Origin of the sequence: Janthinobacterium sp. Mn2066 (assembly GCF_049319705.1) — a bacterium.
GTDB lineage: Bacteria > Pseudomonadota > Gammaproteobacteria > Burkholderiales > Burkholderiaceae_D > Janthinobacterium.
The window spans coordinates 457,784-515,454 of sequence record NZ_JBMOUF010000002.1 but is presented as its reverse complement, the minus strand read 5'-3'; the positions used below and the strand labels follow the sequence as shown (position 1 = coordinate 515,454).

48 protein-coding genes, 5 tRNA genes and 1 pseudogene (2 of these 54 running past the window's edge) are annotated in these 57,671 nt (G+C 61.8%); 27 read left to right on the top strand and 27 right to left on the bottom strand.

What is annotated here, in order from left to right; all coding sequences use genetic code 11:
- From ACL9RI_RS05620 to cysS, 13 genes are all read right to left on the bottom strand, one after another.
- A protein-coding gene (locus ACL9RI_RS05620) for a radical SAM protein (RefSeq protein WP_422725587.1) crosses the window boundary here: on the bottom strand, positions 1-537 show its 5' portion. 672 nt of this gene lie to the left of the window's left edge; 537 of the gene's 1,209 nt are visible here — the first part of the coding sequence; it begins with the start codon at positions 535-537; its stop codon lies off the left edge, out of view.
- Complete coding sequence (locus tag ACL9RI_RS05615; protein WP_422725586.1) at positions 534-1,463, bottom strand: glycosyltransferase family 2 protein; 930 nt, start codon at positions 1,461-1,463, stop codon at positions 534-536. Before ACL9RI_RS05615 ends, ACL9RI_RS05620 begins: the two co-directional genes overlap by 4 nt.
- Positions 1,456-3,024: a carbamoyltransferase C-terminal domain-containing protein gene (locus ACL9RI_RS05610; protein WP_422725585.1), complete on the bottom strand. Its 1,569-nt coding sequence runs from the start codon at positions 3,022-3,024 to the stop codon at positions 1,456-1,458. The genes ACL9RI_RS05615 and ACL9RI_RS05610 overlap by 8 nt, the downstream gene beginning before the upstream one ends.
- A gap of 1 nt (position 3,025) precedes the next feature.
- On the bottom strand, positions 3,026-3,685 hold the full coding sequence (locus ACL9RI_RS05605) for a hypothetical protein (RefSeq protein WP_422725584.1): 660 nt from the start codon (positions 3,683-3,685) through the stop codon (positions 3,026-3,028).
- Positions 3,672-4,799: a hypothetical protein gene (locus ACL9RI_RS05600; protein WP_422725583.1), complete on the bottom strand. Its 1,128-nt coding sequence runs from the start codon at positions 4,797-4,799 to the stop codon at positions 3,672-3,674. Before ACL9RI_RS05600 ends, ACL9RI_RS05605 begins: the two co-directional genes overlap by 14 nt.
- Complete coding sequence (locus tag ACL9RI_RS05595) at positions 4,792-5,742, bottom strand: NAD-dependent epimerase/dehydratase family protein (protein ID WP_422725582.1); 951 nt, start codon at positions 5,740-5,742, stop codon at positions 4,792-4,794. The genes ACL9RI_RS05600 and ACL9RI_RS05595 overlap by 8 nt, the downstream gene beginning before the upstream one ends.
- 155 nt (positions 5,743-5,897) lie before the next feature.
- Entirely contained in the window at positions 5,898-7,217 is a 1,320-nt protein-coding gene (locus tag ACL9RI_RS05590; RefSeq protein WP_422725581.1) for a hypothetical protein, read from the bottom strand.
- Between the two features lie 481 nt (positions 7,218-7,698).
- Positions 7,699-7,791: transfer RNA gene (locus ACL9RI_RS05585), tRNA-Ser, on the bottom strand.
- Between the two features lie 110 nt (positions 7,792-7,901).
- Entirely contained in the window at positions 7,902-9,149 is a 1,248-nt protein-coding gene (locus ACL9RI_RS05580) for an aspartate kinase (protein WP_183677095.1), read from the bottom strand.
- Positions 9,150-9,356: 207 nt separating this feature from the next.
- Positions 9,357-10,784 (bottom strand): tRNA lysidine(34) synthetase TilS, encoded by a 1,428-nt coding sequence (gene tilS, locus ACL9RI_RS05575; protein WP_422725580.1) that lies wholly within the window; start codon positions 10,782-10,784, stop codon positions 9,357-9,359.
- A 201-nt stretch (positions 10,785-10,985) separates the two neighbouring features.
- Positions 10,986-11,960 carry an acetyl-CoA carboxylase carboxyltransferase subunit alpha gene (locus tag ACL9RI_RS05570; protein WP_183677093.1) on the bottom strand — a complete coding sequence of 325 codons (975 nt, stop codon included), beginning with the start codon at positions 11,958-11,960 and terminating at the stop codon, positions 10,986-10,988.
- A 54-nt stretch (positions 11,961-12,014) separates the two neighbouring features.
- Positions 12,015-12,692 carry a DNA-3-methyladenine glycosylase family protein gene (locus ACL9RI_RS05565; RefSeq protein WP_422725579.1) on the bottom strand — a complete coding sequence of 226 codons (678 nt, stop codon included), beginning with the start codon at positions 12,690-12,692 and terminating at the stop codon, positions 12,015-12,017.
- A gap of 32 nt (positions 12,693-12,724) precedes the next feature.
- Positions 12,725-14,122 carry a cysteine--tRNA ligase gene (cysS, locus tag ACL9RI_RS05560; protein ID WP_422725578.1) on the bottom strand — a complete coding sequence of 466 codons (1,398 nt, stop codon included), beginning with the start codon at positions 14,120-14,122 and terminating at the stop codon, positions 12,725-12,727.
- 278 nt (positions 14,123-14,400) lie between these two features.
- On the opposite strand from cysS, the gene ACL9RI_RS05555 reads away from it, so the two are divergent.
- From ACL9RI_RS05555 to ACL9RI_RS05535, 5 genes are all read left to right on the top strand, one after another.
- Positions 14,401-15,027: a peptidylprolyl isomerase gene (locus tag ACL9RI_RS05555; protein WP_422725577.1), complete on the top strand. Its 627-nt coding sequence runs from the start codon at positions 14,401-14,403 to the stop codon at positions 15,025-15,027.
- Between the two features lie 70 nt (positions 15,028-15,097).
- Positions 15,098-15,589, top strand: coding sequence for a peptidylprolyl isomerase (locus tag ACL9RI_RS05550; protein ID WP_422725576.1), 492 nt, complete (start codon positions 15,098-15,100; stop codon positions 15,587-15,589).
- Positions 15,590-15,676: 87 nt separating this feature from the next.
- A complete protein-coding gene (locus ACL9RI_RS05545) occupies positions 15,677-16,423 on the top strand; it encodes a UDP-2,3-diacylglucosamine diphosphatase (RefSeq protein ID WP_422725575.1) in 747 nt (248 codons plus the stop codon).
- 68 nt (positions 16,424-16,491) lie between these two features.
- Positions 16,492-17,217, top strand: coding sequence for a DUF72 domain-containing protein (locus tag ACL9RI_RS05540; RefSeq protein ID WP_422725574.1), 726 nt, complete (start codon positions 16,492-16,494; stop codon positions 17,215-17,217).
- A 63-nt stretch (positions 17,218-17,280) separates the two neighbouring features.
- Positions 17,281-17,811, top strand: coding sequence for a DUF3455 domain-containing protein (locus ACL9RI_RS05535; RefSeq protein ID WP_422725573.1), 531 nt, complete (start codon positions 17,281-17,283; stop codon positions 17,809-17,811).
- Here ACL9RI_RS05535 and ACL9RI_RS05530 read toward each other — a convergent pair.
- Entirely contained in the window at positions 17,808-20,051 is a 2,244-nt protein-coding gene (locus tag ACL9RI_RS05530; RefSeq protein WP_422725572.1) for a hypothetical protein, read from the bottom strand. The two genes, ACL9RI_RS05535 and ACL9RI_RS05530, sit on opposite strands and share 4 nt — an antisense overlap.
- A gap of 234 nt (positions 20,052-20,285) precedes the next feature.
- On the opposite strand from ACL9RI_RS05530, the gene ACL9RI_RS05525 reads away from it, so the two are divergent.
- The 8 genes from ACL9RI_RS05525 to ACL9RI_RS05490 all read left to right on the top strand — a co-directional run bounded on the left by ACL9RI_RS05525 (position 20,286) and on the right by ACL9RI_RS05490 (position 35,317).
- Positions 20,286-20,651 carry a GntR family transcriptional regulator gene (locus tag ACL9RI_RS05525; RefSeq protein ID WP_422725571.1) on the top strand — a complete coding sequence of 122 codons (366 nt, stop codon included), beginning with the start codon at positions 20,286-20,288 and terminating at the stop codon, positions 20,649-20,651.
- Positions 20,648-21,523: an ABC transporter ATP-binding protein gene (locus ACL9RI_RS05520; protein ID WP_422725570.1), complete on the top strand. Its 876-nt coding sequence runs from the start codon at positions 20,648-20,650 to the stop codon at positions 21,521-21,523. The genes ACL9RI_RS05525 and ACL9RI_RS05520 overlap by 4 nt, the downstream gene beginning before the upstream one ends.
- Entirely contained in the window at positions 21,520-22,539 is a 1,020-nt protein-coding gene (locus ACL9RI_RS05515) for a hypothetical protein (RefSeq protein ID WP_422725569.1), read from the top strand. Before ACL9RI_RS05520 ends, ACL9RI_RS05515 begins: the two co-directional genes overlap by 4 nt.
- A gap of 391 nt (positions 22,540-22,930) precedes the next feature.
- Entirely contained in the window at positions 22,931-23,170 is a 240-nt protein-coding gene (locus tag ACL9RI_RS05510) for a hypothetical protein (protein ID WP_422725568.1), read from the top strand.
- Between the two features lie 137 nt (positions 23,171-23,307).
- Positions 23,308-30,534 (top strand): hypothetical protein, encoded by a 7,227-nt coding sequence (locus tag ACL9RI_RS05505; protein ID WP_422725567.1) that lies wholly within the window; start codon positions 23,308-23,310, stop codon positions 30,532-30,534.
- Positions 30,535-30,664: 130 nt separating this feature from the next.
- Positions 30,665-31,981: a TolC family protein gene (locus ACL9RI_RS05500; protein WP_422725566.1), complete on the top strand. Its 1,317-nt coding sequence runs from the start codon at positions 30,665-30,667 to the stop codon at positions 31,979-31,981.
- 37 nt (positions 31,982-32,018) lie between these two features.
- Positions 32,019-34,151 (top strand): ATP-binding cassette domain-containing protein, encoded by a 2,133-nt coding sequence (locus ACL9RI_RS05495; protein ID WP_422725565.1) that lies wholly within the window; start codon positions 32,019-32,021, stop codon positions 34,149-34,151.
- Positions 34,148-35,317, top strand: a complete 1,170-nt coding sequence (locus ACL9RI_RS05490; RefSeq protein ID WP_422725564.1) for an HlyD family type I secretion periplasmic adaptor subunit — start codon at positions 34,148-34,150, stop codon at positions 35,315-35,317. The genes ACL9RI_RS05495 and ACL9RI_RS05490 overlap by 4 nt, the downstream gene beginning before the upstream one ends.
- Here ACL9RI_RS05490 and ACL9RI_RS05485 read toward each other — a convergent pair.
- Positions 35,280-36,107: a hypothetical protein gene (locus ACL9RI_RS05485; RefSeq protein WP_422725563.1), complete on the bottom strand. Its 828-nt coding sequence runs from the start codon at positions 36,105-36,107 to the stop codon at positions 35,280-35,282. The genes ACL9RI_RS05490 and ACL9RI_RS05485 overlap by 38 nt on opposite strands.
- Positions 36,108-36,429: 322 nt before the next feature.
- Between ACL9RI_RS05485 and ACL9RI_RS05480 the strand changes: the two genes are divergently transcribed.
- Positions 36,430-37,581, top strand: a complete 1,152-nt coding sequence (locus tag ACL9RI_RS05480; protein WP_422725562.1) for a diguanylate cyclase — start codon at positions 36,430-36,432, stop codon at positions 37,579-37,581.
- A 140-nt stretch (positions 37,582-37,721) separates the two neighbouring features.
- A complete protein-coding gene (locus ACL9RI_RS05475) occupies positions 37,722-38,231 on the top strand; it encodes a nuclear transport factor 2 family protein (protein WP_422725561.1) in 510 nt (169 codons plus the stop codon).
- 13 nt (positions 38,232-38,244) lie between these two features.
- Here the strand turns inward: ACL9RI_RS05475 and ftrA are convergent, their stop codons facing one another.
- Positions 38,245-39,222: a transcriptional regulator FtrA gene (gene ftrA / locus ACL9RI_RS05470; protein ID WP_422725560.1), complete on the bottom strand. Its 978-nt coding sequence runs from the start codon at positions 39,220-39,222 to the stop codon at positions 38,245-38,247.
- A 138-nt stretch (positions 39,223-39,360) separates the two neighbouring features.
- Between ftrA and ACL9RI_RS05465 the strand changes: the two genes are divergently transcribed.
- A complete protein-coding gene (locus ACL9RI_RS05465) occupies positions 39,361-39,777 on the top strand; it encodes a rhodanese-like domain-containing protein (protein ID WP_422725559.1) in 417 nt (138 codons plus the stop codon).
- 30 nt (positions 39,778-39,807) lie between these two features.
- Here the strand turns inward: ACL9RI_RS05465 and ACL9RI_RS05460 are convergent, their stop codons facing one another.
- The 4 genes from ACL9RI_RS05460 to rnr form a co-directional block, all read right to left on the bottom strand.
- On the bottom strand, positions 39,808-40,503 hold the full coding sequence (locus ACL9RI_RS05460; RefSeq protein ID WP_422725558.1) for a YceH family protein: 696 nt from the start codon (positions 40,501-40,503) through the stop codon (positions 39,808-39,810).
- 10 nt (positions 40,504-40,513) lie between these two features.
- On the bottom strand, positions 40,514-41,263 hold the full coding sequence (cysE, locus tag ACL9RI_RS05455) for a serine O-acetyltransferase (RefSeq protein ID WP_422725557.1): 750 nt from the start codon (positions 41,261-41,263) through the stop codon (positions 40,514-40,516).
- 194 nt (positions 41,264-41,457) lie between these two features.
- A complete protein-coding gene (gene rlmB / locus ACL9RI_RS05450; RefSeq protein WP_183677076.1) occupies positions 41,458-42,201 on the bottom strand; it encodes a 23S rRNA (guanosine(2251)-2'-O)-methyltransferase RlmB in 744 nt (247 codons plus the stop codon).
- 29 nt (positions 42,202-42,230) lie between these two features.
- A complete protein-coding gene (gene rnr / locus ACL9RI_RS05445) occupies positions 42,231-44,777 on the bottom strand; it encodes a ribonuclease R (protein WP_422725556.1) in 2,547 nt (848 codons plus the stop codon).
- A 422-nt stretch (positions 44,778-45,199) separates the two neighbouring features.
- On the opposite strand from rnr, the gene ACL9RI_RS05440 reads away from it, so the two are divergent.
- Positions 45,200-45,284, top strand: a tRNA-Leu gene (locus ACL9RI_RS05440).
- A gap of 74 nt (positions 45,285-45,358) precedes the next feature.
- Here the strand turns inward: ACL9RI_RS05440 and ACL9RI_RS05435 are convergent.
- Positions 45,359-45,517 carry a hypothetical protein gene (locus ACL9RI_RS05435; protein WP_422725555.1) on the bottom strand — a complete coding sequence of 53 codons (159 nt, stop codon included), beginning with the start codon at positions 45,515-45,517 and terminating at the stop codon, positions 45,359-45,361.
- 26 nt (positions 45,518-45,543) lie between these two features.
- Positions 45,544-45,789, bottom strand: a pseudogene (locus tag ACL9RI_RS05430) (LysR substrate-binding domain-containing protein); the annotation flags it as partial.
- On the opposite strand from ACL9RI_RS05430, the gene ACL9RI_RS05425 reads away from it, so the two are divergent.
- Positions 45,742-45,975: an SDR family oxidoreductase gene (locus ACL9RI_RS05425; protein ID WP_422725554.1), complete on the top strand. Its 234-nt coding sequence runs from the start codon at positions 45,742-45,744 to the stop codon at positions 45,973-45,975. The pseudogene ACL9RI_RS05430 and the gene ACL9RI_RS05425 sit on opposite strands and share 48 nt — an antisense overlap.
- A 42-nt stretch (positions 45,976-46,017) precedes the next feature.
- On the opposite strand, the gene ACL9RI_RS05420 is transcribed toward ACL9RI_RS05425, so the two are convergent.
- Positions 46,018-46,224 (bottom strand): hypothetical protein, encoded by a 207-nt coding sequence (locus ACL9RI_RS05420; RefSeq protein WP_422725553.1) that lies wholly within the window; start codon positions 46,222-46,224, stop codon positions 46,018-46,020.
- Here ACL9RI_RS05420 and ACL9RI_RS05415 point away from each other — a divergent pair.
- From ACL9RI_RS05415 to ACL9RI_RS05405, 3 genes are all read left to right on the top strand, one after another.
- A tRNA-Leu gene (locus tag ACL9RI_RS05415) sits at positions 46,195-46,279 on the top strand. The two genes, ACL9RI_RS05420 and ACL9RI_RS05415, sit on opposite strands and share 30 nt — an antisense overlap.
- Positions 46,280-46,350: 71 nt before the next feature.
- A tRNA-Leu gene (locus ACL9RI_RS05410) sits at positions 46,351-46,435 on the top strand.
- 86 nt (positions 46,436-46,521) lie between these two features.
- A tRNA-Leu gene (locus tag ACL9RI_RS05405) sits at positions 46,522-46,606 on the top strand.
- 103 nt (positions 46,607-46,709) lie between these two features.
- Here the strand turns inward: ACL9RI_RS05405 and ACL9RI_RS05400 are convergent.
- A complete protein-coding gene (locus ACL9RI_RS05400; protein WP_422725552.1) occupies positions 46,710-47,561 on the bottom strand; it encodes an NmrA family NAD(P)-binding protein in 852 nt (283 codons plus the stop codon).
- Positions 47,562-47,687: 126 nt separating this feature from the next.
- Here ACL9RI_RS05400 and ACL9RI_RS05395 point away from each other — a divergent pair, with 126 nt between their 5' ends.
- The 4 genes from ACL9RI_RS05395 to phaP all read left to right on the top strand — a co-directional run bounded on the left by ACL9RI_RS05395 (position 47,688) and on the right by phaP (position 51,465).
- On the top strand, positions 47,688-48,116 hold the full coding sequence (locus ACL9RI_RS05395; RefSeq protein ID WP_422725551.1) for a winged helix-turn-helix transcriptional regulator: 429 nt from the start codon (positions 47,688-47,690) through the stop codon (positions 48,114-48,116).
- Positions 48,117-48,249: 133 nt separating this feature from the next.
- Positions 48,250-50,514, top strand: a complete 2,265-nt coding sequence (locus tag ACL9RI_RS05390) for an ATP-binding protein (protein ID WP_422725550.1) — start codon at positions 48,250-48,252, stop codon at positions 50,512-50,514.
- 49 nt (positions 50,515-50,563) lie between these two features.
- The gene (locus ACL9RI_RS05385) at positions 50,564-50,761 is read left to right on the top strand and encodes a hypothetical protein (protein WP_422725549.1); all 198 of its coding nucleotides are present in this window, start codon (positions 50,564-50,566) and stop codon (positions 50,759-50,761) included.
- Positions 50,762-50,877: 116 nt separating this feature from the next.
- Positions 50,878-51,465, top strand: coding sequence for a TIGR01841 family phasin (gene phaP / locus ACL9RI_RS05380; protein ID WP_422725548.1), 588 nt, complete (start codon positions 50,878-50,880; stop codon positions 51,463-51,465).
- A gap of 116 nt (positions 51,466-51,581) precedes the next feature.
- Here phaP and ACL9RI_RS05375 read toward each other — a convergent pair whose 3' ends face one another.
- Together ACL9RI_RS05375 and ACL9RI_RS05370 are read right to left on the bottom strand one after the other, a co-directional pair.
- Positions 51,582-52,205, bottom strand: coding sequence for a helix-turn-helix transcriptional regulator (locus tag ACL9RI_RS05375; RefSeq protein WP_422725547.1), 624 nt, complete (start codon positions 52,203-52,205; stop codon positions 51,582-51,584).
- Positions 52,202-53,425 carry an MFS transporter gene (locus ACL9RI_RS05370; protein ID WP_422725546.1) on the bottom strand — a complete coding sequence of 408 codons (1,224 nt, stop codon included), beginning with the start codon at positions 53,423-53,425 and terminating at the stop codon, positions 52,202-52,204. Before ACL9RI_RS05370 ends, ACL9RI_RS05375 begins: the two co-directional genes overlap by 4 nt.
- A 198-nt stretch (positions 53,426-53,623) precedes the next feature.
- On the opposite strand from ACL9RI_RS05370, the gene ACL9RI_RS05365 reads away from it, so the two are divergent.
- Both ACL9RI_RS05365 and ACL9RI_RS05360 read left to right on the top strand, forming a co-directional pair.
- Positions 53,624-55,282 carry a VRR-NUC domain-containing protein gene (locus tag ACL9RI_RS05365; protein ID WP_422725545.1) on the top strand — a complete coding sequence of 553 codons (1,659 nt, stop codon included), beginning with the start codon at positions 53,624-53,626 and terminating at the stop codon, positions 55,280-55,282.
- Positions 55,279-57,534, top strand: a complete 2,256-nt coding sequence (locus tag ACL9RI_RS05360) for an ATP-dependent DNA helicase (RefSeq protein ID WP_422725544.1) — start codon at positions 55,279-55,281, stop codon at positions 57,532-57,534. Before ACL9RI_RS05365 ends, ACL9RI_RS05360 begins: the two co-directional genes overlap by 4 nt.
- Positions 57,535-57,559: 25 nt before the next feature.
- Here ACL9RI_RS05360 and ACL9RI_RS05355 read toward each other — a convergent pair whose 3' ends face one another.
- Positions 57,560-57,671: the 3' end of an XRE family transcriptional regulator gene (locus ACL9RI_RS05355; RefSeq protein WP_422725543.1), read on the bottom strand. 287 nt of this gene lie beyond the right edge of the window; 112 of the gene's 399 nt are visible here — the last part of the coding sequence; its start codon lies beyond the right edge, outside the window; its stop codon occupies positions 57,560-57,562.

The window sequence follows — 57,671 nt, the reverse complement described above, 5'->3', positions numbered from 1 at the left end:
GGCATCCCAACCCGGGCCACCGGGTCGCAAGTGCGCCGCATGCAGGGCGTCATTCGGATTTTTCACGGCGACTTTGTTAACGCCGCAAAACCGGCAAGTCCCGGAAATGAGGCAACCTTTCCATGGAATAATGTTGAGTTCGTCATAGCCGCAAGCAGAGATGTACTTCTGGGCCAGGTCACCACTGGCCAGCTGCTGCGCGTAGTATTCTGGCTGTTTGACGAAACTGACCTTTACATGCTCGCTGGCGAGCTGGTCGCCGATGTGACACACCAGCTCTCCCGAGGCTGCCACGTCAACGGTGACAGGTTCCGTCTTGCCGTGCGCCGAGACACAGGAAACTACCGTGCGATAGCCATCTTCCCCTTCGAGGAATAATTCCTGCGGCCGTTCCCGTGTGTATCCCTTGGGGGCGTTATATACAAGGTTTTGACGCTTGGCGTCCACACGCACAGCGCAGTCGAGTGCTGCGGGGGTAAACACCACACCGCGCGTGAGGATCTCGGCCTTCAAATCAGTTTCAGGTAAAAGGATCATGGTTTGACTCGCAAAAAATGGAAACACCATCCAAAATGGAATAGCGGGAAAAGAATCGGATAGACGACCGCAGCGCCAATCGCTGACGGGCGATGCCGGACGATGGCAAGTGCAAGAACGGCCAGCCAACCGATGCAGGCCAGCGGAGCGACCAGCGCGAGCGCAAAGAGCAGTGCCACGTGGAGGATGGGCAGCAGGTGGTAACAAAAGGCGTGAATCCAAAGCAAGCGGTGATCCTGCTGCGTCAGCGTGGTGCACGACACTGACTGGCGGAAGCCCATGGCCCAGCGCGCGCGCTGCTTCCACAACGCCGCGATGGAATAACATGGCAACTCAAAGGCCACCACCTCCTGCGCCTGGTGATAACGCAAGCGGTGTTTGGCTGCATGCAGGCCGATGGACAGATCGTCAAGAAAGGTGTCCGTGACCGGCAACTTATGACGAAAGCTGGAAATCTTGAGCAGGAAACATTGGCCGGGAATCGTTACTCCAAGATGCAGGCGCCACAGTACGGGACGCAGTACGCCGTGAGAAATCAGCTTGTCCACTTCCACCAGGCGCGAAATGAAGCTCGACACCTGCCGAGAATGGATGCGCCCCCAGCCCAGATCAACATCACCATCCATGGTCTGTTGAACCAGGCGCAGAAGGGAGGGAATATCGGCGGCGATATCGTTATCCAGACTGAGCAGGTAACGATGGCCGGTATCGTGCAAGGCATGCAATAACTTGCGATACTTGGTCCCCGACATTGGGATAACACGGACAGGGAAGCAGACGCCAGGCGGTACAGGTGTTCTCCCCTCCACGTATAGCAGCATCACCATGTCAGGATACAGCTGATGCAACTGATTACCGATGTCGATCAGCTCCGGGGTGAGCCGTTCCTGGCCGCGCAAGTAGGTGGCGATGGCCAGTTCAGTCATGCACCTGCTCCACAACACCTTGCGCATAAAGATGATCGAGGCCGACGGCGGCAGCGCAAGCGCGGGCCTGGGCCAGCGTTTCCACGATGGGCTCGTCACAGCCATTGAATGAGGTATTGATCAAGGCTACGTGACTGGTCGCACACTCATATGCTTGCAGCACCTGGTGCAGCAAGCTACCGTCTTCTTCCACTACCTGCAAGCGGACGGTCCCGTCAACATGGGCCAGTGCAGGATACCGGGCACGTGCCGCATCGCTCATTCTTGCCGCCGACAACATATTGGGGCCGGCCAGTGTATCCTCCGTTAGCTGCCGCAACCTACTGCGCAACACGATTCCGCCAAAAGGGCGGAAGGATTCACGGCGCTTGATCCGGGCGTTGAGCCGAGTCTTCAAGGTCAACTGTACGGCTGATGACAGAATGGAACGATGACCTAGTGCGCGCGGGCCGAACTCGGAGCCGCCCTGGAACACGCCGATGATGCGGTCGTCGGCCAACAAGTCGGCAATCGTCTGTGCGGGCAATGTCGCTTGCGCAAGCGGCGCATCATAAGAAGCGCCCTGGCTTACGCGATATGCAATGGGACGATAGTCGCCAAAGGTTTCCCGCAGGGCCATGACGGCGGCGCCAACCGACAGCCCGTCGTCACCCGCAGCGGGGAAGATATCGACTGAACGCAACGCGGGCGCATTGGCCAGCATGCCATTATTCTTGCAGTTCAGCGCAACGCCGCCGCCGAGCAGCAGATCATGGCAATTGTGAAGCTGTGTCAGTTGCTGCGTGCGAAAAGCCAGGTAGGCTTCCAGTGCCTGCTGAACAGCATGAGCCAGGTCGGCAGCCAGCGGCGTCGTCCAGTCGATATGCTCTGGACATGACTGCAGGAAATCCAGCCAGGCAGGATTGACGCTAAACACCTGGCCGCTACCGAAACTCAGCGGCGCGGGCATAGTGTGTACATGTGTTGCCAGCGCGGCCAATGCCATGACCTTGCCGGCGGCATGAGCATTGCCGAAAATCTTCTTGCTGACCGCAGCGTAGACATAGCCCAGGCTATCGATATGGCTGCCCCAGGCATATCGCTGGTGATGATAGGGCCGGTAGATTTTATCGAGCTCGGTGAGCCTACCACCCTCATGATGGTAGACGGACTCGACCTCGAACAAACCCGCATCCATACCGGCCACGCCATTGTCCTCCGGGCGGCATCCGCGACCGTCAGCCACCAGCACCAGCGCCGGCCCTGCCGGCGCCATGACGCTAGCCGCGTAGGCATGCAGCAGATGATGGCGCCGCGTTTTTTCCACGCGAGCAAAGCGGCCATGACGAGGTTCGCCCAAGCCTTCCGCATCGTGCCAGTCGCTACACACTAACAGGTCGATGTCAGTTGGCGCCAAGCCGAAGTGCGACAGCAGATAATCGACGCATTCGATCGGATCGCCCTGATCGTGCTTCCTGCGGGTCAGTCGCTCACGGGCGATAGAACCCACCAGGACGTTATCTACCAGCAAGCAGGCAGAAGCGTCGTGCCCACTGTGCAGGCCAATGATGCGAGTGCTCATCCTATATCTCGCTCGCATCTGCCAGACCAAGGCTTAACAACTGGCGGGTATTTTCAATCACATCCGGGCAATGGAAGGCCTGGATGATACCGTTCATCGACTGCTTCAGGCGCTCGCCGGGAATCACGATCTTTGCCGACAGGCGCGAACGGTGATCGTTCTTGTAGACGATCAGATCTCGTAGTGCCAGGCTGCTACAGCGCTCCAGTGGCAAGATCGTGGCCATCTGGCCGATATCACCGCGGAACTGGCAAGCTGCCGCATAAGCCGCATGCCAAGCGTAACCACCATACAGGCTGGAAATCAGTGCAGGCGTGAGTTCACGCGTGATGGCGTCACCTACCGCCCAGCGCTGGCGTAACTCCGCTTGCAACAGCGGCACAATATGGCCATGGGCAGGGTGCACGAATACGAATGATCGATCGATTACGTGGCGTGGCTGGAATGCCTGGAATGCATCTACGCCAAAGCGTTGCATCATGATCTGCGGCGCCACGCGCCACAGTGGATCGTGCTGGTCGTCGTCGATCACAGCGATATCGTTGGGCGTGCGAATTGCGTGCAGACGATGCGTCAACTCGTCAGCAGGCAGGCCGCCGCCCAGCACGGCGAAATAGTCGGACAGCAAACCAATCAGTTCTTCATTATCAGTCGTGGACATTTATAGTTACCTTATTATTAAGTATTTTTGCTGTTGAAATAGCATTTTCCAGATCGTGTGTCGCGAAGCAGATTTCGGCGACCCTAGCATTAGCGCTGCAGAGCTTGTGTGGCAGCATGTCGCCGCGTTGTTTATGTAGCGTCACCTGGAAGCCTGGTGGCAATGCACAGTCAAAGTCCGTCAGATAGCCAGGCCTGTGTGCAAACACATTCTTCTGTACCGTGAATGGTTTGAACGCCGGCGTACCGCCGGACATCGCCAGGGCTGCATAGCTGGCCATACCAGCGAAGCGCTTGATCGCCCCCAGGCCACCGCCGATGCGGCAGGAAAAGTCGAGCAAGATAGTGCGCTTGCCAACGACGATAAAGTCAAACTGACCAAAGCTGGTGGAGCTTGTGCTGTACAGCGCCGCGCACCAGTCGTGTATGGTCGCGCACAAAGCCGGCTCATGCGGCATGGCGATGTAGCTGTCGCACACCGGCCTCCCACCGATCCAGGTAATGATCTTGCGAAACAGGCGCAGCACGACAGGCCGGCCCCTGTACACAAAGACGTCGGCGCTATATTCGTCGCCTTCCAGGTAATCTTCTACAACTACCCGTGCCGTATCGTCACCCAGCACGGCGAGCATGCTGCTGCTGGCGTCGCCTTGTACCATTCGGGCAATTACCGTGTGATCAAAGCGTCCCGCCTCCACATGGCGCACGATGCCGTAACCTGAATAGCCGGAATCGAGCCGCGCCAGATAGTGCGTGGGATAAGGCTCGGAAACCTCTTCCAGATAGCGCCGTGACAAAGCGTATAGGCCGCATGCCGCCAGACGCGCGGAAAGACTGTGTTTGGAGCGGCTGGCATGCAGGGCAGGCAGTGCAATATTAGCGACGCTGGCGCGTATTGCCCGACTCACCCAGAATTCATTGAGAGGAATCACGGGCGCATGGATACCCGGGATATCGTCAACGCAGCGCACCAGGGAACGATGGGGCGCTGGAATATGCGCCGACATCGACGCGTTTTCCAGCAGCAGCACGTCCATGCCGGCGTGCCTGGTTACCGCCAGGAACTGCGGGATGTCTTCGATCGCGGATGCCCCTGCCACCATATAGTCAGGCATGGATGTTCTCCTGCGTTTGCGCAAAGAACGCGGACGTTTTCAATAGGCCAGCCTCCAGCGAGGTGGTAGCGCGCCAGCCCAGCACGCGGAAGCACTTCTCCAGGTCAGGCCGGCGCTCCTGTGGGTCGTCGACCAAGGCCGGCATATGACGGACGATAATCGGTTTCTCTAGCGTCTGGCCGACCAGATGCGCCAGGTTCGCGACCGACACCTCACGGTCAGATCCCAGGTTCATTGGCGTAGTGCAGTCGCTAGACATTAGTGCAATCAACGCATCGACCATGTCGTCGACGTAGCAAAAACAACGCGTCTGGTGTCCGTCGCCGTAGATCTCGATGGGATCACCGTCGAGAATACGCGTCACGAAATTGCTGACGACGCGGCCATCATCGCGCTGCATGCCAGGCCCGTAGGTATTGAATATGCGTGCGATGCGTATATCGACCTGGTGCTGTGTGTGATACGCCTGAACCAGCGCCTCGGCGCATCGCTTGCCTTCGTCATAGCAGGCGCGCGGACCGGTCGTATTGACATTGCCCCAATAATCTTCGCGCTGTGGTTTACGCTGGGGACTGCCATAGACTTCGCTAGTTGATGCCAGCAGAAAGCGAGCACGGACAACCCGGGCCAACTCCAGCAAGTTGCGCGTGCCAATGACATTGGTTTCGATCGTCTTGACCGGGTCTTGCTGGTAGTGCAGCGGCGACGCAGGGCACGCCAGGTTATAGACCTGTTCGACCTGCCCCAGTTGGCCAGCGTTCAGGGGCTGCACGATGTCCTGATGTAAGAAGGTAAAACGCGCGAACGTACGCAGCCGATCCACAGCTTGTGCACTGCCTGTCTGCAGCGAATCGACACATATTACGGTATGTCCCAATTCTAGTAATTTTGCGCACAAGGCGGCGCCTATGAAGCCAGCTCCGCCGGCAACTAATATGCTCACGATCCAGATCCCGATTCTTGACTATATATTTTTATTAAAACGTACTCACCCTGTCTGAGCAAAGTAAGTCCTTCATGCAATGTTGCAAAAAGCATCAATTTTACTTGCTTGACATCATCTTTGCCATAAAAACAAATTACGTCTTTGACTGCCACTCAGGGGGACGCGCCAGTGATGACTGCAAGATAGGCAATGTCATGGTACTGCGCAGGAGGAACCACATCGAAATGCTGCTGCATTGCGTGATAGACGGTCGCCCGCTGATAAAGGCCGGCCGGTCGTTTCATGTAGCAATTCAGGTATGTCTCATAGAGCGAGGCTGGCCTGCTGTCCAGGCCATGTGCGTTAAGAACACTGCACACGTGCTGTGCTACGGTATCGTCCTGCTTAACTGCCTCGCCGGACTTACTATAGTTATTGCCGTTGCGCGTGATTTTGCGCTGCGGATTCACCTGTGAGTGGTGGGCCCAGATTATGCCGGCGCCTATTACTCCAGTCCAGGATTGCTGCGGACCTGTCCAAAAACGGCTATGCCAGTGGTTTTCGGCGTAACGTTCCAGAAAACCATGCAGGTACTCCTCGTCATTCAAATGATCGAGCTTGAATGTCTGCGTCCCGTGCTGATGCCCCTTTTTGCGCTCCAGGCGCATGTAGAAATCATTCTCTTCATGCAACTGGTTCCATGCCGTATCCGACAACTTATCGCCCAGTTGCTCCTGCAAAGTGCGGATGTTCTTGCCGCGCGCCTTTCTCCCTCCCGACGGTCCCCCCATCAAATCGCGCATCAGCTTGAACTCGCACAGCAGGCCCACGCGCGCCTTGAAGTCATCGGAAATCTCGCGCGTCACACGGCCGGCCGCAAATTTATTGCTGGTGAGCACACCGATGCGGTACATCCAGGACAGGAACTGAAGTGGAGCATTCATGAATTCCATGATGAAGGCGCGCTCGGCGAGACTCGACCTGACGACAGCGGGTGCATCAGGGAACGCTGCATTTACGGTGGCAGCAATAGTGAGTGCCGTATCCGAGCACACACCATGGGCCAGGCTGCCAAGAGCGACAATCTGGGCCATGCAGAACTGCTGCTCGTACTGGTGGATATTGGCAGCCTGGGCAGGGTCAAAGCGCGCAGAATGCGTCGAAATCGGTACACCACGCTCATCGACCAGGCCAAGGCGATCAGCATGGCCACTTTGGCCTTTCTGTACCAGATTGTCGCTGAAGCCAATCTCCAGAATACAGAAGACAATATGTTTCAAGGCCTGGGCGGCGACACCTACGGTGCCAGTAGCAGCGACTTCCTGGTCGACGAGTTGCGTGAGCTTGATCAGCGTGATCAACTCTTCTGTGCGCGGCGAGTCATCGTTGAGCGCTTCATCTTCTTCACTCAGGCGTAGGAGCCATGTCTGATTAAAAAACAAGCAATCGAGAATATCGAACGCGGCGCGTCTTTTGGGAGAAATTCTAGGCATCAGCATCTTTCCCGCTAAGCCAGTTTCTTGCAGGCATCCTGGGCGACCGGAGTCGCCACCGTGACGACGACGGTCGTGATAGCCATCTCAATCAGGATGGCACGCGGGACAATGGAAAAGAAAAACATCGGCAGCTCCCAAATGGAAAGCATCCCCCAGCCAATCCGGCGGTATGCATGGGAAGAATGATGGCAGCTGCGCCGATAGATTGCAAAATGCTTATTTCGCGTTCCATTCTCCGAACTTTTAACTTGTACGCGCCTGGCTTGCCAATGTGCGGCACTTTTGGGGGAATGGAGCTTTTATACTGCCTGAAGTGAGGGACAGCCTTGGCCGCTGCGCGGCCAAGGGGCCGCGCGGAGCGCGGAGATGGGCGATTCGGATAGCCTCGCGCCCTGCAGGGCGCTCCGTCTTCGAATCCCACCGTTCCGTCCAGACAAATAAAAAAGCCTCCCGCAGGGGAGGCTTTTTTATTTGATTCTGGCGGAGACGGTGGGATTCGAACCCACGATACAGGTATAAGCCGTATGCATCCTTAGCAGGGATGTGCCTTCGGCCACTCGGCCACGTCTCCTAGCTGACTAATCAACTATGTCGCTTTAGTAAGTTGCGCTGCAGCGACGAACGTCATAATATCGATTGCCCCCCCTTTGGTCAAGGGCGTAGAGCAATATTTTTACATTTTCAGGCTTTTTCCAGTTCGAACGCTTTATGCAGCGCGCGTACGGCCAGTTCCATGTACTTTTCATCGATCAGGACGGAGATCTTGATTTCGGAAGTCGAGATCATCATGATGTTGATGCCCTCTTCCGACAGGGTGCGGAACATTTGCGATGCGACACCCACATGGCTGCGCATGCCCACGCCGACCACCGACAGTTTCGACACTTTGGCATCGCCCGTGATGCTGGCCGCGCCCAGTGCTTCGCGGTTCGATTCCAGCACTGCCAGCGCGCGCGTGTATTCGCCGCGCGAGACGGTGAAGGTGAAGTCCGTTTTACCGTCTACCGACTGATTCTGTATGATCATGTCGACTTCGATATTGGCGTCGGCCACCGGTCCCAGGATGTGGTAAGCCACGCCTGGACGGTCGGGTACGCCGAGTACGGTGATTTTGGCTTCATCGCGGTTGAAAGCGATGCCGGAGATGACTGCTTGTTCCATGTTGGTATCTTCCTCAAACGAAATCAGGGTGCCTGAATTGGCTTCGATGTCCAGCGGCAGCATCGGGTCGGTCAGCGACGACAGCACGCGCGTGGGGACGCGGTAGTTGCCGGCGAATTCCACCGAACGGGTCTGCAGCACTTTGGAGCCCAGCGACGCCAGTTCCAGCATTTCTTCAAAAGTAATGGTCTTCAGGCGGCGCGCTTCGGACACCACCCGCGGGTCGGTCGTGTAGACGCCATCGACGTCGGTGAAGATCAGGCATTCCTGCGCCTTCATGGCGGCGGCAATTGCCACGGCCGAGGTGTCGGAACCGCCGCGGCCCAGGGTCGCGATATTGTCGTTTTCGTCGACGCCCTGGAAACCGGTAATGATGACAATCTTGCCCGCATCGAGGTCGCGCTTGACCTTCTCGTCATCGATCGACTGGATGCGTGCCTTGGTAAAGGCGGAATCGGTCTTGATCGCGACTTGCCAGCCAGCATAGGATACGGCTTGTTTGCCGATCGCCAGCAGTGCCATCGACAATAGGCCGACGGACACTTGTTCGCCTGTCGAGGCGATCATGTCAAGTTCACGGGGATCGGGTTGATCCATGATTTCCTTGGCCAGTCCAATCAGGCGGTTCGTTTCGCCCGACATGGCGGATGGCACCACCACGATTTGATGCCCTGCATCGTGCCACTTGGCAACGCGCTTGGCGACGTTCTTGATACGGTCAGTCGAGCCCATCGACGTACCGCCATATTTGTGGACGATTAAAGCCATAAGAGTGAAGTTTCCGCTCAAGAAGAATAAAAAAGAGGGCTTTACTCTACATGTCGCAATGCAAAATAACAAGCTAAAAAGCGCATGAGCTCATACCAATTATGCATATGCAAATACACCGTTGATATAGTCCAGTTCGCATCAAGGGCCGCATGGCAGGCGGCCCCTGGCGGCGTCGGCAAACAGCCAGGGCTGCGGCGCCTACGCTCAGCAGGAAGCCCAGCGCAGGGCGACGCGGGGACGATCAAGCAGGCTCAGGCAATGACAATCATGACCAATACCAGCGGCAAACAGTAATTGTTGCGCCGCACAGACCAGTGGCAATCTTTCACGCTCCCAGGCAGGCACATCAAACGCCTGATAATGGTACTTCAAGCTCTTGGTGGGACGGTTCAAGGCCAGCTTCAAGCGCTCCCCGCCCTGGCGGAAATCGATGGTCAAGCTCTGGGCTTGCAGCCAGGCAACGTCAATGCCCTGCCCACCCTCTTCCACCGCATCGAAAAACAGCACGCCGCCATAGGCGGGAAAGGCGATGTTCGCTTCGCCCTGCCACTGGAATTCCTGTCCGCTTTTTTCCAGGCCAGGAATATACACGTCGTCGCGGTCGATCTTTTCACGCATGCCGGCCAACTCGGCCAGCTTTGGCGTCAGATACAAGCGGTCGCGGTAGCGGCGTACATGGCAATCCGGGTGCGTCACCAGCAATTGCGCATCGGCCCGCGCTTCCAGCAATTGCGCCAGCATTTCCACCAGCCACGCCGTCGAGGGCATGCGCAAGTTGCGCGTGCCGAACCAGTGGCGCAGCAGGTTGTAGCAGCGGTCGCTGCTCAAGGCGCGCAATTTGGATAAATCGAGGCAATCGCCATCGAGGCTGGCCGCCAGGTCTTGCGTGGCCAGTTCCGTCAACAGGCGCTGGGCCGACTGCGCATGCTGGGCGCTGCGGGCAAAACGTTCCTGGAAACCGGGAAACGCCTGCGCCAGCACCGGCATCACCTGATGCCGCAAGGCATTACGGGCAAAGCGGGGATCATCATTCGATTCATCGTGGATATGCGCAATAGCATGTTTTGCCACGTAGGCTTCCAGCTGCTTGCGCGACACCGGCAACAGCGGACGGGCCATCACCAGATCCGGATTGGCCAGCAGCTCGGGCGCGCTATTGGCGCCATCCATGCCCGACAGGCCCGCCGTACCGGAACCGCGCAGCAATTGCAGCAGCACCGTTTCAGCCTGGTCATCCTGATGGTGGCCCGTCAGCAGCAGGCGCACGCCGTGGACCGCGCACAGCTCGCCCAGGGCCGCGTAACGGCGCTTGCGGGCCGCCTCTTCCAGGCCCGTTTTCGCATTTTTTTCCACCGTAACATGACGTGCCTCAAACGGGACTTCCATGCTGGCGCACAGCTGTTCGCAATGGGCCAGCCAGGCATCGGCATTCGGGCTCAGGCCGTGGTGCACGTGGAACGCGTGCAGGGGGACGCCCTGCGCTTGCGCCCAGGCATGCGCCAGGTGCAGCAAGGCCGAGGAATCGAGGCCACCGCTGAGGGCAATGCCGATGGCGCCGCCTGGTTCCGGCGTGCAAGCGTCCAGCGCGCGGGTGAAGATATCCGCCACGGTGGCGGTTTGTTGCTTTTTCAATTCGGACTCCGGGAATGCAAAGAGGGACAGTCAGCTAAACGGATGATTTCGTTTAGCTGACTGTCCCTGGTGATACTTATTCAGTGCAGGCGAAAATCAGGGGTCAGTCCCTGCGGGATCGGAATGCGCGCCACTGGCGCGCATTCCCCCGTCGGGTCTGACCCCAGCATTCAGCTGCGTGTCCAATAACGGTAACTACGCTTACTCGCTCGGCGTAGTTTCCTTGAACTTGCCGTAGCTCAGCAATTTTTCATGGCGAGCCTGCAGCAGGTCCTTGGTTTTCATGCCCTGGAACTGGCGCAGGGTGTCGGCCAGTGCGCGCTTGAGCAGGGTCGCCATCTGTTTCGGATCGCGGTGGGCGCCGCCCAGCGGCTCATTGATGATCTTGTCGATCAGGCCCATGGCTTTCAGGCGGTGGGCGGTGAGGCCCAGCGCTTCGGCCGCGTCGGCGGCGCGCTCGGCGCTCTTCCACAGGATCGAGGCGCAGCCTTCCGGCGAAATCACGGCATAGGTCGAGTATTGCAGCATCAGCACGGCGTCGCCTACGGCAATCGCCAGCGCGCCGCCGGAACCGCCTTCACCGATGATGGTGGCGATCAGCGGCACTTTCAGTTCTGCCATCACGTACAGATTATGGCCGATCGCTTCCGACTGGCCGCGCTCTTCCGCATCGATGCCAGGGAAGGCGCCAGGCGTATCGATAAAGGTGAAGATCGGCAGGTTGAACTTTTCAGCCACTTTCATCAGGCGCATGGCCTTGCGGTAGCCTTCCGGTTTCGGCATGCCGAAGTTGCGCATGGCGCGCTCTTTCGTATCGCGGCCCTTTTGATGGCCGATCACCATGCACGGCTGGCCGTTGAAGCGGGCCAGGCCGCCTACCACCGACAAGTCGTCGGCGTAGCTGCGGTCGCCATGCAGTTCGTGGAAATCGGTAAAGATTTCATTCACGTAATCCATGGTGTAGGGGCGCTGCGGGTGGCGCGAAATCTGCGCTACTTGCCAGGGGGTCAGCTTGGCGTAAATATCCTTGGTCAGCTGCTGGCTCTTCTTGGCCAGGCGGTCGATCTCTTCCGAGATGTCGACGGCCGAATCGTCTTGCACGAAGCGCAACTCTTCGATCTTGGAATCGAGTTCCGCGATCGGCTGTTCAAAATTGAGGAAAGTCGTTTTAGTCATTGTACCTCCAGGTTTTACCGGCCACGGCGCCAGGGCGCGCGGCGTTATCTATGTTTATTTTACCGTACCGGCTGCTGCGCCGGGGGTTGCATCGGATGCGATGGCAGCTGCAGCAGGGTCCAGGCTGCGCCACAAATACCAGGTTGCCACGGTGCGCCACGGTTCCCAATTGGCGGAAACTTCACGCGCGTCACTGCGGGAAACGGGCTCGCCCGAAAAATAATTGACGCTGATGCCCTGGATCAAACCGGGGTCATCGAGCGGCAATACATTCGGCCGCAACAAATTAAAAATCAAGAACATTTCTGCCGTCCAACGACCGATGCCGCGAATCTGCACCAGCTCGGCGATGACGGCTTCGTCATCCATCTGGTCCCATTGGCTGGCGTGCACGCGCTTGGCCTTGAAATGGTCTGCCAGGTCGAGGATGTATTCGGTCTTGCGCTTGGACAAGCCGCACGCCGCCAGTTGCTCGGCCCCCGCCTTCAACACTTGCGTGGGCGTGCATTTCGGACATGCCAGCAGCAACTTTTTCCAGGCGGCATCGGCCGCCTTGGGCGTGATCTGTTGCCCGACCAGCGAACGGGCCAGGGTGGTAAACGGGTCGCTATGGCCAACCAGGTGCAGGTCGCCAAATTGCGGGATGAGCTTTTTCATGATGCGGTCGCGCTTCATCAGCTCGATCTTCGCCTCTTCCCAATAGGCCGGCACCTGTTTTACCGGCGCCTCCATAGGGACTTCCCCGTTTTCCCTGGTGTTTGCCATCATGCGCGGCGCCAGTTGGTCGAGCCGTCAGGCTTGTCTTCCAGGATGATGCCCGCTGCCAGCAATTCGGCGCGGATCTTGTCGGACTGGGCAAAATCACGCGCCTTCTTGGCGGCGCTGCGGGCGGCGATGGCCGCCTCGATGCCGGCCGCTTCATCCTGGCCGCCGGCGGCAGCGCCGACGGTTGCTTGCAGGAATTGCTGTGGCGTGCGCTCCAGCAAGCCCAATACGCCAGCCAGGCCTTTCAATTGACGCGCCAGCGCGGGCGACCTGGTCTTGTTGACCTCAGTTGCCAGGTCGAACAGGGCAGCCACCGCCAGCGGCGTGTTGAAATCGTCATCCATGGCGTCGGCCACGCGCACGGCGTGGGCTTCGCTCCAGTCGACGCCGCCCTCTTCCACGCTGACTTCGGCCAGCGCCGTGTACAGGCGCGTCAGCGACAAGCGCGCATCGTCCAGGTGCACGTCCGAGTAATTCAGCGGGCTGCGGTAATGGGCGCGCAGGATGAAGAAGCGCACCACTTCGGCGTCGTACTTTTGCAGTACTTCGCGGATGGTGAAGAAGTTGCCGAGCGATTTGGACATTTTTTCATTGTCCAGGCGCACGAAGCCGTTATGGATCCAGTAATTGACGCTGGTATGGCCAAACGCGCCTTCGGACTGGGCGATCTCGTTTTCATGGTGCGGGAATTGCAAGTCCGCGCCGCCGCCATGGATGTCGAACTGTTCGCCGAGCAAGGCGCACGACATGGCCGAGCATTCGATATGCCAGCCCGGACGTCCCGAGCCCCATTTCGAGTCCCATTTGACTTCGGCCGGTTCCGATTCCTTGGACGACTTCCACAGCACGAAGTCGAGCGGATCGCGCTTGCCCGTATTCACGTCCACGCGCTCGCCGGCGCGCAGATCGTCCAGCGACTTGCCCGACAGCTTGCCGTAATTGGGGAAATTGCGCACGGCATAGTTCACGTCGCCGTCCGCGCCCTGGTAGGCCAGGCCGTTCTGCTCCAGCTTTTCGATCAGGCTGAGCATCTGCGGCACGTAGTCGGTGGCGCGCGGCGTATGGTCGGGCGTCAAGATGCCCAGCGCAACCGTATCTTCATCCATGTAGCGCGTAAAACGCGTGGTCAGCTGCGAAATCGTCTCGCCGTTTTCCACCGCGCGGCGAATGATCTTGTCATCGATATCCGTAATGTTGCGCACATAGGTCACGTCCAGGCCGGACGCCTTGAGCCAGCGGTAAATCACATCGAAGGCCATCATCATGCGCGCGTGGCCGATATGGCAGTAATCGTAGATGGTCATGCCGCAGACGTACATGCGTACCTTGCCGGCTTCCATCGGGACGAAAACCTGCTTTTCACGAGCCAGGGTGTTGTAAATCTTTAGATTGCTCATCGTACTTTACTGGTGAAGCGGTTGCCAGCTGGGCAAAACGACAGAAAGGCGCGGACACCAGAGGGTGCCGCGCCACTGAACTACCGTGTGCGCCGAGAAAGGTCAACCAGCTATATTGTTGTTCTTGTTTGTTAGAATTGGGCCTTGTCGGTCAAGTATAACATTGATAAAAACCATACTGGCCCGATATGAATCAGGTTTTTACGAAGTTCAACCGAATTTTCACTTCTTTACAATTAAAGCAAGTTTAGAGAAAAATAACGATTAAGGACGCCACCATGCAGGAAACCCTATCCAAGCGCACGCCCTTCCTGGCGCGCTTTTTCACCTTGTTCGCCGGCCTGGCGCTGGGCAGCGCAGCGCTTGCCGCCACGCCAGCGGCCATCGATCCCACGCCCCACGTGGCCCTGAAAACCAATCTGGGCGAGATCGTGCTGGAACTCGATCAGGAGAAAGCACCGAAAAGCGTCGCCAACTTCTTGCAGTATGTCAAAAGCGGCTACTACAAGGGCACCGTGTTTCACCGCGTCATCGATGGCTTCATGATACAGGGCGGCGGCTTCGACAAGAACATGAAACAGAAAGCCACCAAGGCGCCGATCAAGAATGAAGCGCAGAACGGTTTGCAAAACGTTACCTACAGCGTGGCCATGGCGCGCACCGGCGACCCGAATTCGGCCACCGCGCAATTTTTCATCAACGTCAACAATAATGCGGCGCTCGACTACCCGGGCCGCGATGGCTTCGGCTACGCCGTGTTCGGCAAAGTGGTCAGCGGCATGGACGTGGTCGACAAGATCAAGGCCGTGCCGGTAGCCGACAAGGGACCGTTTGAAAACGTGCCCGTCACGCCGGTCGTGATCGAATCGGCGACTTTACTCAAGACAGCGCCCGCAAAACTGTAAAATAGCGTTTTTGCTGCCACGGCTAGCCGCAGGCTCAAATCATTTTTCATCTAATTTATTAAGGATCATCATGACCTCCGTCATCATCACCACCAACCTGGGCAAGATCACCGCTGAACTGGACGCTGAAAAAGCGCCGAAAACGGTCGCCAACTTCCTGGCCTACATGAACGCCGGCCACTACAACAACACGATTTTCCACCGCGTGATCGACGGCTTCATGATCCAGGGCGGCGGCTTCGAGCCAGGCATGAAACAAAAGCCAGCCGATACCACCGTGGAAAACGAAGCCAAGAACGGCCTGAAAAACGATCCCTACACCCTGGCCATGGCCCGTACCTCGGATCCGCACTCGGCCTCGGCCCAGTTCTTCATCAACGTGAAGAACAACAGCTTCCTGGACTACCCAGGCCAGGACGGCTGGGGCTACGCCGTGTTCGGTAAAGTCACCGAAGGCAAAGAAGTGGTCGACGCCATCCGCGCCGTGAAAACCTCGCGCGCCGGCATGTTTGCCGATGTGCCAGTAACAGATGTGATCATCGAGAAGGTAGAAGCCGCGTAATTTCGGCTCCGGCATCATGAATAACAGGCATTGCAGCGTTTTCGCCTCTCCATGGACTGTATACTTAGGGAGCGTTGAACAATGACAATGCCTGCCGCACTCTTTATTTCCGACCTGCACCTGCAGAGCTCGCATCCGCGCACCAGTGCGGCTTTTCTTTCCTTCCTGGAACACCATGCGCAATATGCGCAAGCGCTGTATCTATTAGGCGACCTGTTCGAATACTGGGCCGGCGACGATGACCTGGAAGACCCGTTCAATGCCCGCATGACCGCCGCCATCCGCGCCGTCAGCGATGCGGGCGTGCACGTGTACTGGATTGCCGGCAACCGCGATTTCCTGGTCGGCTCCGGCTTTGCCGCCGCCGCCGGCGCGACCCTGCTCAGCGAACCGCATGTGGCCACCATTGCCGGCCAGCGCGTGGTGCTGCTGCACGGCGACGCCGAATGCACGAACGACGTGCCCTACATGGAATTTCGCGCCATGGTGCGCCAGCCCGCGTGGCAAAAACAATTCCTCTCGATGCCATTGCAGCAGCGCAAAGAGATCATCAATGGCTTGCGCAATCGCAGCCGCGAGCACAATGACGAAAAATCGTACGACATCATGGATGTCACGCCGGACGCCATCGCCCAGGTATTCAGCGAGCACGCCAGCACGGTGATGATCCATGGCCACACGCACCGCCCCGCCGTGCACGTGGCCGGCGACACCTTGCGTTATGTCTTGCCGGACTGGGAATGCGACACGCACCCGCAGCGCGGCGGCTGGATCGCCATCGATGCGCGCGGCCATATCACGCGCCATGGCCTCGACGGCGACATCATCGAATAGGCCCAGGCCGACCCGGCGACAAGCCATCGTCCGATAACAAAACATCTTGTTATGCGCTGTAATGGCGCATGCACACCATTCACATCGGCACGGCCGGCTGGAGTATTTCCAGCGCCGCCAGCCACCACTTTCCACTCGATGGCAGCCACCTGCAACGCTATGGCCGCGTTTTGAACAGCGTGGAAATCAACTCCTCGTTTTATCGCCCGCACCAGGCGACCACCTACGCGCGCTGGGCCGGCAGCGTGCCCGACACCTTCCGCTTCAGCGTCAAGCTGCCGCGCCGCATCACGCACGTATTGCGGCTGCAGGATTGCTGGGAAGAACTGGATAAGTTTTTGGGCGAAGTGGCGCAACTGGGAAACAAGCTGGGCTGCCTGCTGATACAACTGCCACCCAGCCTGCGTTTTGACGAAGGTATCGCTGCGCAATTTTTCCAGCAGCTGCGACTGCGTTCGCCGTGCATGCTGGCCTGCGAAGCGCGCCATGCCAGCTGGTTTGATGGGCCAGCCACGGCGCTGCTGCAGCAACACGCGATCACCCGCGTACGGGCCGATCCGCCCGCTGGTGGCCAGCCGGGACCGCAGCAGCCGACGACCGAGGTGGCGTATATGCGCCTGCACGGCAGCCCGAAGATCTATTACTCGGATTACTCCACTGCATTTCTCGACACCCTGGCCACCGAACTACAACAACACGCCGCGCCAGGCAGCTGGTGCATCTTCGACAATACAGCGGCTGGGGCAGCGCTGTTCAATGCACTGGCGCTTGCCGAGAAAGTTGGCTTGCGCTGATTTGCGCTAGTATGTTAATTCACACTGGAAACTTTTAACAAAATCACATTAAAGATCCCCATCATGAATACACGCATTTTTCCTGGCATGACCGTGCTGGCAGTCCTGGCCGGCTGCGCCACCGCCAGCCTGCCGCCGCTGGCCATACCGGACGCGCTGCAAGTGCCTGCCGGGCAAAAGCTGGTGCTCGATGCCCGCGCTACCGGCGTGCAAATCTATGTCTGCAGTACCGTGAATGCCGCTCCGGCGCAGGCCAGATGGATACTCAAAGCACCCGAGGCTACCCTGTTCGATGCCGCAGGCAACGTGGTCGCCCACCATTTTGCCGGTCCAAGCTGGGAAAGTCCGGATGGCAGCAAGGTAGTCGGCGCGGTCCAGGCCAAGCAGGACGACCCGGCCGGCAAGGCCATTCCGCAACTGCTGCTGTCGGCCAAGTCGGTCAGCGGCAGCGGCGTCTTCGGCGCCGTGACCTACATCCAGCGCCTGGCAACCGACGCTGGCAATGCGCCTGCAGGCGGCTGCACGACTGCTGAAGTGGACAAGGAAACACGCGTGCCGTACAGCGCGCGCTACCGCTTTTACGTCAGGGCTTAAGGCAACGGCGTCTGCATCACCGCCTGGGTCGTGAAACCGTACAAAGTACCGTTACCGAAGGCAAGGATGCTGATGTCCGGATGGCCCCATGCCAATGCCGGCGTGGAAATCACGCCAGCGGTATCGAGCTTGCGGATCCAGCCCTGCCCGCTCAGGTACAGATTATCGCTCGCATCGACGGCCAGGCTGGGGGCGCCTGAAAACGGCAAGCCGCCCACGCCTGGCGCACCATCGCCGCCGCTGCCCTGGTTCAGGGTGCCGGCAAAAATACCGGCCTTGCCTGCGCGATCGGCCTTGAAGACGACTTGATGCTCAGAATCATCAAAATACAAATTGCCCTTGCCGTCAAAAACCAGGCTGGCAGGGTCGATGTATTGCCAACTGTCGTCCGTGCTGCCCAGCGAACGCATCAAGGCTTCAAATGAGACAAATGCCGAAAACGTACCACCGGGAGGACGGCGGAAAATACCGTCGTTGCCCCACCCCAGCCAAGCCATATAGCCATCCTTGTCGATCGCCAGGCGATACGCCAGAGGCTTGACGGTGCTGGTCGGCAAAGCTTCCTGCGTACTGACCTGGCCATCCTTGCTGATCTTGCGCAAGTTAAGCGCGCTGCCAGTGGCCGCTGCCTGGTCGGCAAAATATACGGCGCCATCCTGGCCGCAGGCGATCGCCACAGGCCCCCGCATGGTCGCACTGGCGCGCGGCCCGTCATTGCTGCCGGCCACGCCCGCAATCCCCGCGTAGACGCTCAAAGTCCCGTCTGGCGTCACACGGCGCAATACCTTGTTCGTCATATCGAGCAGATAGACGTTGCCAGCCGGATCGCTGCACATGCCCGAACTGCGCACATATCCCACGCGGGCGGCCGCGCCGACACCTTCAGTGACTCCCATATTGCCCGGCATGAAAGGCAGGACGGACAAGACCTTGCTCGTATCAAACCTGTTCAGGCGGTGCTTGCCGAGATCATGAACTATCAGGCTGCCTGTAGCCTCCAGCAACAAGGAGTTGAGGGACGTCCAGTCGGCGGAAACGCCTGCCGCATCGGTCACCGCCCCGCCCACCAGAGTCGTCACGTCCCCATCCGGCGTGACGCGGCGGAGAGAGGCTACGTCGGCCAGTAACAGATTGCCGTCACGGTCGGCCGCCATGCCGCGGATGTTACGGAAGCCGGCGGCGCTCCCCTTGCCGTCCGCGCTGACAGGCCTGTTGCCGCCCGCAACCTGGATGGCCACGCCCTGTTGCCAGCGAAATACCCGGAAACCAGCGCCCTCGCTGAAATAGATCTTGCCGCTGGCATCCACCGCCAGTTGCGATGCTGAAACCCGGAACCCCTTGCCATCGACCAGCTTCTCGGAACTGACGAGGCCTGCCGGGGTTACCCTGCGTATGACCTGGTTACTGGCATCGGCCAGCAAGATATCGCCATTGCCATCCACGGCCATGCCGGTGGTCCAGCCCAGTTGCGCCTGCGCCCCTTGTCCATCGGCGATCACGGCTGCCGGCGCCGAGCTTTCGCACGCGGCGCGGCGCTGCCCCGCCACCGTGCTGACGACGCCAGATGGCGTAATCTTGCGCAACAGGGCATTACAATTATCAGCAACATACAGATTCGCGGCGCGGTCGATTCCCAGGATCGAAATTCCGCTGCGCATGTAAAAAGTGGCTGCGCCAGCGGCGCCATCATCGGCTCCCGGCTTGCCCGAGATACCCGCATACACGCTCAAGACACCTGCAGGCGTGACTTTATGGATCACTTGTCGCACGGTATCGGCGATGTAATAGTTGCCGGCCGCATCTTGCACCATACCCGAAACATTCTGGATTGTTTCCTGCACACCAGCGAGCACCGTCGGCAGGCAGCGCACCGCCAGCGCACTGACATCGGCATTGCCGACTGTCGCCGCGCCATGCGCGATGCTGCAACCGAGTCCTGCGGAGGTGCTCTCGATCTTGCCTTCATAGCTGGCGCCGGCTGCCAGCTTGCTGGCAAAGCTGAACGCGCCGTTGGCCGTGATGGTCAGCTTGTCCGTACCGTTGGACAACACCACCTGGGCGCCGGGCACCAGTCCGCTGACCGTGCCGCCCAGCAGATAACGAGGCGCCTCTCCAACAGGCGCAGGGCCGGCAGTACTAGCAGCCCCATTACCAGAGCTGCCACCGCAGGCACTCAGTGCCGCAAGCACGGCCAGGCCACAGCCAGCGCGCAGGAAGAATTGAAACTTATTTTCATGCATAGTCGAAATTATTTCTTTCATTAATATCAGTAACAACAACGCCGAAGTTATCAAGTAGATTTTTAAATCAGGCAACATTATAGTTGCTATGTGGAAATAAATTCATCATCAAATTGACAATTTATTTTTTACTGTTATAGTTCACTACAACACCAACTCAATATCAACTCAACATCAAGGAGTCCCGATGCCTGCCCTGCACCATCCCTCGCTCCCCTTGCCCGAGCGCATACCATGAGCGCCGAATGGCATGACAACAGTCCGATCTACCGCCAGCTCAAGGCCAAGGTGGTCGGCATGATGCTCGATGGCGCGCTGCAGTCCGGCGACGCCCTGCCGTCGGTGCGCCAGGTGGCGGCCGACTACCAATTGAATCCCATCACCGTCTCGCGCGCCTACCAGGAACTGGTGGACGAGGGACTGGTGGAAAAACGCAGAGGACTCGGTATGTACGTCTTGGAAGGCGCCAGCGACAAATTGCTGGCCAGCGAACGCGAACGCTTCATGCGCGAAGAATGGCCCGCCATGCTGGAGCGCATCACGCGCCTGGGACTGAACCTGGAGCAATTGCTGCAGGCGAGCAAGGGAGGCAAGGCATGAGCGGGCCACTCAATAAAGACAGCGTCATCAGCGCGCGCGGCTTGCGCAAGCAGTACGGCAGGCAGGCGGCGGTCGACGGTCTCAGTTTCGACATTGCGCCCGGCCGCATCGTCGGCTTGATCGGTCCCAACGGGTCGGGCAAGACCACCACCCTGAAAGCCATCCTGGGCCTGACCGGCTTCGAGGGCGAGCTGTCGGTGCTGGGCCGCGATCCGCGCACGCAGCGCGACTCCCTGATGGAGGACGTGTGCTTTATCGCCGACGTGGCCATCTTGCCGGGCTGGCTGCGGGTGCAGGATGCAATCGATTTTGTGGCTGGCGTGCATCCCCGCTTCGACCGCAGCAAGGCCGAGCGCTACCTGGCCAGTACCAGGCTGGCGCCGCAGATGAAGGTCAAGACCATGTCGAAAGGCATGGTCGTGCAATTGCACCTGGCGCTGGTGATGGCCATCGACGCCCAACTGCTGGTACTCGATGAACCGACCCTGGGCCTCGATATCCTGTACCGCAAGCAGTTTTACCAGAACTTGCTGGAAGACTATTTTGATGAAAACAAGACTATCGTCATCACCACCCACCAGATTGAAGAAGTCGAACATATCCTCAGCGACCTGATGTTCATTCGCGACGGCAATATCGTGCTGGCTGCGACGATGGACGAAGTGGGCGAGCGCTATACCGAGGTGATGGTGGGGCCGCAGCACATCAACCCGGCCCGTGCACTGCAGCCGATCAGCGAACGCAGCATGTTCGGCAAATCGGTCATGCTGTTTGACGGCGTATCCAAGGAACAATTGGCGGCGCTGGGCGACCTGCGCACGCCCAGCCTGGCGGACCTGTTTGTCGCGACCATGAAAGGATCGTATCCATGAGCACCAGTAATACCAGTATGAGCCCCCTGCGCAAGATGCAATGGCTGATCCGGCGCGAACTGTGGGAACACAAGGGCATGCTGCTGTGGGCGCCGGTACTGATCGGCATCCTGATGACGGCGCTGGGCGCATTGCTTGCAGCGGCCACCGTCGCCAAGACCAAGGCGCGCACGGTACTGACCATCAATGGCGAAGACGTTTCCTGGAGCAGCCTGCTCAACGCCAAGGCGTTCGCGCACCGCAAGGCGGACCTCATCGAGATCGTCACGAATAACTACGCCTACACCGCCGCCCCGCTATTCCTGGCGCTGGGTTTCCTGGTGTTCTTTTATTGCCTGAGCGCCCTGTATGACGATCGCCGCGACCGCAGCGTGCTGTTCTGGAAGTCCTTGCCTGTCTCGGATGTGCAAACGGTGCTGTCGAAAGTGGTGATCGCCCTGCTCGTCACGCCCCTGATCGTGCTGGTCACCGCCAGCCTCACCTCGCTGGCCATGCTGCTGATACTGGCAGGCATCCTGGCCGTCCACGATATCTGGGTGCTGGCCGACCTGTTGAAGTCTCCCGGCTTGTATCTCAGTCCGTTGCAGCTGTTCGGTTTGCTGCCGGTGTATTGCCTGTGGGCCTTGCCTACCGTCGGCTGGCTATTGATGGTGTCAAGCTGGGCGCGCTCGAAAGTATTCATCTGGGCCGTAGGCGTGCCCTTGCTGCTGCTGGTGCTGGCCGCCTGGCTGGGCAAGCTGTCACAGATGGAGGGCGAATTCCACTGGATACAGCTGAACGTCATCGCCCGCAGCCTGCTGGGAACATTGCCAGGCAGCTGGTATCTGTTTGAACCTGCATTGCTGCCGGAAATGCGCGCCCAGGCCTTGGCGCAAGGCACCTCGATGGCCAATATGAGCGTCTTCAGCAATTCATGGTCCAGCCTGGCCTTGCCGGCTACCTGGCTGGGCTCGGCAGCTGGCGCCGCCATGATCTATGCCGCCATCCGCCTGCGCGGCTGGCGCGAGGAAGGCTAAGCGGACAAGCGATCCGATCGTAGCGGTGCATGCACCGCAGCACGACCAAAACGCCCCGCATGCCGGGGCGTTTTTTATGCACGCAGCATTTTTTTCAATCACTACGCATTCGATAGTTATTCTTCCCGATATCTGCAGAGATAATCAGACTATGCATTTGATATTCTCAATCCGATATTTAAATTACAAATAATTATTTCTATCACATCCATCCATCAATCAAATTTGACAATAATAAGACTGAAAAGCAACAACTACAAATTTGATAGCCAGTTACTTTCAAAAAGAAAATCATGAAAACAAGGCGTTCTCACCCTTGATTCAAAAAACATTCGCCCCTTCGTGACAATTCGTGATTATTCGCGTTCGCAAAGCTTGACAGAATATAGTCATGAAAAATGATCAAAATGAAATTGAAAGTTTCAAAACCGAAACTATCCTCATAGTGAAGATGCAGCATCAAACACGAAGAACAGACACCATGGCCAGGCAACAACAAGTGAAACAAGCGTATCGCACGGCAAAGATGAGCGAGAGCGGAAATGAATTCATAAATGATATTTCCGCATTTAAAAACAGCGATTCGTTTCACTCAGCGTTTTTTTTGCAAATATGTTTTACTTGCCACTAAACACATCAGCAAGCTTGCAGTACCCAAAAACGGCCCAAGCCACGCCGGGAAATACCAGGAAATGAATTTCTATTTAATCAATTTTTAATATATTTAAAAATTTAACAAGACACTTACCTTCTTCCGGAGATTTTCAAATGGCCACCACCCCTACTCCAGCAGCAAACCCTGTCAATCCAGCCAACGCAGGTACCACGGTGCAAGCTGGCAACACAACGGCGCGCGCTGCGCAAAAAACAGACAAGACAAAACGCGGCGATGAAGAAGAACTGGTGCAAGGTTTCAACGCCGACCAGGCCATGCCTCCAGAAAACGTCGTCGAAGTTAACGGCGAAGCCGGTGCCGGTGCCGATGGCGCGGCTGCCGCCGCAGCGGCCGCAGCGGCGCTTGCCGCGGCAGGCTTGGCCAGTGGCGGCAACGGTGTCGCGGGCCAGGCCAGCGGTGCAACCGACCTTGGCACGCCGCAAAGCGAGAACAACACGGCTGCCGGGGCTGGGGCTGGCGTCGGAGCAGGCGCTGATGGCGCAGCCATACCAAGCGGCCATGTGGTTGACGTAGCCGGTGCAGGCGCCGGTGCCGGTGCTGGAGCTGGAGCTGGCGCTGGCGCTGCCGCCGGTGGCCTGACCGGGCTCGGTGGATTGGGTATCCTGGGCGGCCTGGGCCTGGTGGCCGCTGCCGCCGGTGGCGGCGGCGCGACAGCCGCCACCGGTGCAGGCGGCACTGGCGGGACCGGTACCGGTGGCACAGGTGGTACGGGCGGCACGGGTGGCGGCACCGGCGGTACAGGCGGCGGCACAGGTGGTACCGGTGGCACAGGCGGTACCGGTGGCGGTACGGGCGGCACGGGCGGTACGGGCGGCTCGACAGGCGGCCAGGGCGACGGCAGCGGTGGCACCGGTGGTACGGGTGGTACGGGTGGTACGGGTGGTACGGGTGGTACCGGCGGTACGGGTGGCACGGGCGGTACGGATCCGACACACACTTCCGTTGTCACGACGATTAGCGATGCAGCCGTGCTGGCTGCCGCCGCAGCCCTTGCTGCGGCCAACAGCGCGCTGGCAGACGATGCCGCTGCCGCCACGGCAGCCGCCCTCGCGGCAGCCGCGCAGGCAGCCGCCAATTCGGCAGTCACCGATGATCAACTGGCCGCGCAGGCACAAGCCGCCGCCGCCGCGGCACTGGCAGCCGCCAATGCCGCCGCAAACGACGATGCCCTCGCCGCCTCTGCCGCTGCGGCAGCACAGGCAGCACAGGCGGCAGCGGTCGACGCAACCAATGCAGACAATGCGGCAGCCCAGGCCGCCGCCACGGCAGCGGCCTCGCTGGCCGCCACCACGTCTGCCCAGCACGACGATGCCGCCGCCGCCGCTGCGGCACAGGCGGCGGCGCAGGCGCATGCGGACGCCGATGCCGCCAATGCCAAGGCCAATCTGACGGATGCCAATGCGCTTGACGCCATCGCCGCTGCAGCCGACGTCGCGGCAGCGGCAGCACAGGCGCAAGCCAATCTGACGGATGCGGCCGCACTGGCGGTGATCTCCGACGCCGATGCCGCCAATGCCGCGGCGGCAGCAGCCCTGGCTGCGGCCACCGATGCCGACGCCCTGAGTGTCGCCCTGACCGCCGCCATCCAGGCCTCCGCGGCAGCCACGGCGCAGGCCAACCTGACCGATGCGGCAGCGCTGACGCTCACGGCGAATGCAGACGCCGCCGCCGCCGCCGCCGCACAAGCGACCGCCGACGCGACCGATGCCAATGTGCTCGACGGTATCGCTGCGGCAGCGGTCATCACGGCAGCCAATGCCGTCACCCTGGCCAACGCCACCGATGCCACGGCCCTGGGCCTGGCGGCAACTGCCGCCCAAAATGCAGCCGATGCGGCCGGCGCCCTGGCCGCGCAAACCGACGCCGTGGCGCTGACCAGGGCCGCCGATGCCGCTGCCGGCGTGGCTGCATGGGATGCCATGAACGCCAACGCCACCGACGCGGTAGCATTGCAGCAGGCCGCCACTGCGGCCGCCCTCGCTGCCACCAATGCCGCCACGGTAGCAGCAGCCACCGACGCCGTCGCCCTGGGCCAGGCGGACACCGCGGCCCAGCAACTGGCCGACGCCGCTGCAACCAAGGCCGCCCTGACGGACGCCACTGCGCTGGCCGCCATTTCCGACGCCGACGCCGCTGCCGCACAAGCTGCCGCTACGCTGGCCGACGCCACCGACGCCAACGCACTCGATGCGGCGGCAGCTACCGCCGCCAACAACGCGGCCGCCGCCGCCGCGCTGGCCGCGCAAACCGATGTCGCTGCCCTGCAGGCGGCATACGACACGGCCGCAGCCAATTCGGCCGCCGCCACTGCGCAAGCCAACCTGACCGATGCAGCAGCACTGACGACGCAAGCCAATGCCGACGCAGCGGCCGCTGCGGCGGCGCAAGCGACTGCCAACCAGACCGATGCGTCGGCCTTGGCTGCCGCTGCCGCCACTGCAGATACAAATGCCGCGAATGCGCAAAATGTGGCCGACATGACGGACGCCACGGCGCTGGAAGCGGCCTATAACCAGGCCGTCATCGACGCACAAAATGCGCATAACCAGCTCAACCTGCTCGACCTGAACGTGGCGATCAACACGTCCAATAACGATTCGGCCGCCGCCGCATTGGCCGTCAATGCTTCGGTGCTGGCAGGATTAGGCGCATCACCCAATATCAGCCTGTTGCAATTGGCCGTCAACACGGCGCAAACTGCCGCCGACAATGCCGACCTGGCCTTGTCGGGCAATACGGCAACGCTGGTTGCCAATGCCCTGAACGCAGCCAATCTGGCAGCCAGTTTGCAGGCAACCGCCAACCTGACCGATGCCACAGCCCTGGCAGCGACAGCAACCCAGGCCACCAATGCCGCCGCCAACTGGGCGCTCAACAGCGTGGCGATACTGGCCGGCGCGATTGCGGACGTGACGACGGCAACCACCGCCGCCACCGCCGCCGCCGCTACGGCAGCGCTGACCGATGCGAACGCCCTTGGCATTGTTTCCTCCGCAGCCGCCGCCGCCGCAGCAGCAGCGCAAGCAACGGCCGACCAGACTGACGCCAATCTGCTCGATGCCGCCGTCACCACGGCCAACACTGTGCTGGCCAGCGTGACCGCAACGGCCAACCAGACCGATGCCACATTGCTGGGCGTAGCCTATAACACAGCAGTTGCCACGGCGACTGCCGCTGCTGCTGCTGCCAACGGGATCGATGTCGCCGCCCTGACAGCGATCTCGAATGCCGATGCGCTGGCCGCCGCCACGGCCGCCAATATCGCCAACCTGACGGACGCCGCCGCGCTGAGCCTGGTCTCGACGGCCGATGCCGCTACCGCAGCAGCCTTGCAGGCAACGGCCAACCTGACCGACGCCGGCGTTCTCAGCGCTGCCGCCGCCGCCGCGCAAGCTGCCGCAACGGCCGCCGCCAACATCGCCAACCTGACCGACGCAGTCGCACTGGGCACGGCATCGGCCGCCGCCACGGCAGCGGCCAACGCCGCTGCCGCCGTGGCTGCGCAAACCGACGCCACGGCGCTGGGGCTGATCTCGACGGCCGATGCCGCCGCGGCAGCCGCCCTGCAGGCAACCGCCAACCTGACCGACGCCGCCGCCCTGGGCATCGTATCGGCTGCCGCCACCGCCGCCGCCAATGCGGCTGCCGCTACCGCCGCCCTGACCGATGCCGTGGCGCTGGGCACAGTGTCCACCGCCGCCACACAGGCAGCCAACGTGGCCGCCGCCACCGCCAACCTGACCGATGCAGTCGCACTCGGCGTGGTTGCCACCACCAATGCAGCGGCAGCCACGGCAGCCCAGGCAACGGCCGACCTGACGGACGCCGTCGCGCTGGGAGTGACTGCCACCGCCAATGCCGCGGCGGCGACCGCTGCCGCCGCACTGGCAGGCCTGACGGATGCTGTCGCGCTGGGCACGCAACATACGCTGGACGTGACGGCTGCCACTGTGGCCGCCACCAAGGCTGCCCTGACCGACGCTGCCGCCCTGACGACGGTCGCCAACAACGACGCCGCGAACGCCGCCGCCCTGGCCGCTTATTCCGCCTCCCATCCGCTTGACCTGGTGGCGGCGCTGGCTGCCACCACGGCGGCCACTACCGCTTCGCTGTCGCACGCGGCGGCAGTCGCGGCGCAAAACGATGATGCCGTCGCGGCATCGACCGCCGCCACGGCAGCGGCCTCGCTGGTGGCGCTGAACAACGCCCTCGCGGCCGACAGTGCCGCCACCGCAGCGGCTACCCTGGCCACCACCTCGCAAGCGGCATACGCGGCAGCGCAAGCAGCCGACGCGGCAGCGGCAACGGCAAACAACCTCGCCGCCACCTCGCAAGCGGCATACCAGGCTGCGCAAGCTGCGGATGCCGCAGCAGCGTCTACCGCCGCCACCGCAGCGAATGCCCTGGCGGCGCTGAATGCCGCGCTGGCAGCCGACGCCAATGCGGCCGCCACCGCACTGACGGCGCAAAATGCACTGGCCGCCCTCAACTCGGCACTGGCCGATGATGCGGCGGCAGCGGCAGCGGCGATCGTCGCCGCCACCTCGCTGGCAGCGACGCAAGCGGCGCAGGCAGCCGATGCAGCGGCGGCCAGCACGGCTGCCATCGCACAAAATGCATTGAATGCACTGAATGCGGCACTGGCAGACGACGCGGCCGCCGCCAGCACGGCCATCGCCGCTACCACTGCGCAAGCGGCTGCAGCGGCCGCCATCGCAGCCGACACGGCGGCAGCTGCAGCGCAAGCGACGGCCGCCATCTCGCTGGCAGCAACCCAGCACGCCCAGGCAGACGATGCCGCTGCTGCCGCTGCTGCCGCGATAGCGGCGGCATCTCTGGCGGCCACGCAAACGGCGCAAGGCCTCATTACCGCCGCCGCCACCGCCGCTACCGCCGCCGCCACGGCACTCAGCAACTACAACCACGCCCTGGCAGATGACGCGGCAGTGGTGACCGCTGCCGCCAACCTGACGGCGGCGCAAAACGCCGCAGCGGCAGCACATGCCGCCGATGCGGCCGCTGCACTGGCCGCGACCAATGCGGCAAACGCACTGGCCGCCTACCAGGCTGCGGTAAACGCCGACAACGCGGCGCTCAATGCCAATAATGTCCTGACCGCCGCCCAGGACTTCCTCAATGCTCTGCAAATCGGCAACGTATTAACCAACTTGCAAAACATCGCCACCGCCGCGCAAGCAGCAGCAACGGCCGCGGCCAATGATGACGCAGCAGCAACTGCCGCTGTCGCGGCAGCACTGACGGCGCAGGCGCTGGCAACGGCAGCGCAGGCAGCCGACGCGACAGCATCGGCAGCCCATGTGGCGCTGCAGGCAGCCATCGATAAGCTCAGTATCGGCCTGGCCGTGGGCGCCACCGCTGCCACGGCGCAGCAGTCGCTGGACGCCGTCGTCCATATTCAGCTGCTCACCAGCAATGCCGCACAGGCTGACGCTGCCGCCGCACAGGCGCTCGCTGCCTGGAACTCCGCCAAGGCAGACGATGCGGCAGCCGCGCAGGCGCATGCCAACGCGACTGCAGCCCATGCTGCCGCGGCGCAAGCCCAGGCTGACGATGCCGCCGCCGCCCAGGCAGCCTCCACGGCCGCCGCCTCGCAGGCCGCCGCTCAGGCGGCTGCCGCCGACGACGCCCACGCCGCCCAGGCCGCTGCCACGGCCGCCGCCGCCCAGGCAGCCCTGCAAACGGCGCAAAACAATAGCGCTGCCGCAGCGACCGCTGCTGCCGCCGCTGCCGCCGCCGCTGCCGCGGCACAGCAGGCGCATGCCGACGATATCGCAGCAGCAGCGGCCGCCACCAGGGCCGCCCTGTCGCTGGCAGCCACCCAGGCCGCCCAGGCCGACGATGCCGCCGCCACCGTGGCTGCCACCAACGCCGCCAACGCCCATGCCGCCTATCTGGCCGCCGTGGCAGATGACGCCAGTGCCGCCACCCTGGCCGCAGCCGCACAGGTAGCGCAGGATGCCGCCACGGCAGCCCAGCAGGCCGATGCCGTCGCTGCCGCTTCGGCCGCTGCTGCCGCCGTCGCCCAGGCCGCGGCCATCAGCGCACAGCAAGATGACAACGCTGCCGCCGTCGCCGTCGCCAACGCCGCCAACGCCGCCGCTGCCTACCAGGCGGCGCTGGCCGCCGACGCCGCTGTCGCCACCACGGCGGCCGCTGCCATCGCCGCGCAGGCAGCGGCGCAAGCGGCCCACAACGACGATGCGGTAGCCGCCGCCGCACAGGCGCAGGCAGCCATCTCGCTAGCGGCGGCGCAGCATGCCCAGGCAGACGATGCGGCAGCCGCGCAAGCAGCCGCCAACGTCGTCACCGCACAAGCGGCCTACAACGCCGCCGTGGCAGCCGACAATGCGGCGGTAACAGCCGCCGCTGCCGCCGCTGCCTCGGCTGCCGCAACCCATGCCGCCCAGGCCGACGATGCAGCAGCCGCGCAAGCGGCGGCCTTCGCCGCCCAGGCGCATGCGAATGCCGCCGCAGCCCATGCCGACGATACGGCAGCCGCCCAGGCCAACGCAGCAGCGGCAGCGGCCGATGTGGCGGCGGCGCATGCGCAGGCGATCGCCGACCAGACTGACGCCCATGCCCTGGGATTGATCTCGGACGCCGACGCGGCCGCTGCAGCCCACGCCCAGACGATTGCCGACCAGACCGATGCCCACGCCCTGGGCCTGGCGGCCGATGCGGCAGTCGCTGCAGCGGCGGCCGCCGCCCATACGGCAGACCTGACCGATGCCCATGCCTTGAGCCTGGCGGCCGATGCGGCGGCAGCGGCAGCGGCCCAGGCGCAGGCGCATGCCGACCTGACGGATGCACCGGCGCTGACAGCCGCGGCACAGGCCGATGCGGATGCGGCAGCCCACGCCCAGCTGATCGCCGACCAGACCGATGCAGCCCACTTGCTGGCCTTGAGCCAGCAGGCGCTGAACAGCCCGCAAGTGCTCGATGGCTTCCATATCGGTGCACCAACGGCTGGCGGCGACGTGATCGACCTGTCCGGCATCGCCAACCTGACGCCTGCGGTAGCGGTCGGCGTGAACCTGCATACCGACTTTGGCGCCGACAACCTGTTCATCTTCGATGGCACGGCCGTCTCCATCCACGACGCCGCCTCTGCCATCGCAGCCGACAGCAGCGTGTTGTCGGGCCAGGGCTACATCGTCATCGCCGATGCGCAAAACAATGGCGCGGTGACCGTCTACCACTCCAGTGACCTCAGCAACGCCCATGCCATCGACACGGCACTGGTGCTGTTGAGCGGCGTGAATATCACGCAGCTGACGGCGGCCAACTTCCACGTCTGACCTCGCGGCCAGCCACGGGAGGCAAGCCAGCAACCAGCACCGCAGGGGGAGCGCGCAATCAGGCGCTGGCCCTGCGGCAACGGTTGCCGACCATGAATGACCTTCAGGCCGCGAGGCCAGAAAATCACGAATGAGATTACGCAGTCTGCCAGCATTGCATCGCTCCCGTACCGCCTGGTCCGGGCTCCTGCCATCGATCACGGCCGTACTGGCGGCCCTGATGATGGTGTCCATCGCGCCGCCCGCCGGTGCCCAGGGCGCCACTGCCTGGACCTTCGACCAGGTCTTGCAGCAGGCGCTGCAAACCCATCCCACCATCCAGGGCAAGCGTTCTGCCCAGGCGGCCGCGCAGGCCGACCTGGAAGGCGCGCGCTGGCAGCGCTATCCCAGCGTCTCGGCGGAAGTGCCCACCGGCTCGCAGGAAGCGGGCGGCGTGGTGCGCGTCGACCAGCCCCTGTGGAGCGGCGGGCGCATCAACGCCGGCATCGACGCGGCAGGCAGCCGGCTCGATGCCGCCGGCTCGGCCATCGAGGAAGAACGGCTGAGCCTATCGCTGCGCGTGATCGCTGCGTACACGGAGGCGCTGCGCCAGACGGCGCGCATGCGTTCGGCCGATGAAGGCCTGGCCGAACATCAGCGGCTGCTGGACATGATCAAGCGCCGCGTAACGCAGTCGGTCAGTTCGCAAACCGACCAGCGCCTGGCCGAGTCGCGCATGTACCAGGCGGCCAACGACGCCTCGAATGTGCGCCAGGCGCTGGAAAATGCGCTGGCGCAGCTGTCGCAGCTGGTCGGCAAGCCGGTGCGCGTGGTCTCGGGCACCGGCATCGGCGTGGCCGAACCGCTGCCCGAGGCCACCCTCGAACGGGTGCTGCGCCAGGCCGTCGCCTATTCCCCCACCCTGCGCCGCCTCGATTTCGAGGCCCAGGCAGCCGATTCGGATATCGCCGTGCAGCGCTCCGCGTATATGCCCAAGGTCTTGCTGCGGCTGGAAAAAACCACCGGCGGCATCAATGCCGACAACCACCCGCGCGCCATGCTGGTGCTGCAGGCGCAGCCGGGCGCCGGCCTGTCGGCCAAGGCTGGCGTGGATGCGGCCGTGGCCAAGCGCGAAGGCGCCCGTTCGGCGCACGACGCGGCCGAACGCGACGTGCGCGAACGCTTCACGCTGGACTGGAACGAGGCTGAAGCGAGCCGCCAGCGGCTGGGCAATGCAGGCGAAGCGAGCACCACCTCGACCCAGGTGTTCGAATCGTATACGCGCCAGTACGTGATCGGGCGCAAGACCTGGAATGACGTGCTCAATGCGGTGCGCGAAGCGACCCAGGCGCAGTTCACGCTGGAAGACACGCGCGCCCAGGCGATTGCCGCCAGCCTGCGCCTGGCAGCCCAGACCGGCACCCTGGCTGGGCGCACGGCGCCCACCGGCGCGGCGCGCGGCAACTGATAACAACTGACAGCAACCGAACATCAAAGGAGACAGCGTGGATACCTCCATCAAACATGGCTTGCTGACACTGATCGAACGGGCCGCGCGGCTGACGGGCCAGCATCTGGCCGCCGCCCGCCTGGCCGACCTGCAGCGCCAGCTGGACGCAGTGAGTGAAGACGCCGGCCCCAGCGCCGTGCTGAGCGCCGTGTGGCTGGCGGCCGGGCTGGAAGGCGCGGCGCGCACCTTGCACGATCCCACGCCGGGCGAACTGCCGTTTGCCATTTACAGCCCCAGCACCGGCTGGGGGCTGCTGCAGTCGCGCGGTTCGGACGGCGCCTGGCAGGGCGAAAGCGTGGACGGCCGCCCGCTGCAGCTCGAATCGCTGGCCGGCCTGGCCTGCGTGGGCCTGCCCCGGCGCAGCGAAAAGAGCGGCGCCCAGCCAGGTGCGCTGGGCCTGGTACGCGATGCGCTGTGGCTCAAGAAAAGCGTGTTTGTCGACGCCGTGCTGGCCACCACCCTGGTGACCCTGCTGACCATGGCCACTTCGCTGTTTTCCATGCAGGTGTACGACCGCGTGATTCCCAACCAGAACTTCAATACCCTGTGGGTGCTGGTGGTCGGCGTGGCGCTATCGATCATCCTCGAATTCATCCTCAAGCAGGTACGCAGCCGCATCGTCGACCATTCGTGCAATGAAGTCGACCATGACCTGTCGCAGTGGTTTTTCCAGCGCATGCTGGGCATCCGCATGGAGGCGCGGCCAGCCTCGGTGGGCACCCTGGCGGCGCAGGTCAAGGGCTTTGAAATGGTGCGCGGCGTGCTCACGTCGACCTCGCTGTTCGTGCTGACGGACGTGCCGTTCGCGCTGATCTTCCTGGCCATGATCACCATCATCGGCGGCTGGCTGGTGGTGGTGCCGCTGATCGCCCTGCCGCTGGCGCTGATCTGCGGCCTGATGTTCCAGCGCGCCATCCAGAACCATACGCGCAAGAACCTCAACGCCAGCAACCGCAAGGCCGGCTTGCTGGTGGAAGCGGTCGATGGCGTGGAAACCCTCAAGGGCAGCAGCGCCGAGTGGATGATGCAGGCGCGCTGGGCCGAACTGGTGGCCGAGACCAGCCATGCGGAACAGAATATCCGCGACTATGCAGCCCTGTCGCAAAACATTACCGCCTCCTTCCAGCAGCTGACCAACGTGGCCCTGATCTCCATGGGCGCCTGGTTCGTGGCGGAAAACCAGATGACCATGGGCGCCCTGATGGCGTGCACCATCATCAGCAACCGCGCCCTGATGCCCATCGTGCAGCTGCCAGGCGTGATGGTGCAATGGGCGCACGCGCGCGCCTCGATCGATGGCCTGGAACAGGTCATCAGCCTGCCCAACGAAGCGGACAACGCGCAGTTCGCGCTGACCCCGCGCAGCCTGGACACGGGCCTGCGCTTCGAACGCATCCGCTTCACTTACGGCGGCGCGCAAAAGGTGGCACTGGAAGTGGACAACCTGGCGATCCGTCCCGGCGAGCGCGTCGGCCTGGTGGGCGCCATCGGCTCGGGCAAGACCACCCTGCTGAAACTGGCCTCGGGCATGTATCTGCCGTCCGAAGGCAAGGCTTACCTGGGCGACATCGACATGGCGCTGCTGGCGCCACCGGTGGTGCGCGAAATGGTCGGCTACCTGCCGCAGGAAACGCGGCTGTTCAGCGGCACCCTGCGCGACAACCTGCTGCTCGGACTGGCCGACCCCGGCGAGGAAGCCATCCTGGCGGCGGCCAGGCGCACCGGCCTGATCGAGCTGATACTGGGCCAGCCGCGGGGACTGGCGCTGGCGATTACCGAAGGCGGGCGCGGCGTCTCGGGCGGCCAGCGGCAATTGATCGCGGTGACGCGGCTGCTGCTGGCCAAACCGAAGATCTGGCTGCTCGACGAACCGACCGGCGCCATGGACGCCAAGACGGAATCGCGCATCGTGGGCCTGCTGGCCGAACTGGCGGCCGAAGGCGTGACCATGGTCGCCACCACCCACAAGAACGCCCTGCTGCCCCTGCTGGACCGGCTGGTGGTGCTGCAGGCGGGCCGCGTGCTGCTCGACGGCCCGCGCGACGCCGTGTTGGCCAAGCTGTCGGGCAAGCCACAGGCCGTACCACCGGTAGCAGCACCAGTCAGCGCACAGGGAGCAGTGGCATGAGCGACGCGAAGCAGGTAACGAAACAGGAAACCAAACGCGGCCGCGTGCTGATCTGGAGCTGCACGGCGGCGCTGGCGGGCGTGATCGCCTGGGCGTCGTGGGCGGAACTGGAGCAGGTCACGCGCGCCAATGGCCAGGTGATCGCCAGTTCGCGCAACCAGGTGATCCAGGTGGCCGATGGCGGCGTGCTGTCCGAGCTGCGCGTGCATGAAGGCAGCATCGTGAAAAAAGGCGAATTGCTGGCCCGCTTCGACCGCACGCGGGCCGAAACGAGCTACCTGGAAAGCACCGCCAAGGAGGCCGGCCTGAAGGCGGCCGTGGCGCGCCTGCAGGCGGAAGTGTTTGGCGGCGCGCCGAAATTCCCGCCCGAGCTGCAGGCGTATCCGGAATTTCGCGCCAACCAGCTAACCCTGTTCAACAAACGCCAGGGCGCCGTGCAGCAGGAAGTCAATGCGCTGGAAAGCTCGATGAAGCTGATCAAGGAAGAGCTGGAAATGAACTTGCCGCTGCTGGAAACGGGCGATGTGAGCCGCGCCGACGTGCTCAAGCTGCGGCGCCAGGTAGTCGACATCCAGGCGCAGATCACGAACCGGCGCAACAAGTATCTGCAGGACAGCCAGACCGACCTGGTGAAAGCCCAGGAAGACCTGGCCAGCGTGCAGCAAACGGTCACCCAGCGCAAGGAGCAGCTGGGATCGACCGACATTTACGCGCCCACCGACGGCATCGTGCGCAACGTGCGCCTGACCACCCTGGGCGGCGTGGCCAAGCCGGGCGAGGAAATCCTGCAGATCGTGCCCACCGATGACGATCTGATCATCGAAGCCAAAGTGAAACCGGCCGATATCGCCTTCATCAAGCCCGGCCTGCCGACGGCGGTGAAACTCGACGCCTACGACTACGGCATCTACGGGCGCCTGCGCGGCAACGTCAGCTACATCAGCGCCGACACCCTCAGCGAAGACAACAAGGGCAATGAACAGCCGTACTACCGCGTGCAGATCAAGACCAGCGGGCGCAACCTGGTCGGCAAGAACGGCCTGCCGATCCTGATCCAGCCCGGCATGACGGCCACGGTGGAAATCAACACCGGCCGCAAGACCGTGCTGCGCTATCTCACCAAACCGATCACCAAGACGTTTTCAGAGTCGCTGGGGGAGCGGTGACGGGACTGCTCTCTCCAAGCCCGATCGGCACATGACTGCTGCCAAACTCTGCTTCGGCAAGTTCCCGCGCATGCAGGGACACAGGCGCCAGCAAGACTAGCTGCAGCACGCTGCTTCCGCCGGGGGACATTTTGACTGGCGGATCGGCGCGCACGGCATCCATATCGATGCGCCCGTCCGCCTTGCGTTGCACGGCACGTACCTTGGCCGGCGTGATCTGGAAAAAAGCCAGGGAGGCGCCGGCTGCCACCGCGGCCTGGCGCAACCCCTCCGAAAATCCCATCTCATTATTCTTGATGAGCAGATCGCTGCTACCGAGCACCACAAATCCCTTGTTTTGCCATGTGGCCAGCATGCCTGGTAGCTCAGCCGTCTGCACCAGGCTGACTCGCGCCGCCTGACAGACCTTAGGGCCGATGTGGGCGGAGGATGCGGCAGGAATATTATCGATGACGATGGTGGCTGCCCCATACCTGGGAGCAAGTTCCGCCTGCCTGCGCGCCGCCATCGATTGAGGCGCAAGATAAACAGGCTCGGGCGGCGACGGCGGGGGCCGGTAGATGACGAGCGATGCAGCAATGCTGACTGCATGGCGACAAAATGTTGCCCGTTCCTGCTGGTTTTCGCTGGCAACATCAAGCCTGATGAAACCCGTTTGCTCCCACCGCTGCACTGCGGACTGCACATCCTCCGTGATATCAAACCAGATTTCCGCCAGCATCGATATGCCAGGCGCCAGATACGCTGCCGCAGGTTCAGCAGGCAGATAGTGTTCAAAAAACGCGTGCATTGCTGGACTCATCAATAATGAAAATAGTTGTCTTGGCGTGCAGCTTCGAGCACGCCGCCACCAGGCCGATGTTTGCCAGTGTAGCGTCATCCTGAGTCAGTGCTTGATTTTTTAGCCACCTTGCAGATTTAGCCTCGCCCAAAGAAGTGCCACGCGGCCGCCAGCATCGATACCGTGGCAGATAAGACATATTTATTCTTGATGGCAATACAATTCAGGTACTTCTGGTTAACAAAGATGGGCTAAACTTGGCTTTGAAGGCGCTAAAATAGCCGCCCTCTTTTCATCAGTCTGTTTGAGCAAGCTCACGCATCCCTTATTCATGGCACTCGATCCCTCCACCATCCTCATACTCACGACCGCCCTGGCCGCTGCTGCCGCGCTTTACCTGGCCGTGGAGTGGCGCAGCGTGCGCGAGCAATCGCTGCTGTTCTGGAGCGCAGGCTTCGCTGTCATCACCATCGGTTCCACGCTGGCGCTATTGCGCAGCCATGGTTTTTTGCTGATCGGTATCTGGTTTGCCAATGGCTTGCTGATCGGCGCCCACTGGCTATTCCTGGCAGGCGTGGCCAGGTTCACGCAAGTGCGCCTGTCGCGCGCGTGGTATCTGATTGCCTTGGTCTGGCTGGCCATGCTGCTACTGCCCGATGTCGCCGCGTGGTCCAAGCTGATGTTCGTTATCCAGTCGCTGCTGATTGCCGGCCTGACCCTGCGCGCCAGCTTCCTGTTGCGTCCCCACGGCGTATCCCTGAGCGTGGGTGCAGTCCAGTTGCGCTATGTATTGCTGGTGCATGGCCTGTTCTATCTGGTCAAGGCAGGCGTGCCGATGGCGCTCGATGCCTTCGTCGATCTGGCCGCCTTCCGTGGCGAAGTGATCCAGATCTCGCTGGTGGAAGGCACGATTGCGATCATGCTGATCGCCTTGTCCATGACCGGCACCGAACGGCACCGCCGCGAAGAACGCATCGAACAAATCGCTGCGCGCGACCCGCTCACCGCGCTGTACAACCGCCGCGCCCTGTTCACGCGCGCCCCTGAACTGCTGAAACTGGCGACACCAGACAGCCCCGGCGCCCTGCTGCTGATCGACATCGACAACTTTAAACAGGTCAATGACCTGCACGGCCACAGCGCCGGCGACAAGCTGCTGGTGGCCTTGAGCGAAATCATCCGCAGCGCCCTGCCACAGGATGCCCTGGCGGCACGGCTGGGCGGCGATGAATTCGTGATACTGCTGCGTGTAGCGAGCAGCGACAGTGTCGTCACGCTGGGTAACGGCTTGCGCGAAGCGTTCGGGCAGATGGCGCAACAGGCATTTGCCACCCCCAAGGCGGTGACCCTGAGCGTGGGCGGCACGCTATTCGAGCGGCAGCCGGCAAGCCTGACCTCCCTGCTCGACCTGGGCGACGCGGCCCTGTACGAGTCCAAGCGGGGCGGACGCGACAGCGTGCGGGTGGTGCTGGCCGCCGCCTGAGTCCCTCCCCCGGTGGCTACTGCGTGCTGCGATGACAGACAAGATACTAAAAATGATAATATATAGATAATACTTTCCACTGTCTAATTAATCGCATATGATGGCGCCGTACCATTTTCCTGGACCAAAGGAGACCAACCATGCTCGTATTATCGAATCCACGCACCCAGACCGGCCGCAGTGCCGGAAAACGCAGCCAGTGGCTGCCCGCCATGCTGGGCACCCTCACCGCGCTGGCGGCGCTGAGCGGACCGGCGCAAGCGGCGCCGACCGAGGAAGAACGCGCCGTGCTGGCGCCGTTGCTCACGCTGCTCGATGGCCTCAAGCTGCATGACAAGAATATGATGCAGTCAGTCCTGACGCCCGAGGGTGGCGCCAGCCTGTTACGCGATGGCAAACTGGTGCAATTGAAGCTGTCGGCCTTCTCCGACCGGATACCGTTCGGCACGGACAAGTATGAAGAGCCGATCTACGATCCGCTGGTCAAGATAGACGACAATATCGCCATGATCTGGACGCCCTATGACTTTTTCCTCAATGACAAACTGCATCACTGCGGCACCGATATCGTGACCCTGGTGCGCCAGGATGGCCGTTGGCTGATCACCGGCATCGCCGACAATAGCCGCACGAATTGCAAGCCGCGCTAACACTAGCCGAGGTTTATTGCCCCTCAGGCAATATTTCCAGACCGCTGCAAAAACGTTGCCGATAAGCGCCCGGACTGGTGGATACCAGGCGGCGAAAATGCCGGCGCAGCGATTCTTCCGAACCGAAGCCGGCCAGTTCGGCCACTTGCGCCAGCGGCGTGTGGGGCGACTCCAACAGCTCCCTGGCAATCGCCACCCTTTCGCGTATCAGCCAGTCGACCGGCCCCAGTCCGCTGGCTTGCTGGAACTGGCGCTGCAAGGTGCGCGGGCTCATGGCGGCGCGCTGCGCCATCGAGCGCACAGTGTGCGGCAGTGCCGGATGCGCGCGCAACCAGTCCATCAGGCCGGCCAGCCTGCCACCTTCATCCAGCGGCATGGGACGCGGCACGAACTGTGCCTGGCCGCCCTCGCGGTGCGGCGCGACGACCAGCCGCTGCGCCACCAGATTGCCCACCCTGGCGCCATAATCGCGGCGCACCAGATGCAGCAGCATATCCAGCCCGGCGGCCGAACCGGCAGACGTAATGATCTGCCCCGCATCGACATACAGTGCGTCGGCCTCGACTTCAATCGCCGGGTAACGTTGCGCCAGGCGCTCGGCATAACGCCAGTGCGTGGTGGCCCGCTTGCCATCGAGCACCCCGGCCGCGGCCAGCACAAAGACGCCCGAGCAAATCGAGCACAGGCGGGCGCCGCGCAGGTAGGCAGCCCGTATCTTGTCAAGCAAGGCAGGCGGCGGCAGTTCATCCGCATCGCGCCAGCCGGGAATGATGATGGTATCGGCACGGTCCAGCAACTCCAGGTCAAACGGCGCCAGCACGGAAATGCCGCCGGCCGCCCGGATGGGGCCGGGTTCCGCCGCGCAGACGGCGAAGGCATACCAGGACACATCCAGTTCCGGGCGGTCCAGCGCGAACAGTTCGACCGTGCAGCCGAATTCAAAAGTGCACAGCTGGTCATACGCCAGCGCGACGACGAGGTGCTGGTTCATGGCGTGATTCTCCATGGCGTGGCTTTCATGGCGCGACTTTCATGGCGCAATATTACTGCATATTGACGTATGCGCCACTATCAGGCCAAAGCGATGGCATCGATAATCTGCCTACCCCAACCCACCCGGAGTCTGAGCATGTCCATCGTCACTGAAATCGCTGCAGCACCACCGGCCAGTGCACTGGCCCACTTTACATCCCTCCTGGCATTCGAAACGGATTGCTGGGACGTCCACCATGCCCTCACCAGCGGCCAGCACGATTTCGTCCTGCTCGACGTGCGCGGCCCGGCACAATTTGAAGCGGGCCACATCGCCGGCGCGATTCACCTTCCGCACGGCAAAATCATCGCGAGCAAGTTGGCCCAGTTCCCGGCCGGCACAGTCTTCGTGACGTATTGCGCCGGCCCCCATTGCAACGGCGCCACGCGGGCTGCGATACGCCTGGCCAGGCTGGGGCGCCCCGTCAAAATCATGGCGGGAGGAATCACCGGCTGGATCGATGAGGGATTTGCTTTGGACAGCCGGATGAGCGCAGAGGAAGGCCCAGCGTAATCCGGCACATTGTTAAGCGACCTGCGGCCTTCACTCAAATTGTTTTTTGAACGCTTCAAACTGCGCTGCCAGGCCATCGAAGTCGCTGCGCAGTTGCAGCACTTCCTGTTCCAGCTGGGCTACGCGGCTGCCTTGCTGCGGCGCGCTGACGGCGCCTGCGTAGCCGGCCGCTGTCTCGATCTGGGCCAAGGCTTCTGCGCCACCCAGCAAGTGGCCGTAGCGCGGCTCTTTCGCGCCGGGCGCTACCGGCAGTTTGGCCACCAGCGGCGGGTATTTGTCGATCAGGAACTGCAAACCGGATTCCACTTCGGCCACCGACTTGAATTCATGGATGCGGCCGCTGCGGCTGCGGATTTCGCCAGCCGTCTGCAAGCCGCGCAGCATCAGGATGGTCAGGATGGCCAGCTTGTCCTGTTCCAGCGACCATTTGATGCGCATGCGGTGTTCGTATTTGGCGACGCGCGCGCCAGCCTGGGTGATGCCGTTGACGAATTTGCGCTGCATCAAGCGCTGCAGCACGTCGTACACGGTTTCTTCGCTAAGCGCCATGACGGGGTCACGGCTCGACAGCTGGTTGCAGCCATTGGTCAGCGCATTGAGCGACAGCGGATAACTGTCGGGCGTGAGCGCTTCTTTTTCAGCCAGCACGGCCAGCACGCGAATCTCGAACGGGTCGAGCAGATTGGGATTGTCGCTACTTGTATCCGCCGTTACTTCAGTATTCATGCATGTATCCTTAATCGACCAGCTTGTTCATTTGCTCAGAATCCAATTTATCACATTCCGGCACAGCCTGGCAGCAGATGCCTGCCGCCTTCAGGGTCGCCAGGATGGTTTCGATGCGTTCTTCCTGCGCCACCGCGTGCGTGATCAAGCCTTGCAGGGCTTTCGACAGCGGATCGTCGCCGTTCGGCGTGACGCCATAGGCGGCGAACAGATGGGCGGTGCTGCCTTCGCGCAGGGCGTTGATATCCTTTTGCACGATATGGGCCGGATTGCCAACGGCGGTGGCGCCAGCCGGCACGGGTTTCAGCAGCACCGCGTTCGAGCCCACCTTGGCGTACTCGCCCACCGTAAAACTGCCCAGCACCTGCGCGCCGGCGCCCACGATGACGCCGCGCGACAGGGTCGGATGGCGCTTGGTGCCGCTGTGCAGGGACGTGCCGCCCAGGGTCACGCCCTGGTAGATGGTGCAGTCGTCGCCGACCACGGCCGTCTCGCCGATCACCACGCCGAAGCCATGGTCGATGAAGACGCGCCGGCCGATCACGGCGCCCGGATGAATCTCGATACCCGTGATGATGCGGGCGACATAGGAAATGAAGCGCCCTACCCACTTCAGGCCGCGCAGCCAGCACCAGTGCGCCCAGCCATGCATGACAATGGCGTGCAGGCCCGGATAACAGGTCAGCACCTCCCAGCCATTGCGGGCGGCCGGGTCACGTTCGATGATGCTGTTGATGTCTTCGCGCAGGTGGTGGAACATAATAAAAAACTGATAAGGTGAAAGACAAATGGTAGCGTATCCGGCGGGGGAATGCTGGCGACCAAAACAAATCGGCCGCCAACATTGCGTAGGCGGCCGATCAAGCAAATACGGTAAAACGTTCAGGGCAAGGCGCGTTGCCGAAGGCAGTACGAATGTACGACGAGGCAATGCAACGCCGCCCTGGACGTTTTTTAGCCTTCTTTGGCGATACGCTGGCGGCGGGCTTCGTACAAGCACACGCCCGATGCCACGGACACGTTCAGACTCTCGACGGAACCGAACATCGGGATATTGACCAGGATGTCGCAGGTGTCGCGCGTCAAACGGCGCATGCCTTCGCCTTCGGAACCCATGACGAGGGCCGTCGGGCCCGTGAAATCGGCTTCGTACAAGCCTTTTTCGCCATCGTCGGAGGTGCCGATCAGCCAGATGCCGCGCTCTTTCAGGTCGCGCATGGTGCGCGCCAGGTTGGTCACGGTGATGTACGGCACGGTTTCGGCGGCGCCGCTGGCGACCTTGGCGGCGGTGGCGTTCAAGCCCACGGCGCGGTCTTTCGGCACGATCACCGCATGGGCGCCAACGCCGTCGGCCACGCGCAGGCAGGCGCCCAGGTTGTGCGGATCGGTGATGCCGTCGAGGATCAGCAGCAGCGGCGGGCCGTCGATCGCGTCCAGCAGCTCATCGAGGTTGCGCGCCAAGGACAGTTGCGAGGCAAACGCGATCACGCCCTGGTGGCGGCGCGTGCCGACGATCTTGTCCAGGCGCGCCGAATCGACCGGCATCACGCGCACATTGGCGGCCTTGGCGGCGGCGATCATGTCTTTCATGCGGCCGTCGACGCGGCTGGCGTCGACGAAAATTTCTTCCACGGTCGCCGCTTCATGACGCAGGCGCGAGGTGACGGCGTGGAAGCCGAAAATCATTTTATTCTTCATTGTTTATCGCTTCTTCTATCGCTACTTGATTACTTCTTTTTGCTTGTTTTTGATACAGTTTTTGCTGCACGTGGCGCCGCAGCAGCAGGCGCCGCGGCGGTGGTTTTGCTGCGTTTGGGCGCAGCCTTGGCTTTCGCCTTGGGAGCGGCTTTCGCGGCAGCCTTCGGCGCAGCCTTGGCAAGCGGCTTGGCCTTGGCCGGCGCCTTGGCGCCATTGCTGCCATGGTTCACGCTGGCGCTGGCCTTGATTTCATGGCGCTGCTCGGTCGCCGGACCTGGCTTGACCATGGTTTTCTTGTCGCCCTTGCGCTTGGCGCCGTTCGGCTTGGCAGCCACGTCTTCACCCGCCAGTTCGGCGTCGGTGACCAGGCGCAGATCGATCTTGCGCGTTTCCAGGTCCACCCGCGCCACCTGCACCGTCAGACGGTCGGTCAGCTGATAGCGCTTGCCCGTGCGTTCGCCGCGCAATTCGTGGCGCGCATCGTCGTACTGGAAGTAATCGGTGCCCAGTTCGGTGACATGCACCAGGCCTTCGACGAACAGGGTGTCGAGCTGCACGAACACGCCGAACGTGGTCACGCCGGTGATGGTGCCGGTGAATTGCTCGCCCAGCTTGTCCTGCATGAAGTAGCACTTGAGCCAGGCTTCGACATCGCGCGACGCTTCGTCGGCGCGGCGTTCGTTGGCCGAGCAATGCACGCCCAGCGCATCCCAGATGGTCGGATCGGCTTTCTTCGGCTTGCCCTCGGCCTTGTCGCGCGCCTGCTGCTTGCGCGTGGCGTTCGATACGTTCGTGTTCAGTACACTGGTATCGGACAGCATCGGCTCGTATTTCTTGCCTTGCAAGATGGCCTTGATGGCGCGGTGCGTCAGCAAGTCCGGGTAGCGGCGGATCGGGCTGGTGAAGTGGGCATAGGCCTCATACGCCAGGCCGAAATGGCCGATATTGTCCGGGCTGTAGACGGCTTGCTGCATCGAGCGCAGCAGCATCGTTTGCAGCAGCGCCGCGTCGGGACGCAGCTTGATTTGCTGCATCAGGGTCGCGTAGTCCGATGCCGATGGCGTATCGCCGCCCGTCAGGTTCAGGCCCACCTGCTTCAGGAAGGTGCGCACTTGCGTGAGCTTTTCCTTGGTCGGGCTGGCGTGGATGCGGTAGGTGCCGGGATGCTTGTTACGCAGCAACAAATCGGCGGCGCAGACGTTGGCCGCCAGCATGCACTCTTCGATGATCTTGTGCGCTTCGTTGCGCGTGCGCGGGATGATCTTTTCGATCTTGCCGGCCGCATTGCAGACGATATACGTTTCGGTGGTCTCGAAATCGATGGCGCCCCGCTCCGTGCGTGCTTTCAGCAAGGCGCGATAGACCCGTTCCAGGTTTTGCAGGTGCGGCAAAATGTCGGCGCGGCGGGCCGCTTCCGGGCCCTTGGTATTGCCCAGCACGGCAGCGACTTCGTCATACGTCAGGCGCGCAGCCGAATGGATCACGGCCGGGTAGAACTGGTAAGCCTTCAGTTCGCCCTTGTCGCTGACGACGGCGTCGCACACCAGGGTCAAACGGTCGACGGCCGGATTCAACGAACACAGGCCATTCGACAGTTTTTCCGGCAGCATCGGGATCACCCGGCGCGGGAAGTAGACGGAGGTGCTGCGCTGCAGCGCGTCGCCGTCGAGCGCATCGTTCGGTTTCACATAGTGGCTGACATCGGCAATCGCCACGATCAGGCGGAAGCAGTTGGCGCGGCCAACCTTGACCGGCTCGCAATACACGGCATCGTCGAAATCGCGCGCATCTTCGCCATCGATGGTGACCAGCGGCACGTCGCGCAGGTCGACCCGGTCTTTCAGGTCGGCTGCACGCACTTCGAACGGCAGTTTTTCAGCCTGCTTCAGGGCGGCGGCGGAAAAGATGTGCGGCACGCCGAATTTGCGCACGGCAATCTCGATTTCCATGCCGGGGTCATCGAGTGCACCGAGCACTTCGACGATCTTGCCGACCGGCTGCTTGAAGCGCATCGGCTGCTCGGTCAGCTCGACGCTGACGATCTGCCCTGCCTTGGCCTTGCCGACCGAACCGGCCACCAGGATGTCCTGGCCGATGCGCTGGTCTTCCGGCGCCACCACCCAGGTGCCGTTTTCCTGGATCAGCCGGCCAATCACGTGAGTGTTGGCGCGGTGCGTGACTTCCACGATGGTGCCTTCCGGGCGGCCACGGCGGTCCGTGCCCACGATGCGGGCCATGACCTTGTCGCCATGCAGCACTTTCTGCATTTCCTTTTCAGGCAGGAACAGGTCGGCGCTGGCGTCGTCGGGAATCACGAAACCGAAGCCATCGCGGTGGCTGGTGACCCGGCCGGCGACGAGCGAACTCTGGTCGGCCAGCACGAAGATCCCGCTGGCGTCAGACTTGAGCTGTCCGTCGCGCTCCATCGCCTTCAGGCGACGCAGCAGGACATCCATGGAATCGGCATGCACTTGCAGCGTTTTCCCGAGTGACTGCGGATCGAGAGGCGCGTTGACGCTGCGGAATATGCCGAGAATGTCCTCCCGGCTGGGGATGGTGTGGGTATTTTGGCTCAAAAGTATTTCTATAGTTTGTTATTGACAGTGATCAAACGGTGATCAAACGAGAGACAGGCCGATGACATCACCGTCAATAGTCAATATTGACACGGCGATACCCGCTAGTGTACCGGAGTCAGCCCCGGTTTGCCTAACGGACAGTGTCTTCTTGTGTGGCGTAAGCGGCTCGTTGAGCGAGTTTGAAACAGGCCCGTCAGGCCGTCGATGAAAAAAAGTGAAAAAGGTGCGCAAGGCATTTGACTTCGACAAATATTGCTCTATAATCTTGGTCTCTTGCAGCGACAAACCTTCATCGGTGTGCAGTTGCAGGATAGCGGTACAGGGTTGATGTGCAGTATGGAACGAAAGTTCATCTGGCGCAAAACTCTTCAAGTCGCTATAATAGCAGAGTTGCCGTAATATGTAGTTGCAGCATCAGTGCCCACGTGGCGGAATTGGTAGACGCGCATGGTTCAGGTCCATGTGCCTTTGGGTGTGGGGGTTCGAGTCCCTCCGTGGGCACCATTATCGAATTCGCAAAAAAGCCGCAAACTTTCACGAGTTTGCGGCTTTTTTCATTCTCACTCCCTCCTCTCGCACTATTGCGTGCCGGCTTCGTCCAGCAGCCACTCCCTGAAGGCCGCCATTTCCGGGCGGCTTTCCATGCCTGGCCTGCAAACGATGTAGTACGCAAAATCGTAGCCTTGCGCCTCGCAAAATGGCCGCACGATCCTCCCTGCCAGCAAATCATCGGCCACCAGGGAACTGCGTCCCTGCGCCCGCCGCCAAAACGGATGCCGAGATCGACCCGGCCAGTGTCGAAATTGACCAGGCGCCCATCTGTTTCCAGCACGATATCGATCCCGGGATGGCGCCCCTGGAAACGCTCCAGCCGCTTCAGCAGCCACTTGTCCGCAAAAGCGGGCGGCACCGTGACCGTCAGCGACGCTCTTGAATTGCCAGTTTTAAAGTGCCTCAAGCGATGCACGGCAATGCCGTCAACCCCGGCCCGGTCAGCACCGGCTTCCATGGCAAGCTGGGCCTGCCGGAGGCACAACTGAGCGCGGCCGCGGCCGGTATCGAAGCGCACGTACCGCTGCGGCGCTTCGGCAACGCCTGCGAAGTCGCCAAGGCAGCGCTATTCCTGACCAGTGACGATTCATCCCATATGACGGGCGCCGAGCTGGTGGTCGACGGCGGACTGACGCAGATCTAATGCGCAGGGGTGGCGCGCACAGTCCCCAAAGCCGAAAAACCGTTAAAACCCTGCCATAAAAATGGGCAAACCGGCTTTTTTCAGCTGAAAACGGACTTTCTTGAAGAAAATATCCAAATCCTCATTGACCGAATGCCCGCCACCCCTTATGATTTTGTCCTCGCTGCAGAACACGCAGCGTAAAGCAAGAAGCAGCAAACAGTAGCAAGCAGTAACAATGCCCACGTGGCGGAATTGGTAGACGCGCATGGTTCAGGTCCATGTGCCTTCGGGTGTGGGGGTTCGAGTCCCTCCGTGGGCACCACTACCAGCGACGAGTTGTTGATCGTTGTAGTCCGCAGTAATTGTAGTAAGCAGTAAACCAGTAGTAACAATGCCCACGTGGCGGAATTGGTAGACGCGCATGGTTCAGGTCCATGTGCCTTCGGGTGTGGGGGTTCGAGTCCCTCCGTGGGCACCACTACCAGCAACGGATTGTTGATCGTTGTAGTCCGCAGTAACAGTATGTAGTAACAGCAGTACCGCAATAAAAATAGCAGCATCAATGCCCACGTGGCGGAATTGGTAGACGCGCATGGTTCAGGTCCATGTGCCTTTGGGTGTGGGGGTTCGAGTCCCTCCGTGGGCACCATTACCGAATTCGCAAAAAAGCCGCAAACTTTCACGAGTTTGCGGCTTTTTTCATTCTTGCTGCAAATAGCGATGGCGCCGTAGCGCCACCCTCACCTCTTGCCTTACTTGGCCAATGCCGCCTTGACCGCTTCGGCCAGGGTCCGCGTCGGACGTTTGATCAGTGCGCTCAATTGCTTGCCATGCTCTTCCAGAGCGCCCTTGGCCGCGCCTGCATCGGAGTCCGACAGCAGATCGGCGAAACCTTCTGGCACGCCCACGCCAACCAGCGCCGCCTTGAAGTCCGCCTGCGGCAAATCCTTATACACGATGGCCTTGCCCGACTGGCGCGCCACTTCGGCTGCATATTCACTCAGGGTAAAACCGCTGTCGCCCGCCAGCTCATACACGGCGTGCGGCGCATCGGCGGTCAGCACGGCAGCAGCGGCCGCCGCATAATCGTCGCGCGCAGCCGACGAAAAACGTCCTTGCTGGGCCGCGCCCAGCACTACGCCATGCTCCAGCACGGGCGCCAGGTGTTCCACATGGTTTTCCAGGTACCAGCCGTTGCGCAAGATACTCGATGGCAAGCCCGAGGCACGAATGGCTTTTTCAGTCGCGACATGTTCGGTTGCCAGGCCCAGTGGCGTGCTGTCCGCGCGCAGCAAGCTGGTGTAGGCCAGCAGGCTGACGCCGGCGCCCTTGGCCGCATCGATCACGTTCTGGTGCTGCGTGGCGCGCTGGCCGACTTCGCTCGATGAAATCAGGAGGATTTTGGTGGCGCCCTGGAAGGCGGCGTCCAGGCTGGCGCCATCGTTGTAATCGGCCTGGCGCACTTGCACGCCTTGCGCAGCCAGGCTGGCAGCCTTGGCCGGATTGCGCACGGCGGCGATGATATTGCCTGCAGGTACGGTTTTCAGCAGGTTGGCGATGACGAGCTGGCCCAGGTTGCCTGTGGCGCCGGTAATGACGATCATGATTTTTCCTTTGAAGGTGGGTGATGTGGATCTATAATAAGGCTATTACTTTCGAATTGTAAGTACGTACCTTTTTGTAAGTATGAAGATAACCGTATAAAGACAGACGCCCCAAGGAACCCTATCATGGACATCGATACACCCGGCGCCAGCCTGCGCGCCGCCCTGACCCGCCAAACCCAGGGCGCGCAATTGATGGCGGCCGCCTGCCCTTCCCGCGCCGTGCTCAGCCATCTGACCAGCCGCTGGGCGGTGCTGGTGCAAGTACTGCTGCTGAGCGGCACCCGCCGTTTCAGCGAATTGCGCCGCGAAGTGGGCGGCGTCAGTGAAAAAATGCTGGCGCAGACGCTGGACGCCCTGGTCAGCGACGGTTTCGTGCTGCGCCAGGCGTATCTGGTGATCCCGCCGAAAGTCGAATACAGCCTGACGCCGCTGGGACGCGAAGCGGCCGAACGGCTGGCGGTGCTGGTCGACTGGATAGAGGATAATTACCCACGCATCGAACAGGCCCGGGCAGAGGTCCAGGCTGCTGGCGACCTGCCCAAGGTTGCTTGAACGTATTACTTGTAATCAATAATAGCCACACTCATCACTTACTTTTCCTTACCTTGCTGTAATATCAGCTCCACGGTTTCACAGTTTTACCATCAGTAGCGGATCTGCAGACAGGCATAAGGGGTGCAATGCCATGAATCAGTTGATTTCCTCTCTCACTGACCGGGCCAAGGTGCTGCTGGTCAGCAATGCGACGAATGATGTGCGCGAACTGCTGTACATGCTGGACCGGCATAACCTGGGCACGGGCGTGGCTGGCGATATCGATGAGGGCGTGCAACTGGCTGCCGGCGGCACCGACCTGATTTTGCTCGACACGGCGCTGGCCGGCACGAATATCGGCGCCACCTGCATGCGCTTGCGCAATGCCGGCGGACGCCATGGCGTGCCCTTGCTGCTGATGTCGGCCACGCCTAGTGCCGATGAGCAAGGCCGCAGCGTGGGCGCCGGCGCCAGCGACTACATCAAGATGCCCTTCGATGCGCGCGACGTGGCGGAAAAAATCCTCATGGAACTGGCGCTGTATAAAGCCGAGGCAGCAGATGCGCAGGCAGAGACCTCCTTCGCCGCCGATATCGCGCCGCCACGGCCCCTGCATCCGCAAACGCTGGAAGTCAATTACCACTCCATCCTGGCCGGCTCGCCCGACGCCGTGCTGCTGTTCGACATCGACAACGACGTGCTGATCGACGCCAACCATCTGGCCGAAGAGCTGTTCGGCCTGCCGCAGGCAGCGCTGCTGCAGGGTGGCCTGCGACCGCTGTTTCCCGATACACAGGCCGATGGCCTGCCGTCGATGCAATTGCTGCAAGAAAAGATCGACGCCACCCTGCAGGGCCGGATTGCGGCTTTCCGCGCCATCTGCCGCCATCGCGACCAGCACCCGATCGCCTGCGAAATCCGCCTGATGCGCCTGGCCGTGCCGGGCCGCCAGCTGGTGCATGCACGCGTGATCGACTTAACCGAACGCAACCTGGCCGAAGCCTTGCGCGCGGGACAGAATGCACTGCTGGAAATGGTCGCCAAGGGCGCGCCACTGATTCCCACCCTGGACCGCCTGCTGCTGCTGATCGAAGGCCAGTCGCGCGGCGTGTATTGTTCCATCATGCTGCTCGACGACGATGGGCTGCACATGCACAGCGCGTCCGGCCCCAGCTTGCCGCCCGACTACATGGCCTTGCTGGAAGGCGCGGAAATCGGCCCCGGCGTGGGCTCCTGCGGCACCGCCATGTTCCGTCGCGAATCCGTGGTCGTCAGCGACATCATGCACGATCCGCTATGGGCGCCCTACCGCGAACTGGCGGCGCAATTCGGCCTGCGCGCCTGCTGGTCGCGCCCCATCTTCAGCCAGGATGGAATCGTGCTGGGCTCGTTCGCCATGTATTACCGCGAAGTGCGCAGCCCGAACGCGCAAGACCTGAGCCTGATCGACGCGGCGACCGACATGGCCGGCATCGCGATCAGCCGCATGCGCCATGAACGCGAACTGCAGCGCCACCGCACCCACCTGGAAGACCTGGTGGCCGAGCGCACGGCCGCCCTCACGCTGGCCAATCAACAGTCGGAGCAAGCCAACCGCGAACTGGCGGCCGCACTGGAAAACCTGTCCATCACGCAAGCCGAACTGGTACGCCGCGACAAGCTGGCCGCGCTGGGCGCGCTAGTGGCCGGCATCGCGCATGAACTCAATACGCCGATCGGCAACAGCCTGGTAGTGGCCACCACCATGGCCGAAAACACGCGCGCCATCCAGGCCGGCCTGCAGGACGGCTTGCGCAGATCGGAGCTGGACACCTACCTGGGGCAGGCCAGCGAGGCGGACGCCATCATGCTGCGCAACCTGCAGCGGGCGGCCGACCTGGTCTCGGGCTTCAAGCAGATCGCCGTGGACCGCACCCGCTCGCAACGGCGCCAGTTTCCGCTGCGCCAGTTCATCGCCGAACAGGTCGTGCCCATGTCGGCGCAACTGAAAGAGGCCGGCGTCAGCCTGCTCCAGGATGTGCCGGACGACTTGGCCATGGACAGTTATCCGGGCCCCCTGGGGCAGGTGCTGGCCAATCTGCTGGAAAACTGTTTGCGCCATGCATTCGACGGCCGCCACGGCGGCGCTGAAAACAGCATCGGGATCGCTGCCCGCGCCAGCGGCGATGGGCAGACGATCACCATCTCGGTATCCGACAATGGCGCGGGCATCAGCAGCCACGACCTGCCGCATATCTACGACCCCTTCTTCACCACCAAACTCGGTTCCGGCAACTCGGGCCTGGGCTTGCACGTGGCGCACAACATCGTCACCGGCGTGCTGGGCGGACATATCGACGCTACCAGCGATGCCGGCGGCGGCGCCACCTTCACCCTGCAGCTGCCCGCCGTGGCGCCCCAGCCGGCCGACTCCTGAACGCGGGTAGCGCTACAATATGCGCACGCATTCCTGGAGGATTCCGCACATGATGAAATACTGTATCGCCATCGCCCTGCTGGCCGCCTGCGCCAGCGCCCCGGCCGAACCGGCCCCCTGGTACAAATGGCGCAGCAAGGTCGACGGCACCCTGTCGTGCGCCCAGTCCACCCTGGGATTTGGCTGGGAACTGGCTTCCGGCCCCTACAAAGATAGCCGTTGCGAAAAACCGGCGCCTGTTAAATAATGGGGGCATAACAACACGGGGCAACCGGCTTGACCTTAAGCGCTGGCGGCTGGTAATGCGGCAGCGTCGAACAAGTATGAAAGATAACAAGTATCTATTCAAACCGAGGAGACCACATGTTTACCAATCCCGAACAATTCGCCACGGCCACCAAGGCCCTGTTTGAATTCCAGCTGATGACCTTCAATACCCTGACCACCAAGGCGGTGCAAGGCGTGGAACAGGTACTGGCGCTGAACATGGCCACCGCCAAATCCGGCATCGAAGACGGCATCGCGGCCGGCAAGGAAATCAGCCAGGCCAAGGACCCGAAAGCGGCCGTGGCAGCCGCTGCCGCCCAGTTGCAACCAGGCGTGGCGGGCGCGAAAGCCTACAAGCAGCAGCTCGACGATATCATCAAGGAAATCCATACGGAATTCACCACCGCCGCCGAAGCCCACGTGGCTGAAGCGAAAAGCAATTTGAGCGCGCTGATCTACGACGTGACGAAAAACGTGCCGCCCGGCTCGGAAAACGCCGTCGCCATCGTCAAGGCCGCCATCGACAACGCCTTTCTCGGCTACGAGCAAGTGACCAAGGCCACCAGACAAGCCGTCAAAACGGTGGAAGAACAAATCGCCCGCGCCTCGGCGCAGGTGGCGCAGGCGTCGGAAAAAGCGACAGAGGCAAAACCGGCTGCGAAGCCCAAGGCTGCCAAGAAATAGTTACCCAAAAAAATCCGGGGTCAGTCCCTTCGGGATCGGAATATGTTTCACTGGAACATATCCCCCCGCCGGGTCTGACCCCAGTTTCTTGCCAGCGGTCTAAATCAAGCTCACCATCATTTCACCGGCCGTATCTTGTAAACACACCGTCTCCCCCCATCGAGCACATGCTCGCTGCGCTCCACCGTACAACCCTCCCCCAGCACCCGCTGGAAAATCGCCAGTTCCGAACGGCAGAAATTCTGGCAGGCGGTGGCCGCCGCGCAGATCGGGCAATGGTTTTCCACCAGGAGCATGCTGCCGTCATCCTGCACTTCCGCATTGGCCATATAGCCTTCCCCATCACGGACCAGGGCCAGTGCATTGACGCGCCGCAATAAGTCGCTGTCGCCATCGACCAGCTTGCGGTAAGCCGCTTCGCTGCTCTGTTCACGGGCGGCGATCAGCTTGTCGAGACCCGCCTCGCCAAACAGCGTTTTCACTTGCGCGATCAATTCCAGCGTCAGGTCGGCATGGCGGTCGGGAAAACGCGCATGGCCCGCCTCGCTCAATTGCCAGCGCCGCGACGGCCGGCCCACCTTGTCGGCCACGTCCTCATAATTCAGCAAGCCCTTCTCTTGCGCCGCCTCCAGCTGGCGCCGCACGCCCATCGAGGTGATGTCGAGCAGGGCCGCCAGTTGCTGCGCCGTTTGCGGGCCGCGCATCTTCAGCAGGAACAAGGTGTGTTCAAAGGTATTCATGCAGCGGCCCCGGTGGCAACGGGATCGCTGGCCGCCAGCTCGCGGCGCCAGGCGTTCAGGCGCCAGGCTGCCCAGGCGCCGCTGCAGGCGCCAGCGACCAGGATCAGGCGCGTATCGATCAATATCAGTACGGACCCCGTTAGCGCCACCACGATATTGGCGATGCAAAAGGTAGTGGCCAGCAAGCCCATCACGGCGCCCTGCCCGTGCGCGCTGAAGCGCTCGGCGCACCAGCCCTGGATCACCGTGTTGTACAAGGCATTCGGGATGCCGAACAGCACGATGGCAGCGATGCCCACCCAGATATTACCCACCGCCAAGGTCCCCACCGCCAGGGCCACGCCGCAGGCATACCAGCTGGCGCGCAGCAGCGGTGGCAGCTTGTTCGGCCCGCCCGTCAGCAGCGAAGTGATGGTCATCGTGCCGCACAGGCCCACATTCACCCAGGAAATCGCCTGCGCATTGTAGCCGGCCATTTCAACCAGCCACAGCGGATAGAACTCGTAAAAACTGGCCACGCCGCAGGTCAGCGCCAGCTGCACGATGAACAGGGTGCGCAATTGCTCGTGACGCAGCAGGTTCAAGGAATGGCGGTCGCGCGCTACCTGCCACCACGAGGTGGTCAGCAGCGATGGCGCTTCACGCGGCAGGGCGATGGCCACCAGCGGCACCACCAGCAGCAAGGCGATCGCCGCAATCCAGAATGGCACGGTGATGCCCCAGGCCAGGGTGGCCCCCGCCAGGATCGGCCCCAGCAGCCAGCCCAGGTAAAACGCCCCGTTCAGCCAGGACATGGCGCGCAAGCGCAAGGAACCCTGCAACTGGTCGGCCAGCATGGCGCGCGCCACGGAGCTGTTACCTTCCAACAAGCCAGTGATAAAGCGGGCGACGATAAACAGCGGGTACGACTGGATCAGCAGCGCCCAGGCCGTAATCGCATGGCCGAGCGCGGCGCCCAGCGCCGTATACATCAGCAACGGGCGGCGGCCATAGCGGTCGGACAGCGGGCCCAGCACGGCGGAACCGATCAGCAGGCCCAGCGGATTGATGGTCAGCGCCAGGCCGAACAGCAATTTGGACGGCAAGCCCAGGAAGTGGTTGAAATTATTTGCCGCTTCGGCCGCGAATAGCGGTGGCAAGATCGGGTAAGGCAGGGAGGCGCCGATGGTGGAAAGCAGCCCCAGCAAACAGGCGGCGGTGATCAGGACGATATTTTTCATGCAGCCTCGGTGTAGGTCTTGATAATGTGTGTATGGAAAAACTATACGCTCGAGCACGATATAAGTAAACTAAAATGTTTATTTATGTGTGCAGACAGGTCAGAAAGAGGAAATCGCTGGGCAAGCAGCGGGCGAAGGTTTAAACTGTATATAAACACAGTAAAATCTTTATCCATTCAGAGTTGCCCTATCGTCACCATGTTGAGAGTTCTGGAAAATCCCCTGTACTATCTGGACAATTTCCAGGGCGTGCTGAACTGGATCAGCGAACGCTACGCCGATTTGCTGAGCCCTGAAGAAACGCGCTTCATTCGCCAGTTCGCATTATTGCCGCTGGCTTCGCGCGCGCTGTTCGTGCGGCTGGTGATGCGCAAGGGCTGTTTGTTCCGCGCAAGCAAGCTCAACTACGAGGAAATTGGCGACACGCGCGCCGCCGCTCTGCCCTTGCTGGCGCTGCAATGGGTGGAACCGGACCCCGCCATTTCGCTCGATGCCTTGTTCGAACTGCTGCTGAAAGCCGAAATCAGCCAGGCATTCCAGCTTGCCGCTCCCTTGAAAGCGGCGCGCAAGGCGGAGCAGCTGGCAGCGCTGCGCGAGCAATATCCGCAGGAGCAAGCCTTCTCGGCCTGGCATCCTACCTCCGATGACGTGCTGTACCGCATCAACAATCAAGACCTGTGCGACCGGCTACGCCTGATTTATTTTGGCAACTACCACCAGGACTGGTCGGAATTCGTGTTGTCCGACCTGGGCGTGTACCACTACGAAAAGGTGGAATTTTCCAGCCAGTCGCGCGGTTTCGGCACGCGCCAGGATATCGAGCACTACGAAGTGCTGCACCAGTGCCGCGAGCGTTTCAACGAGGGCGAAGAAGCCGTCGACGTGTTGCAGCAGCTGGCGTCGCTGGCAAAGCGCGATGCACACAATTCCTGGCTGGCCAGCCGCCGCGAAAAACTGCAATTCCAGATCGGCCAGCACCTGGAAAAATGCCAGGACTGGATCACCGCCTACCGCGCCTACGCCGATTGCCGTTATCCCGGCGCCCGCGCCCGCGCCATCCGCGTGCTGGAAAAAGATGCGCAGCCACAAGCAGCGTATGACAGGCTGACGATAGCATTGCAAGCGCCGGAAAGCGAGGCGGAACGCCAGTTGCTGCTGCGCATGGCGCCCCGTTTGCGGCGCACCCTGGGCCAGCCGAAGCAGCCAGCCGTAGCGGCCGCGCAAGCGGTGCGCATCGACTTGCTGCTGCCGCCGCCCCAGCAAGCGTGTTATGTGGAAGCCGTGGTGCAGCAGCACCTGGCGCAAGACGATGCGCCCGTGTATTACGTGGAAAATACCCTGCTCAATTCGCTGTTTGGCTTGCTGTGCTGGCATGCCATCTTCAAGGCGATCCCGGGCGCCTTTTTCCACCCGTTTCACCGGGGGCCGGCCGACTTGCACAGCGCCGACTTTTATCCGCGCCGCAGCGGCGATTTCCAGGCTTGCCTGGCGCAGCTCGATAGCGGTGACTACCAGGCAACGATACGCGCCACCTACGCTGCCAAGGCCGGCATCGTCTCGCCATTCGTCAGTTGGGAAGTGCTCGACGATGGCTTGCTGGAACTGGCCCTGACTTGCATCCCCGCCCAGCATTTGAAAAAGGCGTTTGAACGTATCTTGCTCGACATCAAAAGCAACCGCAGCGGCTTGCCCGACCTGATCCAATTCTGGCCGGCCGAGCGGCGCTACCGCATGATCGAAGTCAAGGGTCCGGGCGACCGCCTGCAAGACAACCAGCAGCGCTGGATAGACTATTGCGCCCAGCACGCCATGCCGGTCAGCGTGTGCTACCTGCAATGGCAGGACGCGCAGCCATGAGCTATACCGTTGCCGTACGGGCACTGTGCGAGTTCACCGCCAAGGTCGGCGACCTGGACTTGCGTTTCACTCCGTCACCCACGTCGCAGGAAGGCATTGCCGGCCACGCCACCGTCACGGGCCGGCGCAACGATGATTACCAGCGCGAAATCAGCCTGAGCGGCGATTTCGGCCCCCTGCACGTGCGGGGCCGCGCCGATGGCTATGACCCGGCCCGGCGCCAGCTGGAAGAAATCAAGACCTATCGGGGCGAACTGGACAAGATGCCCGCCAACCACCGCCAATTGCACTGGGCACAGGCACGCATCTATGGCCATTTGCTGTGCCAGCAATTGCAATTGCCCATGCTGCGCGTGGCGCTGGTGTATTTCGATATCGTGAGCCAGAAGGAAACCATACTGCATGAAGAGTGCACGGCTGAAGCGCTGCGTACTTATTTCGAACAGCATTGCAGCTTGTTCCTGGAATGGGCCGAACAGGAAATGGCGCACCGGCAAGCACGCGATGCACAATTGACCGCCATGGCTTTTCCCCATGCCAATTTCAGGCCGGGCCAGCGCCAGCTGGCTGAAGCCATGTACAAGGCCAGCACCCGCTCCTGCTGCCTGCTGGCACAGGCGCCGACCGGCATCGGTAAATCGGTAGGCAGCCTGTTTCCCATGCTCAAGGCCACGGCTGCGCATGGCCTCGATAAAGTATTCTTTTTGGCGGCCAAGGTGCCAGGGCGGCAAATGGCGCTCGACGCCTGCGCCATCGTGAAAAACAGCGCACCGCTGCTGCCGCTGCGCGTGCTGGAACTGAGCGCCAAGGCCAGCGCCTGCGCGCATCCGGACAAGGCATGCCACGGTGAATCATGCCCGCTGGCCCGTGGCTTTTATGACCGTTTGCCGCTGGCGCGCGCGGCGGCGCTGGCCAGCGGCTTGATACTCGACAAGGAAGCCGTGCGGGCCATCGCGCTGCAGCTGGACGTCTGTCCATATTACCTGGGCATGGAACTGGCGCGCTGGAGCGATGTCGTCATCGGCGACTACAACTATTATTTTGACCACAGCGCCATGCTGTACGGCATGACGGTCGCCAACGACTGGAAAGTCAATGTACTGATCGATGAAGCGCACAATATGGTGGCGCGCACGCGCGGCATGTACACGGCTGAACTGGAGCAGGCCAATCTGAAAATGCTGCGCAAGATCGCGCCGGAAGCATTGAAAAAGCCGCTGGAGCGGGTATCGCGCCAGTGGACCGCGCTGCTGAAAGAGCAGGACGAAGATTACCTGGTCCACCCTGCCCTGCCGGAAAAATTCTTTGCCGCCCTGCAAAACGTGGCCACGGCTTTCGGCGACTACATGACCGAGCACGCGGCCGCGCTCGATGAAGAGCTGCAGCGCTTTTATTTTGACGTGCTGCTGCTGAACCGGCTGGCCGAAAGCTTTGGCGACCATTCGCTGTTCGACGTCAGCAAGACGGCCAGCGGTTCCACCGTCTGCATCCGCAACATCGTGCCAGCGCCGTTCCTGGCATCGCGTTTCGAAGCGAGCCGCAGCACGGCCCTGTTTTCCGCCACCCTGAGTCCGTGGAATTACTATAGCGACACGCTCGGCATGCCAGAGGGCACGGCCTGGGTCGATGTGGAGTCGCCATTCCAGGCCGAACAGCTGGCCGTGCGCGTGGCCGACACGATTTCCACCCGCTACCAGCACCGGGCAGCTTCGCTGTTGCCCATCGCCGAACTGATGGCGCGCCAGTATGCCGATGCACCCGGCAATTACCTGGCTTTTTTCAGCAGTTTTGACTACATGGAAAAGACGGCCGCCCTGTTCGCGCAGCATTTTCCCGGCGTGCCCATCTGGCTGCAGCCGCGCCGCATGGACGATGGCGCGCGGACACAGTTTTTGGGACGCTTCGGCCTGGAAACGCGTGGCATCGGCTTTGCCGTACTGGGCGGCGCATTTGGCGAAGGCATCGACTTGCCTGGCGCGCGCCTGATCGGCGCCTTTATCGCCACGTTGGGCTTGCCGCAGATCAATCCTGTCAATGAACAGATACGCCAGCGCATGGGCCACATCTTTGGCGCCGGCTACGACTACACGTATTTATATCCGGGCATGCAGAAAGTGGTGCAGGCGGCCGGCCGCGTGATCCGCACGCAGTCCGACAAAGGCATCGTCTACCTGATCGACGACCGCTTTGCGCGGCCGGAAATCCGCCAGCTGCTGCCCACCTGGTGGGATGTGCAACTGGCCGAACGGTAATTGATCCACCTGTACGCGCAGGAGTTTACTGCTTGGCAGCCGGCTTGTCCGCCGTGGCCGGTGTTTTCTTGCCTGCCGCACCCTCCGCCTCCATCTCTTGCGGGCGCAGAAAATTGCGCAGCTCGATGCGCTCGCCG

Coding starts and splice junctions, on each gene's coding strand:
- ACL9RI_RS05615 (WP_422725586.1), bottom strand. CDS start 1,463: ATGACTGAACTGGCCATCGCCACCTACTTGCGCGGCCAGGAACGGCTC.
- ACL9RI_RS05610 (WP_422725585.1), bottom strand. CDS start 3,024: ATGAGCACTCGCATCATTGGCCTGCACAGTGGGCACGACGCTTCTGCC.
- ACL9RI_RS05605 (WP_422725584.1), bottom strand. CDS start 3,685: ATGTCCACGACTGATAATGAAGAACTGATTGGTTTGCTGTCCGACTAT.
- ACL9RI_RS05600 (WP_422725583.1), bottom strand. CDS start 4,799: ATGCCTGACTATATGGTGGCAGGGGCATCCGCGATCGAAGACATCCCG.
- ACL9RI_RS05590 (WP_422725581.1), bottom strand. CDS start 7,217: ATGCCTAGAATTTCTCCCAAAAGACGCGCCGCGTTCGATATTCTCGAT.
- ACL9RI_RS05580 (WP_183677095.1), bottom strand. CDS start 9,149: ATGGCTTTAATCGTCCACAAATATGGCGGTACGTCGATGGGCTCGACT.
- ACL9RI_RS05570 (WP_183677093.1), bottom strand. CDS start 11,960: ATGACTAAAACGACTTTCCTCAATTTTGAACAGCCGATCGCGGAACTC.
- ACL9RI_RS05565 (WP_422725579.1), bottom strand. CDS start 12,692: ATGGAGGCGCCGGTAAAACAGGTGCCGGCCTATTGGGAAGAGGCGAAG.
- cysS (WP_422725578.1), bottom strand. CDS start 14,122: ATGAGCAATCTAAAGATTTACAACACCCTGGCTCGTGAAAAGCAGGTT.
- ACL9RI_RS05555 (WP_422725577.1), top strand. CDS start 14,401: ATGCAGGAAACCCTATCCAAGCGCACGCCCTTCCTGGCGCGCTTTTTC.
- ACL9RI_RS05550 (WP_422725576.1), top strand. CDS start 15,098: ATGACCTCCGTCATCATCACCACCAACCTGGGCAAGATCACCGCTGAA.
- ACL9RI_RS05545 (WP_422725575.1), top strand. CDS start 15,677: ATGCCTGCCGCACTCTTTATTTCCGACCTGCACCTGCAGAGCTCGCAT.
- ACL9RI_RS05540 (WP_422725574.1), top strand. CDS start 16,492: ATGCACACCATTCACATCGGCACGGCCGGCTGGAGTATTTCCAGCGCC.
- ACL9RI_RS05535 (WP_422725573.1), top strand. CDS start 17,281: ATGAATACACGCATTTTTCCTGGCATGACCGTGCTGGCAGTCCTGGCC.
- ACL9RI_RS05530 (WP_422725572.1), bottom strand. CDS start 20,051: ATGCATGAAAATAAGTTTCAATTCTTCCTGCGCGCTGGCTGTGGCCTG.
- ACL9RI_RS05525 (WP_422725571.1), top strand. CDS start 20,286: ATGAGCGCCGAATGGCATGACAACAGTCCGATCTACCGCCAGCTCAAG.
- ACL9RI_RS05520 (WP_422725570.1), top strand. CDS start 20,648: ATGAGCGGGCCACTCAATAAAGACAGCGTCATCAGCGCGCGCGGCTTG.
- ACL9RI_RS05515 (WP_422725569.1), top strand. CDS start 21,520: ATGAGCACCAGTAATACCAGTATGAGCCCCCTGCGCAAGATGCAATGG.
- ACL9RI_RS05510 (WP_422725568.1), top strand. CDS start 22,931: ATGAAAAATGATCAAAATGAAATTGAAAGTTTCAAAACCGAAACTATC.
- ACL9RI_RS05505 (WP_422725567.1), top strand. CDS start 23,308: ATGGCCACCACCCCTACTCCAGCAGCAAACCCTGTCAATCCAGCCAAC.
- ACL9RI_RS05500 (WP_422725566.1), top strand. CDS start 30,665: ATGAGATTACGCAGTCTGCCAGCATTGCATCGCTCCCGTACCGCCTGG.
- ACL9RI_RS05490 (WP_422725564.1), top strand. CDS start 34,148: ATGAGCGACGCGAAGCAGGTAACGAAACAGGAAACCAAACGCGGCCGC.
- ACL9RI_RS05485 (WP_422725563.1), bottom strand. CDS start 36,107: ATGCACGCGTTTTTTGAACACTATCTGCCTGCTGAACCTGCGGCAGCG.
- ACL9RI_RS05480 (WP_422725562.1), top strand. CDS start 36,430: ATGGCACTCGATCCCTCCACCATCCTCATACTCACGACCGCCCTGGCC.
- ACL9RI_RS05475 (WP_422725561.1), top strand. CDS start 37,722: ATGCTCGTATTATCGAATCCACGCACCCAGACCGGCCGCAGTGCCGGA.
- ftrA (WP_422725560.1), bottom strand. CDS start 39,222: ATGAACCAGCACCTCGTCGTCGCGCTGGCGTATGACCAGCTGTGCACT.
- ACL9RI_RS05465 (WP_422725559.1), top strand. CDS start 39,361: ATGTCCATCGTCACTGAAATCGCTGCAGCACCACCGGCCAGTGCACTG.
- ACL9RI_RS05460 (WP_422725558.1), bottom strand. CDS start 40,503: ATGAATACTGAAGTAACGGCGGATACAAGTAGCGACAATCCCAATCTG.
- cysE (WP_422725557.1), bottom strand. CDS start 41,263: ATGTTCCACCACCTGCGCGAAGACATCAACAGCATCATCGAACGTGAC.
- rlmB (WP_183677076.1), bottom strand. CDS start 42,201: ATGAAGAATAAAATGATTTTCGGCTTCCACGCCGTCACCTCGCGCCTG.
- ACL9RI_RS05425 (WP_422725554.1), top strand. CDS start 45,742: ATGCACGGCAATGCCGTCAACCCCGGCCCGGTCAGCACCGGCTTCCAT.
- ACL9RI_RS05420 (WP_422725553.1), bottom strand. CDS start 46,224: ATGCGCGTCTACCAATTCCGCCACGTGGGCATTGTTACTGCTTGCTAC.
- ACL9RI_RS05400 (WP_422725552.1), bottom strand. CDS start 47,561: ATGATCGTCATTACCGGCGCCACAGGCAACCTGGGCCAGCTCGTCATC.
- ACL9RI_RS05395 (WP_422725551.1), top strand. CDS start 47,688: ATGGACATCGATACACCCGGCGCCAGCCTGCGCGCCGCCCTGACCCGC.
- ACL9RI_RS05390 (WP_422725550.1), top strand. CDS start 48,250: ATGAATCAGTTGATTTCCTCTCTCACTGACCGGGCCAAGGTGCTGCTG.
- ACL9RI_RS05385 (WP_422725549.1), top strand. CDS start 50,564: ATGATGAAATACTGTATCGCCATCGCCCTGCTGGCCGCCTGCGCCAGC.
- phaP (WP_422725548.1), top strand. CDS start 50,878: ATGTTTACCAATCCCGAACAATTCGCCACGGCCACCAAGGCCCTGTTT.
- ACL9RI_RS05375 (WP_422725547.1), bottom strand. CDS start 52,205: ATGAATACCTTTGAACACACCTTGTTCCTGCTGAAGATGCGCGGCCCG.
- ACL9RI_RS05370 (WP_422725546.1), bottom strand. CDS start 53,425: ATGAAAAATATCGTCCTGATCACCGCCGCCTGTTTGCTGGGGCTGCTT.
- ACL9RI_RS05365 (WP_422725545.1), top strand. CDS start 53,624: ATGTTGAGAGTTCTGGAAAATCCCCTGTACTATCTGGACAATTTCCAG.
- ACL9RI_RS05360 (WP_422725544.1), top strand. CDS start 55,279: ATGAGCTATACCGTTGCCGTACGGGCACTGTGCGAGTTCACCGCCAAG.